Here is a 57671-nt window from a genome sequence, read left to right as displayed (position 1 = left end):
CATCATGAGCAATTGACTACTTGGACAGATCATGAAGATACTGAGGCCGGTGACTATTCAGGAAAAGGTACCTATACTGGCACTTTTGCTTTTGAAGTAGATTCATTGAAGGTATATAAACTCAACTTTTCTAAAATCCATGAAAGTGCCAAAGTCTGGCTCAATGGGCAATATGCAGGGCAAGTATGGAGTCTTCCGTATATTTTAGATATCACCGAATTCCTTAAGGAGGGTGATAATGAAATCAAAATTGAAGTTGCAAACCTCATGGCAAACCGAATAAGGTACTTGGATAAAAACAAGATTAGCTGGAGAAATTACCATGAAATCAATTTCGTAAATATTGATTACAAGCCTTTTGATGCTTCTGACTGGCAAACCATGCCATCTGGACTTTCGGGCAAGTTAATGATTAGCGAGTATTTGAAATAAATTCAATTTTACTCCTTCAAACTCACACAGGAAAGCACAGGACAGTCAAACAGGTCAAAATCTCTGTCAAACCTCAATGTATTTACTAAATTGCTAGGCAAGCGATTTAAAAACAGTATTAATCAAAACATAATTTTGCTTGTTGAATTCCATTAGAATTTAATAAGCTAATACAGCACTACAACATCTCTTTCGATTGGTCAAATTCTTTCTATTGAGGATTTTTTAACATAAATTACAATCGATTGCACAACACCAAGTAATAAACCCAACATGATCACATTTGATAATATCATCCGAATCGAGAACGATTCCAGAATTCCAAAGTACCAGCAACTTGTACAATGCCTCATCGAAAATATCGAAAGAGGCTACCTCACTGTGGGAGAAAAAATACCTTCGATCAATGAAGTCAGTGAAAAATTTTACCTATCCAGAGATACGGTAGAGAAAGCCTATAATCAACTTAAGAAACAGAAAATCATTCTCTCTGTCAAAGGCAAAGGCTACTATGTTGCACGAAACGTATCCCAATCAAAATTGAAAGTATTATTTCTACTCAATAAGCTGAGCAATTACAAACTGCGCATCTACAATTCTTTTTTGGAAAGCCTCGGTACGACTGCCAAAGTAGACCTTCATCTCTATCACTGTGATGCCAAGATTATGCTAAGCATCTTGGAAGAAAACATGGGAGCGTACGATTTCTATGTAGTCATGCCTCACTTCAAAGATGACAAGCTCCGACACCTCAATATCAATGATCAAGTCACAGAAGCATTGCAAAGAATTCCTTCTGAAAAACTCGTCATCATGGATAATGTGATTCCAGAACTTGGTGAGGATGTAGCTTCTATCTATCAAGATTTCAAAGGCGATATTTATAAAGCTCTCAAAGAGGGAATCGCTAGGTTGAAAAAATATGACAAACTTGTACTAGTCTATCCTGACAAAGTGCTCTACCCCTACCCTTCAGAGATCAAGTGTGGATTTCAAAAATTCTGTGCAAACCACAATTTTGATTTTGAAATCATACCAACTATCTATCCTGAAATGGAGCTAGAAGTCAATGATGCATATATTACCATAGAAGAAAATGATCTCGTAAGCCTAATCAAACAAATCAGAGATCAAAAGTTCCAAATGGGAGAAGACATTGGGGTGATCTCTTACAATGACACCCCACTCAAGGAACTTCTCGGCATCACTGTGATGTCTACCAACTTCAAAGTGATGGGTGAAACTGCCGCCTACATGATCAAAAAACACAAACATGAAGTGGTCAAAAATGTGTTCAACTTCATCGACCGGGGATCGATTTGATCATTCACAGTAAAGTACAGGACAGTTATCCGAGTTATTCATGATAGTTTGTGCTTTCTTTTTAACCCAAAATACATCATGAATAAAAGCACAAGTCTGGTAGCAAAACTGAATGCTATCAATGAATATGAGCGTCAACCCATTCCAGAAAGCAAACTTAAAAGTTGGAAAAAATTCATAGGTACTTATGCCGGAGAACACACCGCTGGTACCGAGTTTGTTCTTGGACCACTTTTCGTAGCACATGGTGCGTCTGCCATAGACTTAGTCACAGGATTACTTATCGGTAATGTATTGGCCGTGTTGAGTTGGGCATTTTTTACTGGTAAAATTGCTGCCAAAACACGACTCACGCTTTATTATCAACTTGAGAAAATTGCCGGATCAAAGTTTACTTTGATTTACAACTTGGTGAATGCAGGGTTATTTTGTTTCCTCGCAGGTGCGATGATTGCCGTATCAGCCACTGCTGTAGGCATCCCTTTCAACCTAGAAATGCCAACGCTTACTGATATCCTACCCAACTCACTTGGATGGATATTGACAGTATTTGCTATCGGTGCGATCACTACAGTGGTCGCCATGTTTGGCTTTGAGCAAGTTTCTAAGTTTGCCAATATAGCTGCACCATGGATGATTATGGTCTTTATCGCCGCGGCTGTAGGTGTACTACCTAGGCTAGGCATCAATTCTCTAGCAGACTTTTGGCCTGTAGCCAAAAACACAATCTGGACAGGTGTGCCGTTAGAGGGACAAAGTCAATTCACTTTCTGGCACATCACTTTCTTCGCATGGTTCTGCAATATGGCCATGCATATTGGCATGGCTGACATGTCTATCCTTAGGTATGCAAAAAAATGGACTGCAGGATTTTCAACAGCCTCAGGGGTCTTTCTGGGTCATTATATAGCATGGATAGCATCTGGTATTCTTTACTCACTATTTCTCTTGGAGTCAAACAATAGCTTGACATTTGCTCCCGGCCCTATTGCCTATGAAGCAGCGGGTATAGCTGGTGCAGTGTGTGTCGTGATCGCAGGCTGGACTACTGCCAACCCTACACTATATCGAGCAGGGCTTGCTATCCAATCCATCAATCCAAATTGGAAAACTTGGAAAGTCACACTCTTCGTTGGCCTCTTCACAACTATTGCGGCCTGTTTCCCGGCATTGGTCATGAGGCTCTTGGAATTTGTAGCATTGTATGGCTTGATCTTGATGCCTGTAGGAGCTGTTATCTTTATAGATGTGTATTTTATGGAACGTTGGGGACTTGTAAAAAATTATGCGCTTGAATCTGGTAAAAAACTGAATCCAGCTGTTGCATTCACTTGGATCCTCACCTTAGGATTTTGCCTGGTCCTCAATTTGTTTGCTGATGTTGAAATCTTCTTCTTGGGCTTGCCTGGATGGTTTGTGGCTGTTATTGCTTATTTGATTTTTAGCAAGTTGTTTCAAAAACCCATTGTATTCAAAACTCAAAAAGTAAACTTAACATCAGAACCCATCTTAAACCACTGATTCAAATTATGAAACGACTCATCATTATTACTTCCATCCTTGGATTGATTACCACAATCGTTCCTCCATTCTTGGTATTCACAAATCAAATCGATCCTTCTACATCTAAAACACTGATGCTAATCGGAACAGTTGTCTGGTTTATTTCAGCTCCTTTGTGGCTCAATAAAAAAGAACAAGAATCTGTATGAGTGATGCTGAATGGGAGTTTTTTCATAGTAATGAATTACAGGTAGATCAGCATACACCCCCAGCTTTTCTGGTTCACAGTTGGGATGATAAAGTAGTACCAGTAGAAAACTCCATTCGTTATGCCAAAGCTTTAAATGCTTATGATATACCAGTCACCCCCACCTTTTTGAAAAAGGTGGACACGGATACGGCAGAGGAAACATTGAGCAACACGGCACTACTTCCCAATGGATTGATTTAAGTCTAGTATGACTTGTTCAAATACTAAAATAGTAGCTTCTTAGAATACGAATAGGAAAAACCAAAGATGCTTGTTCAGCTTCAAGTAATTTTTATGAAAGTATTGTTTTTAGTCGAGACAATGCAAGTAATTTAAAGACAACATGTTAAACATAACATTATCATAGATACACGTCTTTTACAGTACAGAACAGGATAGTAAAACGCATTTATAAGGATAAATTTCCACTTGTAACTTAAACCTAGTTTACCATGGCTATTTTGGAAAAACAATTTAAACATGTCTCATTTCTCTGGGACGAACAAAAAGCAAATTCTTTGGGTGATGATGAAGTAGCCCTTTTGATATACCGATCAAATATACTTGGTGCTGATCTTAGGATCACCAACTATGGAGGTGGGAACACCAGCTGTAAAACATATGAAAAAGACCCTCTTTCAGGAAATGAGGTAGAAGTCATGTGGGTAAAAGGCTCTGGTGGAGATATTGGAACCTTGACTAAATCAGGACTTGCTGGTCTTTATGTTGACAAATTACGTGCATTAGAAGGTATCTATAAAGGAATTGAGTTTGAAGATGAAATGGTGGGACTTTTCAATCATTGTATCTATGACTTGGACTCCAAAGCTCCATCCATTGACACACCGCTACATGCTTTTTTACCATTCAAGCATATCGATCACCTTCATCCAGATGCAGCCATTGCAATAGCTGCTTCCAAAGATGGGGAAAAAATCACTCAAGAGCTTTTTGATGGCCAGATTGCCTGGATTCCTTGGCAAAGGCCTGGATTTGACCTTGGGCTACAACTGAAAAAAGCTCTGGACGAAAATCCTGGTATCAGAGGTATTATGCTAGGTGGACATGGTCTATTCACCTGGGGAGACACTGCATACGAATGCTACATTAATAGCCTCGAAGTCATAGAGAAAGCTTCTCAATATTTGGAAGATAACTATGGCAAAACCAGACCTGTGTTTGGAGGGCAAAAAATCGACTCCCTTTCTCCTGAACAAAGAAAAGATCAGGCAGCGATCATCTCACCGCTATTAAGAGGCTTAGCATCAAGCTATGACAGAATGGTCGGCACATTCAATGATTCTGAAGTAGTGCTTCAATTTATCAATTCCAATGACTTAGATAAATTGGCTCCATTAGGCACTTCCTGTCCAGACCATTTTCTTAGGACAAAAATTGCACCCCTGGTATTGGATATTCCAGCTGATCAAGATTTGAGTGATCTTCAAGCTATCAAAGATCACATCAGTAAGCTATTCGAAACCTACAGAAAGGGATACAAAGATTATTATGAAAAGCACAAAAGGTCAAACAGTCCTGCCATGCGTGATCCCAATCCTGTGATCATCCTATGGCCTGGTGTTGGACTTTTCTCCTATGCCAAAAATAAGCAAACATCTCGTGTAGCCAGTGAATTCTACATCAACGCTATCAATGTGATGCGTGGTGCGGAAGCAGTATCATCTTATGTTTCCTTACCATTGCAAGAAGCTTTTGACATAGAGTATTGGCTACTTGAAGAAGCTAAGCTTCAAAGAATGCCTAAAGAGCAACCCTTGTCTAGAAAGGTGGCATTGATCACTGGAAGTGCTGGAGGTATAGGTAAAGCTATTGCAGACAAACTAGCAAAAGAAGGTGCTTGTGTGATATTGACTGACATCGATCAAGGGAGACTGGAAGAAGCTGTCAAAGACTTCGGAAAAGACACTGCGATCCAAAGTACACTTAATGTCCTAGACAATGAGACTATTGTATCTGCATTCAAGGCTGCAAACTTGGCATTCGGTGGAGTAGATATCGTGGTAAATTGCGCAGGTCTTGCCATCAGCAAGCCGCTGAACGAAACCTCCGAGGCAGATTGGGATTTGCTTCATGATGTACTTGTCAAAGGTCAATTCAAAGTAAGTCAAGAAGGCGTGAAAATATTGAGAGCACAAGGACTTGGTGGTGATATCATCAACATTGCCTCTAAAAATGCACTGGTCTCTGGACCAAACAATGTAGGCTATGGTACTGCCAAAGCAGCACAAGTTCACATGTCAAGACTTCTTGCAGCTGAACTTGGTCCAGATAAGATTCGAGTAAATGTGGTCAATCCTGATGCTGTGATCGAAGGATCTAAGATTTGGGAAGGAAAATGGGCAGAAGGAAGAGCCAAAGCTTATGGTATCAAGGTAGAAGAACTACCAGCACACTATGCTAAAAGAACTTTGATGAACGAAATCATCAGCACTGAGGATATCGCTAATGGAGTATTTGCCTTTGTAGGTGGAGTACTTTCCAAAAGTACAGGCAACATCCTCAATGTAGATGGAGGAGTAGCGGCAGCTTTTGTAAGATAATTTGCACAAACCTATTAACACCTTAATTCCTTTCAGGTTTTTCCTAAATTAGATACTACTTTAGCCTAAAACCTGAAAGGTTTTTACTTATCAAAGCATTTCAAAAAATGAAAATAACCGCTAGCCATATAGAAGAAGCCAATGAAACTTTAGAAAAAGATCACTTGGAATCTCTTGACTTTTTGTCCCAAAGACTTGCCAAAAAAGGAGTAGATACTAACCTTATCATCGAAAAACTACAAGAACTACAGATTGCAATACCCTCATGGGCATTGGGTGCTGGAGGTACACGATTTGGTAGATTTTCTGGAGCTGGTGAGCCTTCTAATATCATCCAAAAGATCGAAGACATCGGGTTGATACACGCACTGAATCAGTCAAGCAATGCTGTCTCACTTCATATTCCATGGGATATACCTCAAGACTATGAAGCGATCAGACAACTTGCAAAGAGCTTGAGTATTCAGTTTGATGCTGTCAATTCAAATACCTTCCAAGACCAAGTCGGCCAAATAGAATCTTATAAATATGGTTCACTAGCAAACACTGATCAAGCTGTTCGAGAACTTGCTATAGCACACAATAAAGAAGTAATCAGTATAGGAGAAAAACTTGGTTCCAAAGCTTTGACTGTATGGCTAGCTGATGGATCCAGCTTCCCTGGACAACACAGTATCCGAAAAGCACTACAAAATACCCATGAATCTCTATCCGAGATTTATGAAGCACTTCCAGAAGATTGGAAAATTCTCGTAGAATATAAGCCATACGAGCCGAACTTCTACAGTACAGTGATACAAGATTGGGGAACTTCATTTCTCCTGGCAAATAAACTTGGGCCAAAGGCATATACGCTCGTGGACCTTGGACATCATCTTCCAAATACCAATATTGAACAGATAGTGGCTACTTTGATGACAGAAGAGAAGCTGGGTGGATTTCATTTCAACGACTCCAAATATGGTGATGACGATCTTACAGTCGGTAGTGTCAAACCCTATCAACTTTTCTTGATTTTCCATGAATTGGTACAAGGCTTCTCTGAAACCAATAATCCTCCACTATCATGGATGATAGATGCAAGTCACAATATCAAAGACCCCTTAGAAGACTTGTTACAATCCGTAGAAGCCATCAAGCTTGCTTATGCCCAAGCTTTGATCATCGATCAGAAGGCTCTAGAGGAAGCTCAAGGCAATCATGATACAGCAAAAGCTCAAGAAATACTCCAAGATGCTTATCGATCAGACTTGAGACCATTGGTAGCAGAAGCTGCGAGACGCTCTGGCGGAGCTATTGCTCCACTGAATACCTACAGGCAAATTGGTGTTAGAAATCAATTGATCAAAGAAAGAGGCACATCAAGTAAAGCAAGCGGACTGTAATGATACCTGTAACAGCCATATTTGATATTGGAAAAACCAATAAGAAATTCTTCCTTTTTGATAGTGAGTTCAGAGAGGTATACAAAGTCTATCATCGACTTGAATACACGACCGATGAGGACGGTGATCCCTGTGAATCGATCAAGGAGCTCACGGCTTGGATCAAAGAGACCTTGGCTACAGCCATGGAACTGCCTGAATTTAATATCAGAAAACTGAACTTCACCACTTATGGTGCATCTTTGGTGCACTTGGATCGAGAGGGGTTCCCTGTGACACCACTTTATAATTATACTAAATCCTATCCAATTGAACTTTTAGAAAAATTTTATTCAAAATACGGCGGGAAAAATCAGTTTTGCATAGAAACCTCCTCACCTGCTCTCGGAATGGTCAACTCTGGACTACAACTTTATTGGTTAAAGTATTCCAAACCTGAGATCTTCAAGAAAATCCACAATACTTTACATCTGCCCCAATACTTGAGTTACCTATTTACAGGAAAAATGGTCTCAGACTATACCAGCATAGGTTGCCATACTGGAATGTGGGATTTTGCGAACGATAGCTATCATGATTGGTTAGAAAAAGAAGATTTGATCAAGCTTTTGCCCCGTGCAGTAAGCACTTCCGAGACTTACCCCATTTCTTTCAGAAAACAATCCATGTCCGTTGGTGTGGGTGTACATGACTCATCATCTGCCCTAGTTCCATATTTGATCAAAAATGATGAGCCATTTGCTTTGCTTTCCACTGGCACATGGGCGATCAGTATCAATCCTTTCAATACACTTCCATTGAACCTGGAAGAGCTAGAAAGAGATTGTCTTCACTTTATAGGTATCCATGGACAACCCATCAAGATCAGTAGGCTTTTTATAGGGGAAGAGCATAAGTACCAAATTGAAAAACTTTATGAGCATTTCAAGCTGGAAAAAGGTTATTACAAAGCATTGAAATTTGATTCGAAGTATCTTAAGGATTCGAATGAAAACAAGACCAAAAAATACGATTTTCAATACTTGAATCCCGAAGTCTTTGGATTGAGTCAGGCAAAATCAAACGATTTCTCTCAATTTGAAAATTTTGAATCGGCGTATTATTGCTTTCTAGATGAGCTTACTGATTTGCAAGTAGCATCTCTGAAACTAGTCCTCGATCAGTTTCCAGTAAAAAAGCTCTATATTGATGGTGGATTCAATGCCAATGAAATATTTGTAGAAATGCTTCGAATTAAGTTGCCCAACATCATTATCGAAACCTCAAATTTTGCTTTGGGGACCGCATTGGGTGCAGCATTGTTAGTCAACAATGTGGAAGTCAAGCTACTCAAAGTTGCTCCATCAAATCAGAGTTACTAAAAATTTATCAATTAGATTGTAAAATGTCTTCCAGAAAAAAAATAGCGCTCTTTATACCATGTTATGTGGATCAGTTTTATCCTAAAGTAGGCATTGCTACTTTAGAATTATTGGAAAAACTGGGTTGTGAAGTAAGCTATCCAATCGAGCAGACATGTTGTGGGCAGCCCATGGCTAATGCTGGTTATGAGCATGACACCATGGATACCACCAAGCATTTTCTAAAAACCTTTGAAAGCTATGATTATATCGTCGCTCCTTCTGGAAGCTGCGTACTCCATATAAAAGAACACACTCCAGAGATTCCAGAAAAAGGGAAAGAACAACAAGGCATCAAGAAAAAAATCTTTGAACTAACTGAGTTTATCACCGACATTTTGCAAATCAAAATGCTAAAAGGTCACTTTCCTCATAAAGTCGGATTTCATGCATCTTGCCATGGTCACAGAGGTCTAAGGTTAGGGAGCTGTTCGGAACGAAACGAACCCTATTTTAGCAAAGCAAAATCCCTTCTAGACCATATCGAAGGGTTGGAATGGATACCGCTTCGAAGGCAAGATGAATGCTGCGGCTTTGGTGGCACCTTCGCTGTCACAGAGGAAGCCCTATCCGTTCAAATGGGCAAAGATAGACTGGATGATCACCTCACAAGTGGAGTAGAAATTCTCACCGGAGGAGACATGTCTTGCATCATGCACCTTGAAGGGATAGCAAGAAGAAACAAAAACCCTCTGAAATTCATGCATATTGCAGAAATTTTAAACAAAGCCATCCAATGAGTCACCCAGTCAAAGCATCTGAGTTTTTGAAAGATCCTGACAAAGCCAAATGGCATGATGAGACCTTATGGTTTGTTAGAGACAAAAGAGACAACAGCAGTAAGGGTATTCCTGAGTGGGAAAAACTGCGGGATACAGCTTCGCAAATCAAAGACAATGTACTTGCTAACTTAGACAAATACTTGTTGGCTTTTGAAGAAAAAGCCAAAGCCAATCACATCCATGTACATTGGGCAAAAGATGCAGAAGAACACAATCAAATCGTCTTGAGAATTCTCCAAAAGCATAAATGTAAAGCAATAGTCAAAAGCAAGTCAATATTAACAGAAGAATGTCACCTCAATCCATTTTTGGAAAAACATGGTGTAGATGTGGTAGACACTGATCTGGGAGAGCGTATTGTCCAGCTTCTGCATCAGCCACCAAGCCACATTGTTCTGCCAGCAATTCACCTAAAGAAAGGAGAAATTTCTGATCTTTTCCACGAAAAACTACAAACTGAAAAAGGAAATGAAGACCCCGAGTACTTAACTCACGCGGCAAGAACACATTTGAGAGAGAAGTTTTTGGCAGCTAAAGTTGCTATCACAGGTGTAAATTTCGCAGTGGCCGAAACTGGTGAGTTTGTTGTTTGCACCAACGAAGGCAATGCTGACATGGGTGTACATTTGGCTGATGTACATATCGCCTGTATGGGAATTGAGAAAATTATTCCACGAAGAAAGGACTTAGGTGTTTTTCTCAGACTTTTAGCTCGGTCAGCTACAGGTCAGCCGATCACCAATTACAATTCGCATTTTCGCTCACCAAGTCCTGGCAAAGAGCTTCATGTCGTATTGGTAGACAATGGTCGTACAAAGCAATTGGCAAGAGAAAAATTCAAGAACTCCCTGAAATGTATACGCTGTGGTGCTTGTATGAATACATGCCCCATCTACAGAAGGAGTGGAGGATATAGCTATGGCTCAGTTGTACCTGGTCCTATAGGATCGATTCTTTCCCCTGGTCTTGACATCAAAAAACACAGCACTTTGCCCTTTGCTTCTACCCTTTGTGGGTCATGCTCAGACGTCTGCCCTGTGAAGATCAATATTCATGAGCAGCTATATGAGTGGCGACAAGAGATCGCCAAAAGCCAAGGTCTCAATATTAAAAAATTGTCCATGCAAATTGCAAATGGTGTTTTCTCTGTGCCATTTGCATATCAAATGAGTGGGGCATTACTTAGAGGTGCCTTAAAAATACTCCCAAATAGCATCGCCTATTCTGGCATCAATGCTTGGGGAAAACAAAGAGAACTTCCTGAAGTACCTCAAGAAACATTCAAAAACTGGTATAAGAAAAACAAGGCATGAGTAGTAAAGCATCTATTATAGCAAGCATCAAAGAAATCCCTTTAGAATCAAAGGAGTTACCAGAGATTCCTCGGTTTGAATTTTCGGGAAACTTGGCAGATAATTTTTCGATTGCCATCTCAAATAATAAAGGCGCAGTGATCAGTCAAACTCAATTAGGTAATTTTATTGCATCTAATGGAATCACTGAGATCATTGCTCTCTCTGCTGGATTTGATGCTTATAATACACGATCGCTTCCTAGCAGCGCACATGAGTTGGACAACTTGCAGCTGGCTATCATTCAAGGGCAGCTTGGTGTAGCTGAAAATGGAGCCATTTGGTTAACTGACGAAAACATGGGGCTTAGAGCACTTCCTTTTATCACGGAGCATTTGGTTATTGTCTTGTCCAAAAATGCCCTTGTACCTTTCATGCACGAGGCCTATGATGTTATAGGAGATCAGCAGTCTGGTTTTGGACTTTTTGTCGCAGGTCCTTCCAAAACAGCCGACATTGAACAATCTCTCGTCATAGGCGCTCATGGCGCAAAAAGCCTTCAAGTTATATTGATTTAAAACATTTCTATATTAAATTTTGATGCTATTATTTTGAAAAGGGATCTGGTGAAAAAGATTTAATTAAATTAAATACATACCAAAAACCAGACATAAATTAACAAATATGAATTTTTCCGATAAAAAATTTAAAAAAATTTACTTTTGATATAATCCATCACTATTTACTACCTCGTAATTGTTTTCATGCTAGCATAAAAAAGGGCTATCCGAAAACCTTTAATAGAGTAGGAAACTAACTAACAAAATTTAATTATTATGAAATTCCAAGAAATGAATTCCGAAGAACTAAGAGAAGTAAATGGTGGATTGTTAGGTGGACTTTTAGGTTCGCGAAACAGAGGTGAGTCAGCTTCTCAAACAACTCTAATAGGTGGTATCGGCCTTAACATCATGAGCGAATCTGAGTCTAGAGATGGAGATAGAGATTCATTTGGTTTAGGTCTTAACCTATCAAATATTGGCTTGTTTGATTCTGCTAGCAGAAGATAATTATAGGTTTTTAACCTAGTTCAAAAGACAGTTGATCACTAGGATCAGCTGTCTTTTTTTTTGAATTTAAATCCTAGAGTCTGGTACAATCAGGATAAGATGCATTTACATACATTTACCTATTTTTTTTCACCTGATTATGTAACATTTTTTTGGTTTCCTCATCTAAAGTGAAATCAAATCAAAAAACTCATGAAAAAGATTATTGTATTATTTGTTTCAATTGCTGTAAGCTTTTCAATTCAAGCCAAAATCAATAGCCAAGCCATACATGTAGAAGTAAAAGGAGAAGGAGATCCTATCCTGTTGATTCCTGGTTTTACAGTGCCGGGAAACATATGGTATCCGCTAGTAGAAAAACTTGAAAGTAAGTACGAATGCCATATTGTAACCCTGGCAGGTTTTGGAGGTAAAGAGCCCGTAGAATTTCCATGGCTACCAAAAGTAAATGAGTCACTTAAAGCTTATATCTTAAATAATAATTTAGAAAAAGTTACTTTAATTGGACATAGTTTGGGTGGTACAGTAGCCACATGGCTAGCGACCCAAGAAGAATTGGATATATCTCAAATCATTCTGATAGATGCACTTCCTGCCTCAGGAGCTCTAATGTTTCCTAATTTTGATCCAGAGACACTTATGTATGAAAGTTCCTACAATAATCAATTATTGACTTTGGATGATTCAATGTTTGAGCAAACTGCTACAGCAATGTCAAAAAACTTGAGCCTAAAAGTGTCGGAGCAAGAAAAAATTAAAAACTGGATACTCGAAACTGACAGAAAAACTTATGTTTACGGATATACCGATTATTTGAAATTAGATCTCAGAGAGGATTTAAAAAAAGTCTCAGTTCCTGTGAATATTATTGCAGCATCAGAGCCATATGGTAAGGAAATAGTCCATCAAACCTACAAAAATCAATATGCTAATATGAAAGATTACAATTTGATTATTGCGGAAGAGAGTGGACATTTTATAATGTTAGATAAGCCTGATTGGTTTATAGAACAAACCCTTTTGATACTATCAAATCAATGATCACAGAAGAAGAATTTACAAGAATTTATTATCACGCAGCTCCTAAAGTACAGAGATTATGTCTAGGATATGCGTCTGGAAACAAGGATTTAGCGAATGAGTGGCTTCAAGAAACTTTTATAAAAGTTTGGACTCATAGAAAATCATTTGAAGGTAAGTCATCTGTTGATACTTGGATTTATAGAATTGCTGTCAACGTATGTCTGGGAAATCTACGTAAGTCTAAGCAAATCATTACAAGTGAGAATGTACACATGATTGACATACCCATTGAAGATACTGATGAAAATGATGAAAAAAAAATCAATACGATGTTTGAATGTATCAATCAACTAAATGAGCAAAACAAAGCTTTGATCTTATTAGAACTTGAAGAAGTTTCACAATCAACTATTGCAGAGACAGTAGGTTTAGCTCAAGGAACATTACGAACCAGATTAAGTCGCATTCGACAATCACTTTTAAAATGTATAAAAAATGGAAAAAGATAAATTAAAAGATATTTGGTTAATGCAGACGAACGAAGATTTAATCTTGCAGCCAAATGATATAATTAAGAAAGCAAATAAGATCAGAAATAGGCAATATACTAGTATTAGCATCATGTCTTTTACAATAATCATCCTTATCATCTATACTTTCTACCACGCCTTCCTTGAATGGAATAGTTTTAATTCAGGACTTGTTCTTATGATTTCTAGTCTTTCTTTGAGAATCTTACTAGAGATATACACTGTGTATTATAAAGAGCAGAAGTTGATTTCCATGACTCAAAAATCATATCAGGCCTATTTGAAAAAATTCTATAAAAATAAATTAATTATCAACTATGTGGCCACCCCAATCTGTGTCTTAACTTACATTTATGGATTTTATTTGCTTTTGCCATATTTTCAAGCTATTTTTTCGTACGGATTCTATATTTACATAGTGTTCTCGGGATCTTTATCAATTACTTTTATCATTGGAATCATCATTTACAGTATTTACAGAGAGCAAAAGTTGCTTTTACAATTAGAAAAAAAATAATAAACGAATAATAACAAATGAATTGAGGATAGTTTAGATCACTTCCCTTCTACCCTTTCTTTATTTTTAATCAATAAGAGGTTTAAAATCAACATTAGAAAATCTATTGAAAAATGACAATATGGATATACGGAACTTTGCCAATGACATTACAAAATTCAGATTTATCTAACTTCCGATATAAATTGATATTGGATACTTATGGATATTGACCATTAACAACCTGTTGAGCCAATGAATTGAAGTTACTGGTAAAAAAACGTATAATCAGTATAAATAAAGCCAACAATTAAAACTACAACCTTATTGTATGAAATGAAAATGTATATCCGCAAAATTCCAGTAACCAAGTCATATTAGGGATTTTCAAGATCCAGATAATAATTGATATGGAATCCGCCTAGATTGATAAGTTTTCAGTTGATAATGATACCGAAGTAATCTAACATTTGAATGAAATACGCCTACTTGTATAAAAACGGATTTTTATCAAAATTAATTAAGAATATATCCATAAACACCCTTCCTATGATCAAACTTATTTGGTTTTTAATAATTGGTTTTTTCTTATCTTCTTTTTCAATTAAAAACAGTATCCCCGAAGAGATCAACCAATTCTCTCAAGAAGTAATTGAAGCATCCATAAACACTTATCCAATGGTGGATTTTTATCAAACTTACTTCGATCAAAGCGTTCCTCAAGAATATATCGACAACCTCATGGCTAAAGCTGTGATTTGGAGAGGACTGGAACATAAAATAGAGCTAAGAAGCGCTCAATTGACCTATAAAAATGAGGGAAAATCAGAATATCTCTTAAAATATTGGGTTACTTTTAAGGATAATCGCAAATTCTCATATTCTATTAGTGTATTTGAACAAAATGGAAAAATGACTCTACATCGTTTTGAGCCAAATGATGTTGACGTCATCAATACTTTTTATTCAGCGAGGTCAAGCTTCGATATTCCTGACGTTAGGAATAACGTTTCTCAAATTATCTTTGCCCTTGCCGCTATAGTTTTATCTCTCATTGCTATTATTGTTTTGGCAATAAGACGAAAGAACTATTTATTGTTGATAACCATCCCTTTGCTTTTTATTTACAAAAAAAGTATGACTATCTTTAATTTTGAAGGAATTGAAATCATTACTCCCAAAACATATTTTGGACTACCTTTACTTCAAAATATTGATCTTTATTTCACCTCTATCTCACTTTTATCAACTGGGGTTTTATATGCATGGGCGATTATCGTAGTTATTTTATGGACAAAATTGAATGATATAGCTAGTATTTCCAGATTCACTATATTAGATTCAACAAGATAAGAACCCAATAAAAATGCTCCACCGCTCAAATTGGTATCCAATACAGTCACCCCCTCAAAATGATTAACCTCGTTCACAAAACCTGCTATATTTAACCCATGTGAACCAAGGTTACCTATTAGAGTTTGAGGTAGTTCCCAAGTTAACTTAGAAACTATTTGTCTTAAATCTCCTGTCAATAGGCCCTTATCAATGTTCCATGCATTATTGGTAGGAGACTCTTTTCTTGTTGGATCAATATCCCTCCATGCAGATTTTCTTGCTGAACTACTTGTAGGATCTAAACCTCCATCATAAAAAGCTGTTTTGAAGAAATCTCCCACTTATTTTCAATTTTACAACTATTTATTGATAAGTCACCACCCAGTTCAACTCATTTAAATCTTCAACAGTGTAAGTCCTCTTTTCTATGGCACTCTGATTAAATTTAACTGGATCACAATCAGGAAAATTATCTTTGAAGCTTTCATCAAAGAAATAAAAAACCACCGCCCCTTGATACCCATTATTTATCTGGTCTTCCCAACAGCTTCTTATTTCAAGATCATAACTTTCTCCCGCCGAAATAAGTCCAGGGATTTGTTGACAATTAAGTCCATTATACTGACTACCAGATTCTGCTATCCAGATATCTCCTATGGAATTATTCACCAGCTTGATTACACGATGGCAATCATCCTTTTCAAGACAGGATTGAGCTGTCAAAATCATAAATACCATTAAAAATCTCAACAAATTTCTCTTCATATTTATGTGAAATGGCTTTTAAATGTGTTTTAAATATACAACAAAACCTTACAACATAGTTGATGCCTAGAGATTTTACTCCATGTTTACTCAATAATTATTAGTATCTGGATGCTTTTTTATTTTCGCTAGTTTAAGTATTTGATTTATTTGGTTTATTTCGAAGGGTGTCATCTCTATCAGCTCCATCTCTTTCTGTTCAAAATTTCTAAACTGAGAGGTAATACCGGCGGTAGTATTCCCTTTCTTCTCAAAGTATTTATAAAAAGAGAGAGAGTCTATTTCTATTTGGCTTTTGCTTGTGAAAGGAAGCAACATAATAAATAAAATTATTAAAGTTCTCATTTGAAAATCAATAAAGATGATGTGAAAATAGATATGGGCTTACTCCAAAACCACGCAAATACATCTGTGCATGTAAAAGGTAAGGGGTAGATACAATCTACTACTAGCTCCTCTTCTAATCTTCACCCAGATATGAAGCTTTTATCATAGTCTCATATAGACAAATCCAATGAAATGAATTTTCCTTTCAACTATTTTTATTATTTCAACATATAAACCAAATTAAATTGATTCAATAACAATACCTTTCAAATTTTCCTAAAACATTTTGTTGCAAAGTTTCAATAGTACAAAACTCACTAATAAATAAATCTGGTTCATAAATTTTCATATTCTCAAGATTTAGTAACCAAACTTTTTCATTCTCTATAAACCAAATACAATTTCTAATGTATTTTACAGAAAATAGAAATGAAAAATTATGTTTTTTTAAAACTTCAAGTGCCTTATACATCCCCGTATGATAATCAAACTCATTTGTAAAATCTTTTGAATCTGTGTAATTACAATAATATTTTATATCAGGATTGTAAATTTTATCAATCAAACTCATCACTCCCTCATATTCTCCTTTTTGAAAGACATAAATATCTGATAAAGTTGGCTTTTTCATTGGTTTCAAATAATCTTCTAAAGGAATCCCCTCCTTATAGCTTAAAATTCTATCGGAAAATTCAAACGATGCTACAGTTAAAAAATCGAGTTTTTTAGAATCTATTCTTGCAAAAATCCACTCGTTAAAATCTTCACCTACACATTTGATATATTCCTTTCTTGCAATTCGTTTACTCTTGGCATCTATTTTACTCAAATCAAAATTCCTCACCTGAGAAAAGGAAGTATGATGAATAATTATTAGAAGAAATACAAGGGATTTGATGATATAAGCTTTCATTAATTTCTTTTAATTAAAAATGTTGGACTTTTATATGATCTAAATTTTCTTGTTGTTGGCATCCTTTCAGTTTTCGGATCCATATATTTTAAACTAAATGCAGTCTTTGGACTACTGAACCGATAAGTCTTTCAGAATATTTCAATTTTAATTGGGACTATGGCATGATTTCTATTTTGTGCAACTATAGATAGATTTCCTAATTCCATCTGCCTCCCTATCGAAACAGGATTTAATTCACTATAGGCACTAACTTTGTTTTTACCATACAACTTCTCAAGTGCTTCCATAGTATTTGTACCAGTTTCTGGATTATAAGAATTTCCAATCTCTCTCAAAATTTCATCATATGAACGGCTATCAAAATAGTCAACTGCACAGATTAGACAATCAAATCCTCCACGTTGTTTAAGACCTTCTGATGAAGCATCTTTTAAATTATATTCTGTAATTTTATTTATATCAGGCTTCTCTATCATCTTAGTATATCCTACACTTGAATTAAAATCAAATCCGCCATTTTGACTCCAGCCTAATCCCAAAGAACTATTGAAATTGTTATGTGTTAAACCATAACCTATTCCAATGTTGAGTCCATCTTCACTTCCATAACCAACTCCTGCATTAAATCCTGAATATCTATATCCCCAGCCTGCGAATCCACCCTCTGAACCATATCCAACATAGAAGCCAGCGGCAAAAGCTTAAGCAGACCAATATCCAGTACCTGACTTAAAGTTATATCCTCCAGTTACTTATACACTTTTTAAACCTGGTATTCCAATTCCAACTTCTATTCCCAAACTTAAACCTCCCTGCTTACTCCATCCAATTTGTGGAATTAGAAAAACAAACTCCCCATCAGGATCAATTCCCATCACTGGATTATTCCCCATTGCGAGATACGGAGATGCAAATTGATCCTGAGGATCTAATCCAAACCACCTTCCTAAAGCAGCGTCATACTGTCTAGCATGGAAATCATACCATCCTGTGAGTTCTTCATGTCCTTCTCGCAAGCTGGCTCTTCGCTAAAACAGTTCTCAGAACTGTTTCTTAACGCTCAGCCCTCTTGAAATAACTCCTTGGTCATTTTATCACCAGTCCTAATATTGTTTCTGGCAATCAAGCCATAAGGAGGGCAAAGACGAGAGTCTTTGAGCCAGGTTGTGCGGCTGCCTTTTGCTGCACTATATATGACTCCGAAGTCATAATGGTGAAATCATCAAAGAACGCTTCCGATCCAGTATTGGAATCGTTGGATAGAGCTTGTCCGCCGCGGTGGATAAATATAGTAATACCCAGGCTCATCTGCCACTACTTCTTGAGATAATCTTTCATGACTTTTCATTGTACCATCTTCCCGAGCTTCTTGAGACATCTGGGCACTTGTCAGTCGTGGCGGAAAACCACCATACATGTTACTCATCTCCCCATCGAAGAAAAGATAGTTCAGATAAGCGGGCGGGGGAAAGTGAGGAAAAAGGGCATTTTTTGATCTCTTATCTGAAAGGATTCTCCAATATTTGAAAATAGTTCCTGCAAACTGGAATTGCAAATTCCAAAAAATTAAGTAGGAGTAGATACAAACTAACCCTAGCCTCTCTTCTAATCTTCACCCAGATGTAGATAGTCTCCCTAAATCAGCGGCACTTACTTGGAAAAACCACTAAAAATCTGGCCATTTTCAACCAAATGAATTTCTAAACTTCATTGCCAAACTTAGATTGGAATTTGACTTAAAACCTTATCTAATCCCCCGTATTTTCTCGATCAAGGCTTCCAACCACAACCGATCTTCCTCATTCTTTATTAAATAGTTTTGATAATTTGTCAAATCTACAATTATATTTTTTCCTATTATAAAGTCTATTTTTTTCTCACCTATCACAGCCTTGCAGAAAAGAGGAGCAATCCCAAACTTTGTCTGCCGATGCTTTTTTATTTTCGCTAATTTAAGTATTTGATTTATTTGGTTTATTTCGATAGGTGTCATCTCTATCGGCTCCATCTCTTTCTGTTCAAAATCTCTAAACTGAGAGGCAACACCTGCTGTAGTATACCCTTTCTTCTCAAAGTATTTATAAACAGAGAGAGAGTCTATTTCTATTTGGCCTTTGCTTGTGAAAGGAAGCAACATAATAAATAAAATTATTAAAATTCTCATTTGAAAATCAATAAAGATGATGTGAAAATAGATATGGGCTTACTCCAAAACCACGCAAATACATCTGTTCATGTAAAAGGTACGGGAGAATACCAACATTAAAAACACCTGACACATTTAAAGCTCTGGAAGTCATAGATACACAGCTATTTACTGCTAAATTATATTTCCCATTGCCTTGATTTAACATATTAGAAAATTTATCTGTTCTAGATGTATTTACGCCTTTTATTGTAATAGAATTCCATTTCATCTTACTAGCTGGGATTGAAACTCCACGTTCATAAGAGTTGGTTCCTTGAACCCAATCTCCAAAGCCACCCACTCTTTCTGTTGGCTCCCAATCAATTATGGGTTTCCCTTGCAAGTCTGTTATTTGCGAATGCCCCATTAAATCTTTATGCGGAATAGGGTTTCCATGTGCATCTAACGATTTAGAATAGTTAGGATCATTTCAGTCCTTAAAGAGACTTCTCCAGGCTTAAAACCAGCTAAAATATCTGATATATTTACCAATGCTCCTAGACCATAACCCAAATTCTCAAGTTTACTATTCCTTTTTTTCCCAAATAACCAATGTCTCCACTTGACCAATTTACCGAAAATGCGCCAAAGCTTGTTGTTGCACGAGGATTCATTGCTATTTCAAAAAGTTAGAATCAAGAGGTAAAATCGTTATAACGGCATTTTTATCTTTTCTGTTTAACATATACACCTTGCCTTCCAGCAACTTCCTGTGTTCTTGCGGAAAACCTTCCAATCCATAAATATCTTCACCAACTTCATCAGAACTTACTATTAATTTTCCCATCCAGTTTAAACTTATATCGAAGATAGAAAATATATGCTTATTTATTGTATAATCAAAATCCCAAAAAACTAAGTTATCATCCCAAACCCCCAAATACTGTTTTTCTTCAGGAAGAAATAATTTATCAAGTCCATATAAGTTATCAACTTTCCCAATTAAGTTCCCCTTCAAATCAAAATGAAGAAATGCATGTTCTGTATCAATGGAAATTCTTTCTTCCAAATTAAATGTACTTGCAATTAAAGCAGTATCTGTCAAAATATAGTTGCTAATAGAGTTTTCAATTATATTTGGATATTTTTCAATAATTTCACCTGTTTTGATATCAAGAACAAACAAATTATTTCTTTTATAATTTGGATCAAACACATATAGTCTATCACCAACTATATTAATAGAATTTCCACCAAATTGAGTGATGTTTTTTTTATATACAAGTTTGTTTTTTTCAAAACAGGCTAATATTGACGAATTTCCTGATTGCACTTCTGAATTTACCAAAAAATAAAACAAGCCTGATTCATCTACATCGAAACCTTCAATAATATATCCATAAATATTTACATCATTCAAAAAGGGGACGCCTGAATTAAGATTTAAAGGTATAATAATTTGTTCATATTTTAATTGCTGTTTTTGTTGGTTTATACTATTGCTAAATACTAATGTATCCTCTTTTGAAATATTTTTAAATTCCCTTTTTTCCTCTAATTGGTTAAAATAAATATCTTTTATATTTATCTCATTAGACGATTTCACACTTTGTTCACAAGAAACTAACCAAGCAAAAACATTAGCATTGATTAATATATTCCAATAATATTTTGATTTGTTTTTCATTTTTGAATGTACTATTTAAATATCTGTCTGTATATAAGAGGTATACCATGATTCCTTAGCCACCACCCTAAATCGTTGGTTGCTCCAACTAATGTCCCTGCTCTTCTTGCGTGAAATAGATTTTGGCCGCCACCCGAAAATGCAGTATGTTTTCCTTTCCAAACGAACAAATCTCCTTTTTGAGCACTTTGGATAAACGATTCATGAGAACCAGTATTATATTGGATTTTTTGCCAATTCCCTGGAGGATCTCCCATTCCTGTTGACCATACTCTATTAGAATTACCTGTTGATCTATTTACCAATCCAGAACAATCTAACCCCGCACATGTCATTCCCCCAAATAAATAAGGAATCCCTTCAAATGCTAGAGCCCTGTCGTAATAACTAGCTGTAACAACAATTTCATTTAATGTTAGTCTTGGCTGTACATTAATAATTTTTTGCTGTAAAGACCCTGTTTTGTTTGGTAAGGTTGGCTTTGGAATTTTAATATCTGGCAATAAACTATATTTCATGGTTTGATTTCCTGCTGTCATTTTTCCTGACCAAAAACTCCTATCCGCATTTGTTGCAGAAATACCACCTAGTACTCCACCCAATAAGCCCCCACTGGCACCTCCAACTAATCCTGAACTTATACCTTGGCCAAAAGCACGTCCAATACTTTGACCTCCCAACAAACTATTTCCAAATCCAGTTGTAAAACCTGCTCCTGCACCTGCACCCGCTCCAATTGCAGCACCTGTGAAAAAGCTAGATGATGCTGCGGTCAATCCAGATCCAGTTAAACCTGCACTTCCTGAAAACGCAGCAGAAAAACCTGCACTAAATCCAGATCCGCCTATTGCTGAACTTATCACCGCCGACAAGCCACCCCCTAATGCCCCAGCAGCTGCGCCAACTGCTGCGTAACCTAACCCCTGCCAAAAATTATTTACATTACCCTGTGCCGCATTAACACTAAGGTTCATTACAGCACCAATAATAATCGGCACGAACCAAGCCAACTCCCCATCCGGATCCACCATCATCACCGGCTTATTCCCCATCGCCAGGTAAGGTGAACTAAACTGATCCTGAGGATCCACTCCAAACCATCTGCCTAACGCAGCGTCATACTGCCGTGCATGAAAATCATACCAACCTGTAAGATCTTCATAAGTCTTGCCCTGGAAAAGTTCCTTGGTAACTTTATCACCAGTCCTAATATTGTTTCTGGCAATCAAGCCATAAGGATAGTAATCTATTTGCTGCACTATATATGACTCCGAAGTCATAATCGTGAAATCATCAAAGAACGCTTCCGATCCAGTATTGGAATCGTTGGATAGAGCTTGTCCGCTGTGGTGTATAAATATAGTAAAACCCTAACTAATCTGCTACAAACACCTTGGGTAATCTTTCATGGGATTGGGAGGTCCCATCCTCTCTAGTTGCTTCAATGAATTGTATTTTCAGTGGTTAATGGAAAATCTTAATGTTGAAAATTTCCTCTTTCTACATCAACTCCATATGAACTTAAAACACTCAAAACTTCGTTAACTTTCTTTTTATTACGATAAACTCTTAGTTTATAACTACTTTTATTTGTTAATATCTGAATTATTGGCACTGTCTTTAATGAACTATAAATCGAAACTATACCAGCCACTCCCAATATCATTACAGCAATCAGACCATGTCCAAAAACATTGTAAAACCTTACTGTCTTATCACTAACTAATAGACTATTTAGTAAATGATATAAAAGAAAAACTGAGAGAGTTAGAAATATCCCTCCAAATACGATTATGACAATCCAATTTTTAACCGATTTCCCTTTACTCAAATATGCACTTTCAACATCTTTATATGCAATCATGTGATAGGTATACTTATTCCTTAATAAATGTATTCCTTTAGGTGTTAATTTAAACGTAGTATCAATTATATCTTTCATAAGTTTATATTTGAATTATTTGGATTTTCAAGTGGTAGTCCTGGTCCAAAATAAGGTTGGCCTGGCATGGTTCCATATGGCATCTTTGGCCCAAAAAACCATAAAACGTTATCCAAATGATTTACAAAGTGTTCCCTTATATAAATTCCTAATTTAGATTGTCCCACATGTGTATTTTTGAAATTTTTACCCCCTGGGAAATATGAAAACATTCCATATTCCTGATCAACATTTTGACCATCAGGACCAATTGTAAAAAATGAACCTTTTTTATCAGCATATGCCGTATAGCCATTTTTCTGCTTTATTACCCTATGTTGACCTATGTATTTACCACTTTTTTCATATTTCCCTTTCGTCTCCCATTGATCGTTTTGAACTCTATGTGCCAAATGATTCAAGCTTGAAACTGTAGCCCCAACTGCGGCACCCCTCCAAAAATCACCTCCACTGAGTTCCGCACCAATCCCTCCCATCAATGAAGAGCCAGCTATTTGGCCAACTGCTCCAAGATTATGAGTAGCTGATCCTACAAGGGATCCGAGACTACCAGATGCAAATGAAGATAAGCTCGGTGTTTGTCCAAATGCAGCTCCAATCATCATGTTAGAATAGCCATGTGTAACAGCTCTGCCGACTTCATGTAATGCTTTGCCCCCAAAAATTACCTGCAGTTCCACCTACTCCTCCAAAAGCTGAACCAATACCAGCAGACAGAACACCCGAAACTGCACCAATAGCCGCAGATTTCCCTAATTGTCCCCAATTCCAATTTTCAAAACCACCTTTGCTAAATGCAACATTTGCTGTATATGAAACACTACTAATTAAAGCTCCGACGGCAGCAGCAATTAAAATAGCCACTTCCCCATCAGGATCCTCCATCATCACCGGATTATTGCCCATAGCCAGATATGGAGAACTAAACTGATCCTGCGGATCTACTCCAAACCACCTTCCTAGTGCCGAATTCCCGATTTGCCATGCTATCGGGACAGGCTATACTGCCGTGCATGAAAATCATACCAACCTGTGAGTTCTTCATAAGTCTTGCCTTGGAAAAGTTCCTTGGTTACTTTATCACCAGTCCTAATATTGTTTCTGGCAATCAAGCCATAAGGAGGGCAAAGACGAGAGTCTTTGAGCCAGGTTGTGCGGCTGCCTTTTGCTGCACTATATATGACTCCGAAGTCATAATGGTGAAATCATCAAAGAACGCTTCCGATCCAGTATTGGAATCGTTGGATAGAGCTTGTCCGCCGCGGTGGATAAATATAGTAATACCCAGGCTCATCTGCCACTACTTCTTGAGATAATCTTTCATGACTTTTCATTGTACCATCTTCCCGAGCTTCTTGAGACATCTGGACAAACCCACCATACTTGTAGTTCATTTCAGTATCAAAGAAAAGGTAACTCAAGTAAGCAGGAGGAGCATCATTATTGCTATCCCTTTTACTTAGTATACCTGCAAGGCTTCCTGTTTCAGAACCTGTATTTGCTATCCTTGCTGCCATCCCTCCATCTACTCCAAAACCAGTGGGATTACCTCCTGTAAGTCCCATCAATACAGCCATTACAGCAGGGTTGGTTTTTTCATCGCTTAAGTTTATGTATTTACCTTAATCGCTAAATACTCTATTAACTAAACTGCTTTTTTTGGGAAAGAGGATTTTAAGGATAGGTTATTGTCCAGTTCACGTCTTCTAAATCTTCCAACGTGAGATCATACCTTCTCAAGATCAAATATTCGTCAACTATCCTTTCCCAAGATACTTGTTCTATCGTGTCACTAGAAAATAAATAGAGCATCAAAATATCATCTTGATAATCATTTAAAATTCCTTTATAGGAACCTGGGAATGTTGCTGAACTGTTAGGCTCTATTATTCTGGAATTTGTATTTTCAAGAGTTAAACTAAAAGGGAAATTGGATAATAATGTATCTTTTGGTGAATTAAACTGATCAAAAAAAATGATTTTTTTATCAGAATTATTCATGATAATTAGCTTAGAGTCAGGTTCAATAAAACTTTCAGGACAACCAGCACATAAGAAAATTATTGAGATAAGAGAAAGTGGAAACACATATTTTTTCATAGCTATTAAATTTATTTGTTAAACAAAAATCCAAAAAGACCTAATCCTCCATTAAATAACATATTAATTGGTACATCTGACCAGTGAAAACGACTTTTTATTGGATTACCTCTAGTATTAAAACCTTCATTTCTCGGATTTCGATAAGGGCTACTTGTTCTATCATTGACAAACGAGTTTCTATCAAAATGATTTTCACTTCCTGAGAAATACCCACTTGCCCCTGTTCCAAATTTTCCATCAAAATAATTTGCTGCTAATTTACTTGCATTTGCCTCGTTCCATCTTGTGCTATGCAAATTGACTTTGAACAACTTGTCTACCAAATAGAAATCAGTAACACTTGGCAATGCAACAAATGGCAGGTAAAGAGGTCCCATTCTTTGACTTTGCAAATAGTGCCCAAATTCATGAACAAATAAATGATCTCTAAAATCAGGTTTGAATCCATTCGGCCCAATAAGATACGAGCCCAATGAAAATGCTCCACCGCTCAAATTGGTATCCAATACAGTAGCCCCCTTGAAATGATTAACCTCGTTCACAAAACCTGCAATATTTAACCCATGTGAACCAAGGTTACCTATTAGAGTTTGAGGTAGTTCCCAAGTTAACTTAGAAACTATTTGTCTTAAATCTCCTGTCAATAGGCCCTTATCAATGTTCCATGCATTATTGGTAGGAGACTCTTTTCTTGTTGGATCAATATCCCTCCATGCAGATTTTCTTGCTGAACTACTTGTAGGATCTAAACCTCCATCATAAAAAGCTATTTTGAAGAAATCTCCCACTTATTTTCAATTTTACAACTATTTATTGATAAGTCACCACCCAATTCAAAGCATTTAAATCTTCAACAGTGTAAGTCCTTCTTTCTATGACACTTTGATTAAATCTAATTGAGTCACAGTCAGGAAAATTATCCTTAAAGCTTTCATCAAAAAAATAAAAAACCACGGCTCCTTGATATGTTCTATTGATTCTATCTTCCCAGCATACTCTCATTTCTAGATCATAGCTTTCTCCCGCCGAAATAAGTCCAGGGATTTGTTGACAATTAAGTCCATTATACTGACTACCAGATTCTGCTATCCAGATATCTCCTATGGAATTATTCACCAGCTTGATTACACGATGGCAGTCATCCTTTTCAAGACAGGATTGAGCTGTCAAAATCATAAATACCATTAAAAATCTCAACAAATTTCTCTTCATATTTATGTGAAATGGCTTTAAAATGTGTTTTAAATATACAACAAAACCTTACAACATAGTTGATGCCTAGAGATTTTACTCTATGTTTACTCAATAATTATTAGTGTTTATAAATTTGATATTCCTAACATTTGACACCTGCTATTATATCATTTGCTTTTAGGGCATTGCTATAAAAACTCCATTCCTTACCTTCACATAGGTTGTATGTATAAAATTTTCCAAAATTAAAGGGTAACTTGTATTATTTCCCAATCATCTGCAGTCTAGGTAAAATTGTGTTTTGAATAAAGCTTTTCTAGATGATTAATTAGTCTCTCATCAGGATCTAAAGTTGCAATTCTTGAATAGTATCTATCCAATCTTTTACTGCGAAGTATGTTGTCATCATCCAAAAAATCAGAATGAAAAAAAGGCTGGAATTTATCCAGCCTTTGTGGGCCCACCTGGGCTCTTCCGATAGCTATCGGAACAGGGACCTCCTGCCCCGATGTCCCGAAAGCTTTCGGGAGGGGAGTCAGAAGCTCTTAAATCTTTCCAATAGTTTATCAATCATCTCTGGATATCTTTTCATGTTTTCGATGTACTTTGAAGACTTCATTCGCTTGACATGAAGCTCTAGCTTTCTTGCTTGACTATAATCTTGGCAAGCGATTGAAAGAAAAATAATCCAATCATCTGACTTCTGTGTAAAATTATCCTTCGAGTACAATTTCACTAGGTGATTCTTCAGTCTTTCATTTGGATCAAGGGTCGTAATACCTGAATAGTATCTATTCAATTTTTCACTACGAAGTATATAGAAATGTGTAGTCATATTCAAAAAAATTAAAATGAAAAAAAGGCTGGAATTTATCCAGCCTTTGTGGGCCCACCTGGGCTCGAACCAGGGACCTCCTGATTATGAGTCAGAAGCTCTAACCAACTGAGCTATAGGCCCTACTAATTTATCCTTTTATGGGACCTCCTGTCCCGATATTTATCGGGAGAGTCAGAAGCTCTAACCAACTGAATCCCGATAGCTATCGGGAGCCCTATTTATCTATTTTTTTATAACCTCCTGTCCCGATATTTATCGGGAGAGTCAGAAGCTCTAACCAACTGAATCCCGATAGCTATCGGGAGCCCTATTTATTTAATTCTTTGCGCACCTCCTGTCCCGATATTTATCGGGAGAGTCAGAAGCTCTCACCAATAGAATACCGATTACTGTCAGAAGACATACTTCTTTCAGTGCGAAAGTTAAATACTGATTGATTAAAATTTCAATTCTCATTAACCTTGCAAATCGGAGTGCAATGTTACATATTTGAATTTAAATTTACAACTTGATCGACCATGAAAAAACTTAAAAATGTAGATTTTTTACTCTTTGATTTGGGAAATGTAATCATCAATATAGATTACAGCTTTACTATCAATGAATTAACAAAAAGACTCCCAAAAGAAAAACATAGCTTGACTTCAGAATTTTTTCCAGCAAAATTTCACAAAGATTACGAAAAAGGCTTGATCTCAACTGTGGAATTTAGAGAAGCTATCAAAAATCATTTTCAAGAGCCTTGGGAAGATAATGAAATTGATTATCTATGGAACAGTTTGCTCAAAGATATCCCGAACGATAGAATTGATTTAATCAAGAAGTTGAGTGAGCATTATGGATTGGCGGTATTGAGCAATACTAACGAATTACACATTGAAGCCATCAATATACTGTTAAAAAAACAATTTGGTGTATCCTCGTTGCATGATATCTTTGATGAAGTTTATTTCAGTCACGAATTACAATTGGCAAAACCTGATCCAAATATTTATCAAAAGGTTTCTGAATTATTAGCAACACCACCTACAAATATTCTTTTCTTTGATGATTTGAAAGACAATATAGAAAGTGCAAAAAACTTAGGCTATCAAACTCACCATGTCACTCATCCCCAAGCATTAATCAGCTACTTTGAAAATGTACAGCACTAAAGAATACATTCGCCATTTTATTTTGTTTTTTACGACCTTGATATGTACCACCTTTGCAGGGGGGGAATGGCTATATGGTAGAAGTATTTTAGGTGAAGGAGAAAGTTTTTTGAATTGGGAATATTTTCTAAAATCCTTACATTTTTCGGTTCCATTCATCGGCATATTATTGATCCATGAACTGGGACATTGGTATACATCTATGAGATATGGAATCAAGTCCTCACTACCCTATTTCATTCCAGCTTGGTTTGGGTTTCTAGGCACTCCTTCTTTAGGTACATTTGGTGCGGTGATTCGAATTAAGAGTTTTATAAATAGCCGAAAAAAGTTTTTCGATATAGGTGTAGCAGGGCCTTTAGCTGGATTTGTGCTGACAATGGGAGTTTTAATTTATGGTTTTACACATCTTCCAGATGCAGATTACATATATGAAATTCACCCAGAGTATTTAGATCCAGATTTCGAAGGACATAGTGCAGAAGATGGGTATCTAAAAATAGACATAGGTTATAATTTATTATTTTATGCCTTGGAAAAAACCTTGGCAGATCCCGAAAAAATGCCTGTCATGTCCGAAATCATTCATTTCCCTTACCTTTTTGCGGGGTATTTGGCTTTATTTTTCACAGCGCTCAACTTACTACCGATAGGACAGTTGGATGGTGGACATGTTGTTTTTGGATTATTCCCTAAGCATCATTTCCATGTCTCTTTGGCAGCTTATATAATGTTTATCTCCTATGCGGGTCTAGGCATTATTAGTCCTTTCGAAGATATCAATACCTTGATGTGGTCTGTACCCTTATATATTGGATTTCTTTATATATGTTTTAGAAAAGCACCCATATCCACTCAGGCAAAATGGGCCATTGTTTTGAGTATTTCAGCATTCCAGTATCTCCTAGTTTCTATCTACCCTACCATTGAAGGATATTCAGGTTGGTTGTTTTTTGCTTTCTTATTGGGACGAGTTATGGGAATTCAACATCCTGAAGTTTCAGGTCTCAAGTCTTTGAATAAAGGTAGAAAAATAATTGCTTGGATCACGATCTTGATTTTCATCCTTTGTTTTACACCACAACCATTTCAAATTAGTGTATAATTTAATAACTCTACCGTTGACTTAAAAACATTAAACCCTACACCCTAATACTCGATGGACATTGACCAAATTCTCGATTCAGTTTCCCCTATTCATAAAGATCCAAAAGCAATTTTGAAGTCTTACATTAAGGAAGTGAATTTCCCTAAAGGTCATTTACTCCTACATGCTCAGAAATGTGAGAAGAGTATTTACTTTATCAAAAAAGGAATCGTTCGAGCATATTCGAACACAGCAGAAAATGAAGTGACTTTTTGGTTTGGGAAAGAAGGTGATGCGGTGATTTCTATGAAAAGTTACATAGCAAATCAGCCTAGCTATGAAAACATAGAGGTATTAGAGCATTCATGTTTTTATGAAATGAATCATACCGAACTTCAAAAACTCTACAACGAACATATTGAAATAGCCAATTGGGGAAGAAAATTTGCTGAAAATGAGCTTTTAAAAACAGAAGAGCGACTCATATCAAGGCAATTCCGGACAGCCTCTGAAAGATATAATGAATTATTAAAAAATCATCCGCATCTTATTAAGAGAGTACAATTAAGTCATATTGCCTCATATTTAGGGATTACTCAAGTAAGTTTAAGTAGAATAAGAGCTGCGAAAAACTAATCTCATTATTTAACATTTGTAAAATTTTCTTTGTCCATAGATATCGAACTTTGCGGTGCAATCAATCATCAATTCCAAAATGAAAAATTAGCAGGTTTAAACTGTTTTTTTTCTCTAGGATTAGAAAATTAAAAAAATCACATGAATTGGATCATATTAATCATCGCAGGTTTATTTGAAGTACTATTTGCATTTTGTTTGGGAAAAGGAAGGCAGGCCATTGGGAGTGAAATGTATCTCTGGTATGCAGGTTTTGTAGTCGCTCTGACGATAAGCATGATTTTACTAATCAAAGTTACTCAAACATTGCCATTGGGGACCGCCTATGCTGTTTGGACAGGAATTGGAGCTGTTGGAACAGTCTTAGTAGGAATCTTTGTATTTAAAGAACCAGTAACCTTTCTTCGGCTTTTCTTCATCATAACACTGATAGGATCAATAGTTGGGTTAAAAGCTGTTTCGGTACATTGAGAGCTTTTTTTTCAGAAAGTTGTCTATGTGAAATACTTTTGCAATACCAAATCGACACCCTAATTTCTGTCTTCGCATTCAAAACTGTACTCCTTTCTCCTCAGTTTGTGTCCCCACAAATCGATACTACCTCCCCTACCCTAGGTTTGTATCCTCCCAAACCTATTCTGTCTCCAAAAACCAAAACTCACTTAACTCAAGCCTAAACTTCACAAAATCCCAAATTAATCATAACTTTAGTAATTATCCAAACCCCGCAAGAGAATGTTGTAATCGATTGATTTATAGTAACAATAGACATTTCAGGCTTCACTCGAATATTTTTAAAAACAGATTGATAATCAAAAAAACTAAATGGTCTGCAGGTCTTATAAATTAGCTATATTGACAAATAACATATAAAAACTCAATAGTCAGTTAAAAACATGCCTACTTATATATCTATATTGAGGGGAATCAATGTCAGCGGTAAGAACCTAATCAAAATGGATTCTCTGAAAAAATTGTTTCTTAGAATTAACTTTGAAAATATTCAAACATACCTTCAAAGTGGAAATGTTATTTTCAACACAAATCAAGAAGATATTAGACTTTTAGAATCTGCCATTTCTCATGAGATCAAAACCGAATTTGGATATGAGGTTCCTGTAATTGTTTTATCAATTGATGAGTTATCAGACATCCTATCCAAGAACCCTTATGCAAAGACAATGGATAACTCATTCCTACATGTCACATTTTTAGCTCATGAACCCGAGAACTTAGAGATAGCTATACTAACTAAAAAACTTGAAGCAAATGAAGCCTTTTTTTACTATAGAAGAACCATTTTTCTCTACTTGCCCAATGGTTATGGAAAAACTAAGCTGAATAACAACTTTATAGAAAACAAACTTAAAATCACAGCCACCACTAGAAATTGGAAAACAACAAACGAAATCTTAAAAATCGCTAAAGAAAAATCTATGTAATCACCCCCTCGATTTTTGTCCTCACAAATCGAAACTTACATGCTCATCCTTCCTCTCTTTGTCCCCTTACAAACCGAAAAGAAATATTCTGCGTGGAAAAAGAATATGGGGATGGATAACAAACTCAAGAGTATTCTTGTATGGCATCCTTGATCCTAATCATATTTTTCTATATTTGATTCTTCGAAAACTTGGAATCGATACATGAAGCATTCATTACTGATTTGCCTGACCATCCTAATGGCAAGTTCTTGCATCAGCAATAAAAGAATAACTTATTTACAAAACCTACCTGGAAACCCAGAGATAAATTTGGATGAATTCATACCTTATGCTGAAGTTCAATACAAATATATTCTACAGCCATTTGACATAGTAGATATTGACTTCGCTAGTGCGAGTCCAGAATTGACTGAAGTTTTTGAATTCCAAGGATCCAGAAATATCCGAGGTGGAATGATGGGTGGAGCGGGCAATGGTGACCTTTTCTTTTTCACTGGATATTCCTTAGATGAATCAGGAAATGTAGAACTTCCCAAACTTGGAAAAATCAAAATCAGTGGAATGACTGAAGAAGAAGCAAAAAATTCGATCCAACATGCTATCAATGCATACTTTAAAGAAGAAGTCTATGTAAAGCTTAGAATGGCGGGGATTAGGTACACTACTTTGGGAGAGTTTGGCTCATCAAGTACAAAGGTAATTTTACGCAATAGGGCAACAATATTTGACGCCTTAGCAGCATCTGGAGAATCAAATATACTAGCGAAAAGAAATAGATTGTTTATCATTCGACAATATGATGGAGGGACAAAAATCCATCAAATCAACCTAAATGATCGTTCACTTTTGGCTTCTCCCTTTTTCTTTATTCAAAACAACGACATACTATATTTAGAACCAATGAAAATTAGGCAATTTGGAAATGCTGATAATTTGGCTTCTAGCTTGCAGTTGTTTGGTACTTTTCTAGCATCGGGATTATTACTTTTTGGATTGTTAAGAGGAAATTTCTGATACTATGGAAAAAATTGACTTTAGCCAACTAGATGGTGAAGAAAAATCACTTGAATTAAAGTACCTTATAGCAAGATATCTTAGGTATTGGCCCTGGTACGTACTTTTTATTATCCTACTTGTCATTGGTACTTACTTTTTTCATCGATACACGGTGAATCAATATATGGTTTCAGGCACTTTAGTGATAAGGCACAATAGTAAGCCCGAAACAAGAATTCTAGATAGGTCTGCAATCTTCTCTAGTCAATACAACTTAGACAATGATATCTTAATGCTTTCTTCAAAGAACCTTGCAAGAGAAGCATTGGCCAAATTGCATTTTGACGTCACCTATTTTGCAAAGACCAATATCAAAACTATAGAACTCTACAATAGTAGCCCTATACGACTAGCGGTAGATTGGAGCCACATGCAAGTCCAACAGGTCCCTATGCAAGTTGAGATTTTAAGTGAAAAGACTTTCAGAATCCTGCATGAATCTACCAACATTTTAGATATCAATTCAGGTCAAAATCAACCTGATCAACAGCTAATTGATAGAATATTTGAATTTGGACAAGAAATAGAAACAAGCAAGTCCAAGTTCACCATACATCTTGTGAACCCATCAAGAGTTGGTGAGACAATAATTTTTGAACTAAAAAGCCCAACCTACCTCGAAGAAAAATTGTCTAAAGAAATCAGCATTCACTTGGTGAACAGTGCCGCATCCGTGCTAGAGATCCGAATGACCACTACGATTATAGAAAAGGGCAAAGATTACATCAATGCATTGATGGAATCCTATCTAGAGTATGAGTTGAAAGAAAAAAATAGAATTTCTGAAAACACACTCATCTTCATTGAGGATCAATTAAATCTATTGGAGGATTCGTTGAAGCAGAAAGAAAGAGAACTCCAAGACTTTAAAGTAAGCAACAGAATGGTCAATGTGACCGCGGAGTTTTCAGAAATACTTGGTCGAATCAATCAGCTTGACGATGACGCCAAAGCTTTAGATTTGGAATTGGCCTATTTCAACGCTATCAAACAATACATGGTTGACAAGACGAAGGATTATAGTCAAGTAATTGCTCCATCAGTGATCGGTATTCCAGATCCATTATTGAATGGGTTAATCCAAACTTTGGTCACTTTGTCTCAAGAAAGGAGAAAACTTCTAGCATCAGTAAACGAAAATCACCCGGAAGTTTCCAAAATTGATGTACAAATGGAAAAAGTGAGAGAAACGCTTTTTGAAAATGTAATCAATCTCATAGAAAATACTGAAAAGAAAAAAGCACTTCTTTCTCAAAACATAAGAAATTACGACAAGAGATTTGAAACCTTGCCAGAGTCAGAATCCAAATATACCAGTATATTTAGGGAATATAGGTTAAGGGAAAACCTATATACTTACCTACTAGAGAAACAAGCAGAAGCAGGAATCGCCAAAGCTTCGAATGTATCTGAGAATGCAATATTGGATTATGCAAAGCAAGGAAAATTGGTCTTTCCAAAAAAAGAAAGCAATTACCTGATGGCTATTGGACTTGGATTTCTATTGCCTTTTGGGTTCTTTTTGATCAGAGATATGCTTGACAATAGAATTCGCGATCAAAGAGATCTAAAGAAAAATTTCATGATACCTCAATTAGCAATCATTGGTCTAAGTGAGAAGAAAACGAACATGGTCGTCTTAGAACACCCAAAATCATCTGTCTCTGAATCATTTAGATCCCTTAGATCTGCCATCAATTACCTAGCAACAGAGAAATCCTCAAAAAAAATCTTGGTAACTTCCAGCGTGTCAGGTGAAGGAAAGACATTCACTTCCTTAAACCTAGCCTCTATCATGGCACTTGGCGGCAAAAAAACTGTCGTAGTAGGTGCTGACTTGAGAAGACCAAAATTGGCCTCTTACTTCAATCATAAAGTCAAAACAGGGCTATCAAATTTTCTCATCGGTGAACATGCTGCTGAGGAAATAATCATTCCCACAGGCCATGACAATCTATTTTTTGTTCCTTCGGGAATAATCCCTCCTAATCCCGCTGAACTTTTACAAACACAGAAACTCAAAGATTTCCTATTCTACCTGGAGGAACACTTTGAAATAGTGATATTTGATACGCCCCCTTTGGGCTTGGTCTCAGAGACAGTGGACTTAATGAGACTATTTGATATCAATCTGTACGTAGTCAGACAAAATTACACCCTAAAGAATCACCTTGTCATGATCAATGACCTCTTTAATAACAAGCAGGTCAATAATGTATATGGTATCTTCAATGGAATAGTAGATGCTGGCTACTATTATGAAGGTTACAATTACGGATATGGGAATACCTATCTCTATTCTCAAAACAATAAGTACATTTACAATTATTTTGAAGACGAAGAAAAACAGATGAATATCAAGAAAAAGAAATCTTCGTTTACCTTATTTTGGAATAGATTCATCGAATCTTTCCGCAAATAGCTGGTCATTCATACTTTCAATATGAAAAAATTAAAAACAACAGCCCTAATCCCTGCTAGGTATGCTTCTACCAGACTTCCTGCGAAATTGGTCCAAGACTTGGCCGGAAAATCAGTCATTCAACAAACCTTTTTGAGTGCAAAAAACACAGGGCTTTTTGATCAAATTATCGTGGCTACAGATCACGAAGAAATTGCCGAACAAATCAAAGCTGTAGGCGGTGAAGTCTTTAGGAGTCAACATAGTCATGAAAGTGGCTCTGATAGAATCGCTGAGGCTGCTCAAAGTATCGAAACGGATTTGATTATCAATATTCAAGGTGATGAACCACTTTTGGACAAAGATACTTTGTCAAGGCTGATCGAAGCATTCAGAGATGATAGTGTTCAAATGGCCTCTGTAATGTTCAAAATTCCTGCATGGGAGGCTGAAAATCCAAACGCTGTAAAGGTCGTCGTGGATGAAAACTTAAATGCCCTATATTTCAGCAGGCATGCTATTCCTTTCAATCGAGAAAAAGAAGTTGAGCTGAGCTACTGGAAGCACGTAGGTATCTATGCCTATCGAAAAGAACTTCTGATGCAATTCACCAAATGGCCAAAGTCCGCATTGGAGCAAGCCGAAATGCTAGAACAATTACGTGTCTTAGAACATGGCGTAAAAATCAGAATGGTCGCTACCACTCACCAAGCCATTGCCATTGATACCGCTGAAGACTTGATAAATGCCAGAGAGAGATTCGAGAAGACAAACAAATAAAATTAAATAGAGATCTATTCGCTTAGGAGATTGATCCAAATTCAAACTCCTAGGTGTTGACTCTAAGCTACATCTGCAAAGATCCTCTCCATCCTGCGGAAATATAGCGTTCCATAAAAGAAAAACAACACCGATACTATACTCCCAGGCCATATCCATTCCCATGGCATTGCTCTGTCTAAGAAGGCAGCCCGAAACCCTTCAATCACCCCTACCATAGGGTTTAAAACATAAATTAATTGATATTTCTCTGGCACAGCAGTAGTGCTATAGACAACAGGTGCCGCATAAAGTAGAATTTGTACCAAGAAGGTCAATGCATGCTTAACATCTCTATATTTGACAGCCAATGCGGATAAGAACATCCCTATTCCCAAAGAAGACATCAATAGTTGAAGAATCAAAACTGGGAGAAAGAGTAAGCCCCACCCTGGACTTACTTTAAAATAGATAAGCAAACCAATCACAACAACAAATGCAATGATAAAGTCTAAAAGTTTGGACAGGATGGAAGAAAGTGGTAATACCATCCTCGGGAAATAAACTTTGGTAATCATGTTGGCATTTTGAATCAAACTATTGGCTGACTCTGTCAACGTCCCTGAAAAATAATTCCATGGCCAAAGCGCCAAGTAGGAGAAAAGCAAGTATGGTATACCGTCAGAATCTACTTTTGCAAGATTTCCAAATACTACTGTGAACACTATTGTGGTGAACAATGGCTGAATTATCGCCCAAGACACTCCTAGAATAGATTGTGCATATCGAGCTTTGATACCTCTCAAAGTCAGAAAGTAAAGCAAATCTTTATACCTCCACAACTCTTTCAAGTCTACCAATTGCCAGCCTGAACTTGGTGCTATGATTTTTACTTTTTCCGATTCCAATTTTATGCTTTTCTTATACCTTATCAGTTCTGGGTGAGTGCTTTGATTAAGTAAGGATTTTTTCCTATTTCAATTTGTCTGCAAAATAGCTATTCCCGGTGAATATCAGCTAGGCTTTGCATCGAAAAACTTTCCATACCAAAGTTTTCTTTCAGCATAGTAAAGTGATCCAAAATCTCTTCTAGCTCTTTCATAGATTGCAATGGATCATTTCCAAAGTTGTGTGGATGCCACCAAAGGTGATAGACTTCTTGGTGTTTTGCAGCATAAGTCATTTCATTTTTGATGCGAATTAGCTTGAGTCTATTTGGCCACTTCCACTGATCATGATATGGCCTCAACAGTCTAGAAGCTGGGATTTGAATCATTGCAGAAGGGCTACTTGCTAGCTTGGAATCGTCAAAAGTCTTCCTAGATCCCACTTGCACAAAACAGTCTGCTGTCCTGAACACTTTTTTCGCAAATGTCTCTCGATAAGTCTCTTGCCAATACCAATCTGTAGGATTGGATCTGTATTGCTCAAAACCCTCTTCTTGACAAATCTTCAAGTAATCTAGGTTTATTTGATTTCGGGGAAAAACGAGTGATTTCATCCTTAGCTGGAATTTGTCAAATGCAATCCTTTTCGCAGCCTGAAGATCACTTCTCCATTGATCAGCATGCTGTCCAGGTTCACCAACATAGTAATGCCCAAAAGTATGGCTACCAACCTCTTGATGTGGTGTTTTCAAAATGATTTGTATCAATTCAGGCGCAAAATTCCACAGAGGATTTAAACCAAATCGATCTACCCATTGATATGGAGAAAGGTTAGGATTATGGTAATTAGGTAGATTTTTTGGGATATAAGCTCTCCACTCCTCCTCACTTTCAGCAAACAGCATACCTACAGTAGCCCAAGTAGCTGCAACTTGATGTGACTCAAAAGTTCTTAGAATTTGCGGAATCACCTTTCTTGTATTTGAAAAATAGGTCGGATTGACCTTACCTCCTACTTTATCAAAAGTTCCCCATAGGAGTTCAAAGTCTAAAGAGATAATAAATTTCCCACAATTTCTAAAATCAGTCATATCACAAATATATCAAGTATAGTTGATACTCCTTTTTTTTCTTAACTTTAGAAATTGTCTTTATCCGCTACTAATTCTTTACCCGAATACATAAACCCTAAAACAGCGGAGAATCTTTTTCAAATCAAGGAAAAAGTATAATTATCACTTTCTGAATTACTTGTTTATCATTTAGTGTGGTGCGATAAGCTGTTTGATACAACTTGGTTCAGCTCATTAGATAATCTTGATCAATTTCAATTAACCTATAAACCAAAATAACAATGAAACCAAAGCACACTAAAGAACAAATTTCTTTTCAAACTTATCAGTACAAGCATTTTATCTTTACAATTATCCTAATAATGAGCTCGTTTGTAGGATATGCTCAAGAAAGAGCCTCAAGAATTGTCGAAAATGGAGGGAATGGTCCGCACAGCGCCATCATGGAGCAAGATCCTTCCCTACTCACACACACGATTTTCAGACCTCAAGACCTTAATGAATTTGGCTCTACCAAAAAGCTTCCAATCATTGCTTGGGGTAATGGTGCCTGTGCAAACTCTCCTTGGGAACATGTAAACTTCTTGAATGAAGTGGCATCTCATGGATTTTTGGTGATAGCCATTGGGCCCATGCCTGAAGAGGGTGAAAAAGGCTCTGGCAGATCTTCTTCATCTCAAATGATTGATGCTATCGATTGGGCTATCGCCATCAACGAGGATCAAAACAGTCCCTTATTCGGAAAAATTGATACTTCCAAAATCGCTGTCAGTGGTATGTCTTGTGGTGGTTTACAAACTTTGGAATCTGCTCCAGACCCAAGAGTAACTACAGCAGTAGTGTGCAACAGTGGTATACTTCCAAGCCCAGGAAATGGTATGCCGGGTATGCCAAGTCTAAGCAAAGATCAACTCGAAAAGCTGCACACACCTACCCTATACCTACTAGGAGGTGAATCTGACATAGCCTATAACAATGGCATGGATGATTTCAAAAGAATCAATCATGTCCCAGTTTTCGTTGGCAATATGGATGTAGGACATGGAGGTACTTATGGTCAGCCAAATGGAGGTGAATATGCTCGTGTCGCCACTGCCTGGTACAAGTGGCAGCTGATGGGTGATCAAGAAGCAGGCAAAATGTTCACTGGAAACCCAAGTGGCTTATCTCAATCCAAAGAATGGACCGTGGATAAAAAGAACATGGATTAATTTGTGAAATAAGAAGATAAAGCTACCCTTTTGAGTTGTGGAAAAAAAAGTTATAAACCCTAACATTTTTCTATATTCAAAAGGGTTTTACTTTGCTGGGACATTTAGACAAATGGAGTATCTTGCACCATGCAAAAAAAGCTCAAGATTTTACATATCATAAAATCTCTTGGACGAGGAGGCGCAGAAAAGTTAATCGCTGAAACTTCCAGAATCCACAATAGAGAGATATTTGAGATTCATTGCATTTACTTTCATCAAAGACCTAATCATGTCATTGAAGAATTGAATTCATGTGGTGTACATGTCACCTACTTTCAAGCTGGTAATTTTGGTTTGGTGAATCAAGTCAAAAGGGTCAAGAAGTTCATCAAATCCCAAGAAATTGACCTAATACATGCTCATCTTCCCTGGGCTGGTATCCTTGCGAGATTGGCTGGAAATCGAAATGGCATCCCCATCATATACACAGAGCACAATGTCTGGCACAGGTACAATAAGCTCACCTACCTTCTAAACCGATTGACCTATGGCATGCAAGACCTTGTTATTGCTGTATCTGATGAAGTAGCACATGCGATTAAGCCATTTGAGTCATTATTTTTTAAAAATAAAAATCCAAAAATAATCACCCTTCAAAATGCCGTAGATACGACGTTTTTTACCAAAAACATCGAACTCGGTAATCAAATAAAAAATTCTCTATCTATTCCGAATACAGCTTTTGTGGTTGGAAATGTGGCTGTGTTCAGAAAACAAAAGCGACTTGATATCTGGATCAAAGAAGCTACAAAGATCTGGAAAAAACTCCCCAACACCCATTTTATTTTAGTCGGAGATGGTCCATTACTTCCCGTGATCCAATCAATGGTCAATGAATCACCAGCTGCCAAGAATTTTCACCTAGTTGGAATTCAGCATGATGTACTTCCATATCTAAGTGCTATGGACTTGTTTATGATCAGTTCAGCCTTTGAGGGACTTCCTATTGCCATGCTGGAGGCGATGTCCTGCAATATCCCAATAGTATCTTGCCAAGCTGGAGGGATTGGCGAAGTAGTAGAGCCTGGCAAAGAAGGGTTCCTATGCACTGTAGAAAATCATGATAAGCTATCTACACTTTGTCTTCAAGCGCTCCAAGATCCAAGTACGCTGGTGTTGATGGGAAAAAATGCACGGAAAAAAGTACAGGAAAACTTCTCACTTGACAAGTTTGTCTCTCAGCTGGAGACCATATACCAGAGTACAGTCCAATCCACAAAAAAAACTGCTGAAGAATAACAAAAACAATTCTTCATAAAATCAAAATGAAAGCATCTTCAAATTCATTTCAAAATCCCATTTTCAATGCTTTACCTATTTGGACAGGAGTGATATTCTTGGTGTCTGTGTGGTACTTGGGCTATGATGGCATTACATTCAGTGATGATGTGTATTACTTGCTCAAAGGGAAAGAATTTTGGAATGGTGAAAATGTCCTAAGCGATCATCACTTTTCTAGCCGATTGGGTTCATACATTATCTCTGGCTTCTTCACCTACCTTTTTTATTTTGATGATCATATTGGGAGCATTGCCTCTCTTTTATCCTACATCTTAGGACTACTACTAATTACACGCCTGATCAAAACTCCTGAGGATCAATTATGGACAGTTGCTTTCTTTTCCACACAGGTATTTTTTATGCATTTCATTCATAAAAATTATCCTGACAGCATCTTGATTGGATGGATTTCTATGATCCTTTTCGCTTCATGTATACGCCATCAAAAGCCTGTGATCGCAGCCTTTTTGATGAGTTTAGCATTTTTTGGAGCTATGTTGACCAAAGAGACCATCGTTTACTTGTTTCCATTTCCATTGGCTTTGTATTTCTTAGAGAGAAAGACCAAAGACAGGCATAAGTTTTATTTATGGCTTTTGATTTTCGCAACGGTTACTATGGTCATTTATTTAGGCTTTTACTGGTTCAAATTTGGAAATGCGCTCTATAGAATTCAGAACATACAAGATGGACACTATATTTCTGAATATTCCTTTGCCGATAAAAACTGGAAAGTGATGCTTTGGAGAGTTACCTTTTGGCCTTTCGTTTCCTTTGTTGAAAGAGGATATTGGCTGTGGATTGTCTTGGCTGTTCCTGCAATCATCTCTGGTGTCAGGCACAAAACTAAAATCAGTTTTGAATTTGGATTAGCTGCCATTTGCTTGTTTGCTGGATTTTGGTGGATGAGCACCAGTCTCCAATTTTACAATCCAATACATCTCAATCCCAGACACCTGATCATTCTAATCCCTGTTCTTGCTCCATTGATTGGAATTGGCTCTGGTAGTTGGCTGCATGATAGCAAAACCCGAATTTGGGTATCATTAGCCATCCTAGTTGGAGCGATAGTAGCTTTGGCTGTAGGCGATTGGAAACAGATGACTTATCTTGGATTGCTTTCTGGTCTATTGTTGCTCAAGCCAATCATCAGACGAGAACTATTCAAAATAACATTGATTCTGATGCTTGTGATCCCGGTAGTTTTAAGTATTGGATATCAGAAAAAATTAAAAAACTATGCACATCTCGTATCAGCACTCCATGATCACGTAGAAGCCAATGAATTGGTCGTGGTCAATAATTTCGTGGATTTCAGTAAGGAGGTTTTGCTCCCCAATCAAGGTCAGTATCAAGCCAAACTTTTCCCAATAGAAGACCTAGAGGGATTTGAATCACTGAGCCCAGACACTTTTACTTTGTTCATATACAACTACTACATCCATGCCTACCCCAAAGAAATTCCAGATGTCGAACTTTTCTTTGAACTTTGTGAATCCCTAGACTATGAAATCACTTCCGAAGTTCAAGACGATTGGTTGAGGATTATACGTTTTGAGAAAAGGAGGATGGATGAAGGGTGAAGGGGGAATTTGATATATGCTAAAGCGATATAAAGTTGATATATACCTTCGGCGAATATAGGCTTGCTTTATGAAGTTTCTCGTCTCTCGTCTCTCGTTTCTCGCTTTGTCTCGTCTCTCGTCTCTCGTTTCTCGCTTCGTTCCTCGTTCTTGATTCTTGGTTCTTGGTTCTTAGAAATTAGAAGGAGGAAGGATGACATTTTTGATATATGCTAATGCGATATAAAGTTGATATATGCCTCTACCTATGGGTAGACAGGTGCGGCGATATAGGCATGCTTTATGAGGTTTTCTAGTTTCTCGTCTCTCGTTTCTCGCTTCGTTCCTCGTTCTTGATTCTTGGTTCTTGGTTCTTAGAAATTAGAAGGAGGAAGGATGACATTTTGATATATGCTAAAGCGATATACAGTTGATATATGCCTCTACCTATGGGTAGACAGGTGCGGCGATATAGGCATGCTTTATGAGGTTTTCTAGTTTCTCGTCTCTCGTTTCTCGTTTCTCGCTTCGTTTCTGGTTCTTATTTCTTGATTCTTGTTTCTTGATTCTTGATTCTGTCTCGATTCTCGCTTCTCATCTCTCGCTTCCCTGTCTAATTATTAAATCACCGAACAGAAAACTAAAACACTTTCTATTCTTCCAACCTATGATAAAAATAGAGGATAGGAACTATGGCATTGCTAAACTCACTCAAGGTATAATATGATTTTTCGGCATCAAAGCATATTGCTTCTCCTTGAGGTTCAGTAGGATTATAAGGGGCTATCTGAGGGGTTTTTGTAAACATATCAACCATGTTTTCATCCCCAGTTCTCGTCCAATGGAGAATAAAATCATACGTTTTGATCAACATCTCATTTCCATCTAAAGAGATATTACCTCCTACCGCTCTAGTAAATGGAAATTCACCAACTTTCACTGCTTCAATCTGCTCATTTGTATTTTGCGGATAAGGCAGAACATAGATGATAGAATGAAAATCTCTCTTCGTAACTAAAAACAAATCCTTTGTCCATGGATCAAGAAGTAATGTTTCTACATCATGTTTTGTATTGCCGGGGTATTGGAATGTAATAGTTTCAATCTCATCCCGCGAAATGGTATACTCACTTGTTCCATTAACAAAAGTAGGCTCTTTAAAACGATAGATTTTATAATCTCTATAAACTCTGTCGTTGTCACCTACTTCACCCAAGTAAATATAATTAGCACCTTCCTCTGGCCCAGGGCCTATTTCTATGTCTTCCCAATCTCTATTAAAAACTCCATCTAACTTGAATTTGGCAGCAGTTTCTCCAGTTTGGATATTTAGCAAGTATATCTCATTCTGATTTCCTTTATCCTCATGAGTCCATAGAAAACCTTCATTTTCAATACTAATCACAATTCCAGAAGCTTCTATCAAGTCTGACTCTCCTCTAGCCTCAGCAGTTTCAGGGAACCTATTTGACCTTACTAGACCTAATGAAGTACTGTAATCAAGTTCAAAAGGAATGTGTGACTCCCAGAAGTCTTGAATAGTATCTGGTGAATCTGATGCTTGATCACAAGAAAATAAAGATAAAAGGCTCAGTAAGGTTATAAATGAACAGGTCTTCATGCTTAAGATGTTATGCTAAGTTTTAAGTTGTTTAAAAAAATGAAAGGAGCCGAACCATTATGATCGACTCCTTTAAGGTTTTGTATTTAATCGGCATTTACCGCACCAAAAAAAGTAGATGGTAGTGGTGTTGTATATGTTTTTCCATTGGCTACATACTCGGAATAGATTGGACTGAAATCAGTCGTTCCGCCTGTTATGGCTGGACTTTCAGGGGACAGTTTGAACATTTCAAACAAGTCATTAACAAACTTTGCATCGCTCATTGCTCTGTAGTTTGCTGGAGTATAACTTCCCACACTATATCCCACAAACATAGGATCATTATCTCCTACTGCGCCAAATATGTCAGAAGTTGGGATGGTAATTCCTTCATATCCTGGAACATTCTGACCAATGATACCATTGATTGGATGAAATCCTTCAACCATTTCTTCATCACTTCCATAGTAAAAATGATTTCCCCACTTCATATTGGCCATATCTGGCTCATCATCTGGTGGAAAAAGACGTAAACCGTATCTACAGTCAGCCACCAAATTATTGAAAGATTCACCACGTGCACCATTTTCATAATTCAGTGATCCACCTCTACCTGCTTGAGATCTTCTCCAGCCTGACCCTACGATGGTATTATTGTAATAATTGTTATTACACTGTGGCTGACGACCTTTTGAGTTAGCTGCCTTCAGGCCATTGGTTGCAATTCCATAAAACACATTGTAACAAAAATCTCCTACCACACCACTTTTAGTGTTGACAGATTCACCACCTGTTTCACCGTTGAAAGCAAACTCACTATATGCAATTAGCGTTTTTGCACCGTTGAGGCGGATAGCATCATCTTTGGTGTAAGCTATTCTAGAATGCCACATGATGAAGTTCCCTTCAGGATTGACCATATATACGGCATATCTTGGTTCTCCTTCATCGATCTCACCTTCTGCAACGATTGATGATCCTGCTTCCGCAGGTGCACCTGCAAACTCTATGGTAGTGTACTCAAACACCATATCTTCTGCAGTATCTGTACCTATTATACCTCCCCAAAATCCTCTAAAGATATTGGAAACAGTACGCTTTTCTTCTTCTACACCTATATATACTGGTTTTTCGGCTGTTCCATAACTGTAGAAACTTCCAGCAACATTGATCTCAGGACTACTTCCTGCTCTTCCAGTACCATCGATAATGAGGTTTGTACCTTCCATAATTGTCAAGGACTCCCCTGCTCTTATGAACACATCACCAGTAACCCAATAATTTTCATCTGGTCCTAAAGTACCACTTACTTCTCCTTCCAATTTGGTAAACCCAGCTGGTACATCATCATCTCCTCCAATGATGTCTCCATCATCATCATTGACAAATGAATTGTCACATGCAGTAAATGCCAAAAGTAGCATTATCAAGCATGGTAAACTAAATCTCAATTTTCTCATATAATTAATCATTTTATTGGTTTTCTATATTTATATTCCATTGATTTTGTATCTCACTCCGAGTCGGAAAGATTGCCAGAAAAAATCCCTCTGGACGATAGTTTGACCAGCTCTATCTTGCAAAGGGAAATCTAGTTGCTCAGTTTTTCTTGGACTTTTGACAAATAGTTCGTAGGGAGTATTGAGCAAGTTGTTTGCCTTTCCAAAAACTACCCAGTTACCTAATTTTTGCTCTATAGAAAAATCAAGCTGCGTAAAAGGTCTTGACCAAATATCAAGGTCTAGCCACGGAGAGACAATCTCTATTCGCTCACCTGTATATACAGCTGACAACTGCAAATCAGTCCCCGTCTGTTGGTTTTTATACAACAAACTTAGGTTACCTATATGATCAGCTTGTCCTTGAAGAGGTCTTGTTTGATTTACCTCTCTTAGAATGAGTTCTGAGCTAGTATCATCAGGATTTTCTCTCACACGCTCACTTTTGGTCGTAGTAAGTGAAGATCTTGTAAAGGTATAGTTTGCCCTAATCCCAATATTGTTAAAGAACTTACTGTAATCCATTTCCAAACCCCAATTGGTAGCCGTACCAGAATTCGTTGGGGTGAGGTTTCTTGGGCCTGTGGTCAGACTGGTCTGTCTGACAAGTAATAATTCAATCGGGTCTTCTATTCTTTTATAAAAAGCGCCAAAAAGAAACTGTTCATTTGCATTTGGAAAATATTCATACCTTATATCAAAGTTATCAGCAATAGCCCTCTGCACATCAGGATTTCCTTTGAATGGGAACTCATCATCCTCATCAGAGATACCATCTACAATTTCAAAATAACCAGGTCTATTGATCGCTTTGTAATATGAACTTCGCAAATTCACATCACTTTTGGGCTTGTATTTTAAGCTAAGATTAGGAAGTACATCTGTATAAATTTGACTCAATTCAGGTAACTCAAACTGATTGGTAGTCCTCGATACATAGCCTTGATTGGTATGCTCTACCCTAGCCCCGGCATTGACATCAAGCTTTCCGAATTCGAGATGCAAAATCCCGTAATATGCACCAATTTGCTCATAAGCATTGTAATTCAATGCATGCCCAAGTGTTCCTGTAGGATTCAAAATTTCCCACTGCACATCTCTGAAATCGTTCCAATCCGGACCTTGTTCTTGAAATGGCGGATTAGGATCAAACCTATACCTGTTGAAGAGCGCTCCTCGCTCCTTGTCTCTTGCCATTCCACCTACTTTAATGTACCCTTTGTAATCATCCAAGAGAGTAGGTTTATATAGCATATTGAGGTGCAAAGTGAAATCCTGATCATAATGCTTTTCCCATCTTCTAGGATTTCTTCTTTCGATGTTTTGAGGCATTTCAACCCCATTTTCTACACCTCCATTTCTTGAAAAAATAGCATTATCAGGTCTATCAAACTCTGCCCTAGAATATACAGCAGACCAGTCTACAAGAAGTCTTTCATCAGCAAGGTTATGTTTACCTTGCAATGTGGCATTCCTAATACCACTGTAAGTCGACCTGATTCTTGTTTGGAAAAGATAAGTTGCATTTACATTGTCTGGAGAGATATCTCTGTCACTAGTGATCATTTCTCTAGACTCAAAATCATTGAGGGTAAAATCCCCATAGTATAAGCTAATGTTGTTACGCTTATTGAACTGGTAATCTATTTTGGAGTGAAGGCCCAACCTAAACTGCTGGATTGAGGTTTTTCTCATTTGGAAACTTGAAAGCGCTGGACGTCCTGTGCCAAGAGGGTCAACATCCACTTTGTACCAATCCCTATCTGCACCTCGAAAGGAATTCTGCACGGACGCACCAACCATCACACCCAGTTTACCTTGCATAAATCTATCCCCGATTGTGATACCTCCAAACAAATCAGGAAGTGGATTGATCGGATTGATGATTAGGTTTCGAGTAGAAAAATCCGACATATTAGCCTCATACCTGGAGCCAAAGCGCTCAGCAGGTGAGAACCTATTCTCGGTAGCACGGTCATAGCTATAAAAAGGTCTATTCATATGAATAGTGTTGTATCCAAGTTGAAAATCTGCATTGACCTCAAACTCTTCTGGAGCACTTTTCATTACGAGATTCACACTACCTCCTATGGCATCCCCCTCCATATCAGGCGACAAACTTTTGGCAACTTCTAGCCGCTCAAGCATTTGTGCAGGAAAAATATCTAGAGGAACATATCGGTTTTTATTGTCTGGAGAGGGTATTTTCACACCATTCACTAAAGTGTAATTGTACCTTTTATCCATTCCTCTGACTATAGCATACTGTGGATCACCGCTAGCATTTCTCTCAATAGAAAGTCCTGATACACGCTGTACTACATTAGCTACTGTAATATCTGGTGATAATTCAATAGACTTGGCTGATACCACATTAATGGTATTGTTTGCCATTTGTTCAAGCTTTCTGGCTTGAGCTTCGGTTCCACGATTGACTGAACCCATGATCACCACCTCGCTTAAAACCTGACTATCTGGATTCATTTTCACTGATTCATAGATAGAGGAATTGGAGACTTCTAATGACTTTTTGTAATTTTTGAATCCAATGAAACTCACTTCCATTTCATAACTACCTTGGCGCACAGTCGACCAAGCATACCTACCATCTACATCTGTGACAGCACTATGGTCTGAGCTCCCATTTTTTAAGGTAACTACAGCTCCTATCAATGGTTGATTGTATTCATCGTACACAGTACCAGCCACTTCTACTTGAGCATGTGCCATATGCACAAGGGTAATCGAAATCAAAAAGAGTGATATAAACTTTTTCACAATCTCTTATTTTGGGCGATTCTATGAATTGCCATATTTACAGCATATTTTTTTGAAATAATAGGCTGATTGATCTTTTGCACGAAACCAATCAGCCTAGTCAGCGTGAACTCGATTAGTTACAATCACTGAAATCTCCAGCAGCTGAAGACCACTCCAACTCGCCCTCTGGAAAATTACCTACCCATGGATAGATTGCGCAAAGATCTGTGATTGCATTATTTTGAATATCCAAAGAAATCTTATTGTCAAACTCTTCAGAAAGTGCTTCGGTGAAAGCACCTGCTTCGAATAATGGAACTAAGGCCATAACAGAAGTGATGCCTGTATTTCTGATATTTGACTCAACCAATTTGGTCTTGTTAGCAAAAATCTCAGCAAAAAGCTCATCTCCAAGTACAGTGTTTCTTAAACTTAGATAATAAAGATTTTCCATTGAAGTGATTAGCTCTGGGTTGGTAATACCATTTCCTCCACCAGCTCTATTCAGGTTCAAAAACTGTAACTGAGTCATGCCCGCTAAAGCAGAAATATCAGACACATCAGTTTCTCTTAAATTGATGTGCGTGAGTGAAATCTTTCCAGCAAGTGCTGAAATGTCAGCAACAGCAGTGTTTTGAAAATCTATGTTTTCGATATTTTCCAAAGGAGCTAGAAAAGACAATGATGTAGGAGTTACAGCATCTCTCATATCCAATACGATCAAGTTTGTCAAACTGGATATAGGAGACAAATCTTCCACTTCTATACTTCTAGCAAGAAGAACCTCCAAATTTTTAGCTTCTTCAATACCACTAAAAGATGTCAATACAGCATTACTGACATTCAATTCAGTCAATTCCATCATTCTAGCTTTTGTCAAAGCTCCAGTGCTTTGGATGTTCAGTTCATCCAGAATGATCTCTAATAGCTCCGAATCCTCAATCACTACTACCTCATCTAGTGGATCTACGGCAGGATCATTTTCATCATCACTACAGCTTGTAAATGTGAATCCTAAGACTGCCAAAGTCATTAGAAAACTGATTGATCTCTTCATTCTTTCAAAATACTTCATAAAGGTTGGTTTTTTTAAACGATGCCTCAAACCTATAAGCTTGATCTAGAAATGCCCAATTGACAAGTCGATTGTAATAGAATCATAACAGGTAGGTGAAGTTCAATTAACATTAACCATGATTATGGTAACATTCTCTTAACTTAGAGAAGGGTGAAGGAGACGATGAAGGAGGAAGGAGGAAGAGAGGAAGGGTGAAGGAGGAAGGATGACATTTTGATATATGCTAATGCGATATAAACTTGATATATGCCTCTACCTATGGGTAGACAGGTGCGGCGATATAGGCTTTATATGAAGTTTCTCGTCTCTCGTTTCTCGCTTCGTTTTTCTAGTTTCTCGTCTCTCGTCTCTCGTTTCTCGCTTCGTTCTTGGTTCTTGATTCTTGGTTCTTGACACTCTCTCTCGCTTCTCGTCTCTTTGTGTCTCTGTGCCTTAGTGGCAAAAAAATGCAATGCATAGCATAAAATACATCGAAACAGAAAACTAAAAAATACAAAAATCTAAATCAACTGACATCAGGATGAAGCCCTAATCCTCCTCTCTTCCTCTTGGACGATCCTATTATATATCATGGCTCTCTTTTTAAGTCTGTTGGTCTTCTGCCAATCTATGAATGCTACAATCACAAATAGCATAAAGTACATGATTTGACTTTTTTGCCTTATAATAATCCCCAAATTTGACATGATGTAGGTCATCGATATAGATATGGAAATAAAAACTACACCAGACATTTTCACCATAGCTGGCGCATCTTTGATATAGGTAATGAAATCTCTACTGAATATTTTGCTAAACATGTAGATATATAGTGCATTTTCAAAACTCACCACAATACCAAGGAAGTTTGGAGAATCTATAAACAACGGTCTAAACCAAAAAGTAAACAACTTCATCGGTAAACTATAGCTACTCATGTTTACTGCTGATCCAGCCGAGTAGCTTAACCTGTGCGCATTGAGCGCAGATTCCTCCTCAAATGATTCCAAAATATTATTGGGATCATAACCTAAATAAAGAATGATCTTTTCATACAAAATCACAGAGACCACAAGACCCGCTATAGCTACCAAGTACTTTTGATATACTGGCACTTTCCCCTTTCCCAATACAAAACCTACCGACATACCAATCAGTACTGCAAAAAGTATATGAGGTCTTACCAAATAGGAAACAAAACTTCCTATCATGATATGTGGAATGCGCTGAGCCGGCTTGGACAAGCCATAAACCAAAAAACCTAAACCACTAAATATAATGGCACCTTTGCCCAATGAAGCTGTCCAGAAGTGCATATTAGGCAAAAACATAAAAATCGTTATTGCATCCCAGCCCTTTAGTTTCGGATTGAAATTCAAATTTTCTTTGATAAAAAGATAGAAGTACAAAAATCCCAAAAACCCAAACCAAGTGAATAACATCATGGTCATTTCATAATTGAAATTTAAAAATCTAACAAAGGGAAATGCCAGCCACTCTATGAAACCAGTCCCAGTGGAAAAAGCATCAGACCACTCTTCCCAATACTGTAAAGTTCGCTGATAATAAAGCTTCGAATCAGATCTATTGAAAACGGCATATAAATAATATACCAAGCCAAAAAACATATGATACCAAAACAATTGATTCAAAAGTTGGAGATTGACCCATTTATGCTTCGCCTTTACATCCTTGAGGATGGGTTGGGTCAACAAAAACAAGAAAATAATCAAGATAAGGGCTCCAAGCATGATCAGAAAGAAAGTGAACTACAAATAAAGCGGATAATACATGATAAATCAACACTATAAACTTCTTGATGATCTCAAACACTGTTCACTCCTAAATAAATTGTGGAGCATTTTTTCGGGATGATTAAACATCCAAAAATTATCAACTATCTCAAAATAATATCCGCATAAAAATCTAGTTAAATTGAAACTATTTCTTATTTTTCAAGCAAAATTCACCTTTAATTTATCAATCTAAGTTTCAGGTAAAATTCAGATGTAATAAAACCAACATTTCTCCAATCATAGCGATAATAACCACAGAAATGCCTTGAATCAATTTGATATAGGCAAAAATCTGTATAAAAAGCATTGCTGTAGAAATCAATCATTCAAATCAACTGAATAGAATCAAATTAGGATTGGGAATTTTCAATATCTATTACAACTTAGCTTGAAACTGAAAATGCAAGTGAAATTCTTTACACCAATCATGAGATCTATCACCTGGAAACTGATATTGTTCTATTTCTTGGTACTTGTATTTTCCCAAAAATCATTTGCTCAAAATGAAAACCCTATTCCTTTCAAACATAGAGTCGGTCAGTCCGCACCAGAAGGTAATATCTATAGAATTAAAGGAGATTTCACTATCATTGGGAATACCAATTTGAGACTCTTTTACCATAATGATTCCGCTTACAATTCTTTTTCTGAGACCCTCTATGTAGATATAGATAATGATCAAAAAACATTCAATTCTTCCTCTGCCACACTGGTTTTTTCAGAAGAAAACAATGCCGATCCTGACTGTTCTGAAATACGTTATGCTGGTCTCTATTGGTCTGGCAGGACTGTCCCAGGTACAGATGTAACTTTTGATGTCACCAAAAATAATCTTTCAGGCGAAACAGTTTACTTCAACAACGATGAGTATGGTGTAAAAATGAATGATCCCATCCCATATACAAGTTTAACTTTATCAATCTTTGAGTTCTCTGATGAAAATGACAAGCATGAAGTAATTTACTCTATCCAAGATCCTGAAACGGGTTTCTATTTGGTGCTAAATTTTGATGATGAAGCTGATAAGGATTATTCCGTGAGATACTCTATGGATGGCGTAAGCTATTTATATACCGAAAATACTCAAATTACCACACAAAATGATTTATCAACTGTCCGATTCAAACCCATCCAATTTGAATATAAAGGTTTTTTTATTTCTATTAATAAATTAATTAAAAAGAATTCTGTAGGATCTTTGAATGACGCTATGATTTTCATGAATTACGATGGAAGCCATACCCCTATCCTGCCCCATACAGTTTCATTTGATAAGAGAAAAGTGAAATTAAAAGGACCAAATGCCAATGCTTATACAGAAATAACAGCTGATGGAAATGCAATCTTGTACCCAAAAAATGAACTTGCTGACATCTATGTAGGCTATTCAGATATCACTGACTACATCAAAACTCATGGGATAGGTGAATACACCGTAGCTGATATTGCTTTACAAGAAGGCTTTTCAGACAATGTAGGCTTCTTTGGAAACTGGGGAATCATTGTGATATATCAAAACTCCAAAATGAATTGGAGAGACATCACTATTTTCGATGGATATTCTTTTGTCCAATCCTTAGATCGAAACGAGCATCTTGGTGAAATTGAAATCAGTGGTTTTGGAACCGTCAATGCTGGTCCAGTGGAACTCAAACTAGGACTAATGGCTGGTGAAGGGGATCAACCTACAGGCGGAGATTTCTTAGAGATCATGGATCAAAAAGGTGAATGGGTACGATTGAAACACCCTATGAATACAATTGACAATTTCTTCAATTCAACTATCTATACTCCAGTAAAAAATGCTGCAAATCAACCTATTCCTACGCCCAGATTCCCAAACCTGAAAAATAATATAGGTGTAGACATCGTGCAATGGGACATAGCAAATCCAAATAATAGTATAATAGGCAACAATCAAACCAGTACCAGATTCCGTTTTGGTACCAATCAAGACTTGTATGCAATCTATGCTTTAGCCTTTTCAGTATTGAGCTATATTCCAGATGTACAGGTGCTCAACCAGCCAATAAGCATCGATGGGTTGCCTGTCGATGGTGCTACGCTCACAGTAGAACCAGGTCAAGAGATCACCTACAAAGCTGAAATCAGGAATCTAGGCTCTGAAGAGGTCAAAGACTCCAAAATAAGCATTCCTTTACCTTATACTACTAATTATATTTCTGCTATTACTGTGCCTGATAATTATGGAAAAATCACCTTTGACCCAGATTTAGGCTTGAATGGAACATTAATCTGGGATATTGGAGATATTCCATTGAAGCAGAACAAAGAGGAAATCATTGCAACACTATTTTATACAGTAAAGGTGACGGAGGATTGCACGATTTTGGCAAATACCAACTGCGAGGCCAGTGTGAATATAGAAGGATTTGTCTCAGGAACTGGAAAAGTATCCGAGAATAGCTTTACCAACTTGCCGTTTGTCTACGAATTGAAAGAAGGAACATGTGAAGGAGAAGAAATAAATACGCCATTAGAAATACCAATTGTAAAAAGAGCTGAATTTGCAGCCGCAAATTGTTCAAACTTTGAAGGCCTAATTGGACTCATCAATGCTTCAATCCCAGCTTTTTGCATGAGAGATACTCCAGTAGATTTAATTGACTTGATATCCCCTACAATCCCTGATTTCAAGGTGTACTTTTATACTCAAGAAATAGGTGGCAACCCACTTTCAAACTATTTTGTAAACACCTACAACCAAGGAAAAGAAGTAATATGGGTAGCTCAAGGAATTGATGGAGCCTGTACAAGCCCAAGAGTCCCAATTACAATTGAAGTCAATGGTAAAGCTCCAAATCCAGAAGTTAGCAACAGTATATTTTGTTTAAACTCCTCAGATGTATATTTTCAAATAATCAACAATGAAGGATATACACTGAATTATTATTTAGACGATTCCCCTGATTCAAATCCTTTGGATAGTGCTCCTGAGATAGACCCCAACACTTCTAATCTATATACAGTATGGGTAAGTCAGTCCAAAGCTGGTGAATGTGAAAGTGATCGAATAAAAGTGGTAACAAGAATATATGATTGCTCTCATATCGCAGACATATCTCTTGAAATAACTGCTGATGTGAATCCGTATTCGTATGAAGGCGAGCTTGTCAATTTTACTATTACCGTCACTAATATTGGAGATATTCCAGTTACCAATGTTGTTATTCCTGAATTTTTAATGGGAAACACTTGGAACATCGAAGAACTACAACCTACTGAATCAAAATCTTTTACCTTTCAATACCTTATTACTGATTGGGACTTACACAATGGATCAGTAACTGCAAGTGTATCAGTGAATGCCACTAGCTTCTTAAGAAATCTATACAATTATACCTACGCTAGGATTTTCGGTTTTCCTGAATATTTGAAAGATTACGAAATCACCACCATCAATGAGACATGTAACCAAAATAGCAATGACATTGGAGCATTAATTATCAAATTCAAAAGCGAATATGCCTATGGTACTATAGATATTCGAGAGGATGGCAAATCAGTTGAAAATTTCTATTTTGATCCTACAAATCAGCTAAAAGTAAACTTAAAAGCTGGAAATTATCAAATATTTTTTAGTGTTGGTGACGATTTAGAGATCACTGATAATAAGACTTATATTATTGAAAAACCTTCTACGATCCAATTCGAGCTGCAAGAAGTGGATGTATTCACCTGTGATGCTTATGAACTTTCGCCTATATCTCAAGGGAATATCTCCTTTGAAGTTTTTGATCCATTTGGCAGAAGAGTTCAAGCTCATGAGCTGAAAAAGTATATGCTTACCCATTCTGGAACGTACAGAATCCTTGGTATAGACCCTGATGGTATAAAATGTCCATTAGAAAAATCAATTAAAGTAGAAATTCAAGCAATAAGTGAATTGTCTGTAGAAGTGGGATCTTTTTGCCAAAATGATTATTTGACCACAGTCCAATTGCTAAGCGCTGATCCTTCCCAACAAATCAATTGGTCAGCACTGACAAATAACGACTACATTGCTTTAAGTGAATTTGATGATTTTTCGCTGATTCAACTAACAGAACCTGGATCTTATCAAGTGACAACCACTAATCAAGAAGGATGTATAGTAGGAAGAAAAACCTTTGAAGTAAATCGAACGCAAAATCCTGAACCAGCTTTAGCCGATTTCTACACCATTTGCCCTACAAAACAAGGGAATCAATCCATAACGGTCTCAAATCAATTTGGACAGCACTCTTGGTTCATTGGAGATATCGTAATCAGTCAGGAAGCCACATTATACCCTAAAGAAAGTGGAAAATACACACTAGTGACCACTGATTTGACAGGCTGTACTTTTGCTAAAGAATTTGAAGTAGAAATCAAATGCGAACCAACCATCATATACTCTAATGCAATCCTTGCTGGAAAAGACAATCACGGACTAATGATAGTCACTGACAACCTCATAGAAAGTGTAACTGTGCAAGTGTTCAATAGATGGGGAGAATTGATTTACACATGTCAAGATGCACAACCTCAAAACGGGAAACAATCCTCATGCTTTTGGGATGGAACCGTCAATGGAAAAAGAGCAATCGCCGGTAACTATTCTCTAATGATAGAATATACCCTAAAAGGAGAAGAAAAAAAGAAGCACAAAATCTTTGACATGATCATGGTCATAGAGTAATGACATTAATTTGAAGCATAGAAGTAGATAATTTTTCGATTTTTTTTATTCATGACTCTAAAAGTGTATATTCAACACTTGATTAAAATCTATTGAATTTGCTTGATTAATTCTCTATTAAACTCAATTTGATCATTTGTCCCTTTTCCAGTGATATCAATACATGGGTTAAATCCAGTTGCTATTGATCAATTTCAATGAGTAACTTGATCATGGGAGATTTATCTTCACCTTCATCGGACAAGTATTGATCGATAACTTGTCTGAAATGGCGGATCAAAGCTATGTTAAATAGATATTTACTATAGTTACTGGATAAATTCTGTATATAAATAAATCTCAATTAACCTTAACAATAAACCAATGAACGCAAGAAGAAAGTTTTTACAAAAAAGCCTTTTGGCTACAGCAGGACTCAGTATGCCATCCATACTTACCGCTGAGGAATTTTTCAGAAATACATCACGTATCAGTCCTAATGATCAAATTAACATAGGCTTGATAGGCTGCAAAGGTATGGGCTGGTCAAACATGAGTGCACTTCTCAAAATTCCTGAAGTAAATTGTATTGCGCTGGCAGATATAGACTCAAGTGTACTAGATCAGAGAGCTGACGATGTAGTCAAAGCTAGAGGTAAAAAGCCAGCCATTTACAAAGACTACCGTAAAATGCTCGAAAACAAGGACATTGATGTAGTAGTAATCGGAACACCTGATCACTGGCACTGCTTGAACCTTGTCGATAGCCTGGATGCAGGCAAGCATGCTTATGTAGAAAAACCACTCGCCAACTCCATAGAAGAATGTCGTATCATGGTGGATGCTACAAAAAAATATGGAAAAATGGTTCAAGTCGGTCAATGGCAAAGAAGTGGTTCTCAATACAGTGACGCAATAGATTTTGTCAAATCAGGACAGCTTGGCAACATTCGCTTGGTGAAATGCTGGGCATATCAAGGCTGGATGAATCCAGTCCCAGTCAAAAACAATAGCCCTGTACCCAATGGTGTAGACTATGACATGTGGCTAGGTCCAGCACCTAAAAAACCCTTCAATGAAAATCGATTCCATTTTAATTTCAGATGGTTTTGGGATTATGCTGGAGGATTGATGACTGACTGGGGAGTTCATGAAATTGACATAGCTCTCTACGCCATGGGTGTCAAGGCACCAAAATCAGTAATGGCTTCAGGTGGAAAGCTTGCATATCCTGATGACGCTTCTGAAACACCTGACACCTTACAGACTGTCTATGAGTATGATGGCTTCAACATGCTCTGGGAACACGCCACAGGCATAGATGGAGGCAATTATGGATATTCAGAGGGAATCGCTTTCATAGGCAACAATGCTACACTCGTAGTCAACAGAGGTGGATGGGAGGTGATTTCTGAAAAACAAGGCGACAAACCAAAAATCGAAGCTGTTTCCAGAGTCAGACCCCAAGGAAATGCCATGGACAATCATATGAGTAATTTCATACAGGCAATCAAAAACAATGATGCTAATTCATTGAATTGTGGTGTAGAAACTGGTAGTGTGGCTGCAATAAACGCTCACATGGGAAATATTGCTTATAAAACAGGGGAGAAAATCTACTGGGATGAGCAGAAAGGCTTATTTACCAACAAAGAAGCCAACAAACTGATCAAGGCCCAATATCATAATGGCTGGAAGCTACCGAAGATATAACTTCAATTTGCATTTATAAAATTGTAATAGTAGCAATGGACTATGGAGGATTGACTCGACGTTCATGTGGATTGATACCTGAACGATGCTTGTCGGCTAGGTACGACACTTCGAAGTTCCTTATTGTTATAAACCAATAGCTATTGATTTAACAAATGGATTGGTATCATTGGCTAAAAGCCTTTAATAAAAAATTCATATACTTGATCAATTATGAAAAAAAGTAACAGGTAATTGTGTGCTTTAAAAAGAGCATTTCTACCCGAATGATCATACAAATAGCTTCTGCAAAGTGAATGCAGAAGCTATTAACTATTTTTTCTTTAGCAGCTTGGCAATATCCTTTTCAATAGCCTCTGGTTTTGTTAATGAAGAATATCGTTTTACCGGACGACCATTAGAATCTAAAAGAAACTTCGTGAAATTCCACTTGATTTTCGACCCAAATAAGCCTCCTTTCAATTTACCTTTCAGATATTTGAACAACGGATGGGCTGCATCTCCATTTACATCCACCTTTGAAAACATCGGAAAGCTTACTCCATAGTTAATTTGGCAAAACTCCTCTATCTCACCGTCACTTCCAGGATCTTGACCCCCAAACTGATTACAAGGAAAGCCAAGAATTACCAATCCTTGATCTTTATATTTTCGATGTAACTTTTCTAGGCCTTCAAACTGTGGAGTAAAACCACATTTACTTGCTG

At 37.1% G+C, this 57671-nt stretch carries 55 protein-coding genes and 1 tRNA gene (2 of these 56 running past the window's edge); 29 read left to right on the top strand and 27 right to left on the bottom strand.

The annotated features are described in order from the left end of the window. From MM214_RS08285 to MM214_RS08210, 16 genes are all read left to right on the top strand, one after another. Positions 1 to 432: the final stretch of a glycosyl hydrolase gene (locus tag MM214_RS08285; RefSeq protein ID WP_241294257.1), read on the top strand. The gene continues 2283 nt to the left of window position 1, outside the view; the window shows 432 of its 2715 coding nt (coding positions 2284-2715); the start codon falls outside the window, past its left edge; the stop codon is at positions 430 to 432. A gap of 273 nt (positions 433 to 705) precedes the next feature. Next, positions 706 to 1755 carry a GntR family transcriptional regulator gene (locus MM214_RS08280; protein WP_241294255.1) on the top strand — a complete coding sequence of 350 codons (1050 nt, stop codon included), beginning with the start codon at positions 706 to 708 and terminating at the stop codon, positions 1753 to 1755. A 78-nt stretch (positions 1756 to 1833) separates the two neighbouring features. Beyond that, the gene (locus MM214_RS08275; protein WP_241294253.1) at positions 1834 to 3276 is read left to right on the top strand and encodes a purine-cytosine permease family protein; all 1443 of its coding nucleotides are present in this window, start codon (positions 1834 to 1836) and stop codon (positions 3274 to 3276) included. Between the two features lie 8 nt (positions 3277 to 3284). After that, complete coding sequence (locus MM214_RS08270) at positions 3285 to 3467, top strand: hypothetical protein (RefSeq protein WP_241294251.1); 183 nt, start codon at positions 3285 to 3287, stop codon at positions 3465 to 3467. After that, positions 3464 to 3709: a S9 family peptidase gene (locus tag MM214_RS08265; protein ID WP_241294249.1), complete on the top strand. Its 246-nt coding sequence runs from the start codon at positions 3464 to 3466 to the stop codon at positions 3707 to 3709. Before MM214_RS08270 ends, MM214_RS08265 begins: the two co-directional genes overlap by 4 nt. Before the next feature lie 251 nt (positions 3710 to 3960). Then, entirely contained in the window at positions 3961 to 6069 is a 2109-nt protein-coding gene (locus MM214_RS08260) for a bifunctional aldolase/short-chain dehydrogenase (protein WP_241294247.1), read from the top strand. 107 nt (positions 6070 to 6176) lie between these two features. After that, positions 6177 to 7454, top strand: coding sequence for a TIM barrel protein (locus MM214_RS08255; RefSeq protein WP_241294245.1), 1278 nt, complete (start codon positions 6177 to 6179; stop codon positions 7452 to 7454). Further along, positions 7454 to 8815 (top strand): FGGY-family carbohydrate kinase, encoded by a 1362-nt coding sequence (locus MM214_RS08250; protein WP_241294243.1) that lies wholly within the window; start codon positions 7454 to 7456, stop codon positions 8813 to 8815. The genes MM214_RS08255 and MM214_RS08250 overlap by 1 nt, the downstream gene beginning before the upstream one ends. Before the next feature lie 23 nt (positions 8816 to 8838). Beyond that, positions 8839 to 9594, top strand: coding sequence for a (Fe-S)-binding protein (locus tag MM214_RS08245; RefSeq protein WP_241294241.1), 756 nt, complete (start codon positions 8839 to 8841; stop codon positions 9592 to 9594). Then, complete coding sequence (locus tag MM214_RS08240) at positions 9591 to 10949, top strand: lactate utilization protein B (protein WP_241294240.1); 1359 nt, start codon at positions 9591 to 9593, stop codon at positions 10947 to 10949. Before MM214_RS08245 ends, MM214_RS08240 begins: the two co-directional genes overlap by 4 nt. Beyond that, entirely contained in the window at positions 10946 to 11506 is a 561-nt protein-coding gene (locus tag MM214_RS08235; protein ID WP_241294238.1) for a LutC/YkgG family protein, read from the top strand. The genes MM214_RS08240 and MM214_RS08235 overlap by 4 nt, the downstream gene beginning before the upstream one ends. Positions 11507 to 11764: 258 nt before the next feature. Continuing rightward, a complete protein-coding gene (locus MM214_RS08230) occupies positions 11765 to 11998 on the top strand; it encodes a hypothetical protein (RefSeq protein WP_241294237.1) in 234 nt (77 codons plus the stop codon). Positions 11999 to 12190: 192 nt separating this feature from the next. Then, complete coding sequence (locus MM214_RS08225) at positions 12191 to 13039, top strand: alpha/beta fold hydrolase (protein WP_241294236.1); 849 nt, start codon at positions 12191 to 12193, stop codon at positions 13037 to 13039. Further along, positions 13036 to 13530 (top strand): RNA polymerase sigma factor, encoded by a 495-nt coding sequence (locus tag MM214_RS08220; protein ID WP_241294234.1) that lies wholly within the window; start codon positions 13036 to 13038, stop codon positions 13528 to 13530. The genes MM214_RS08225 and MM214_RS08220 overlap by 4 nt, the downstream gene beginning before the upstream one ends. Next, a complete protein-coding gene (locus MM214_RS08215; protein ID WP_241294232.1) occupies positions 13517 to 14068 on the top strand; it encodes a hypothetical protein in 552 nt (183 codons plus the stop codon). The genes MM214_RS08220 and MM214_RS08215 overlap by 14 nt, the downstream gene beginning before the upstream one ends. A gap of 528 nt (positions 14069 to 14596) precedes the next feature. Further along, positions 14597 to 15400, top strand: coding sequence for a hypothetical protein (locus MM214_RS08210; protein WP_241294230.1), 804 nt, complete (start codon positions 14597 to 14599; stop codon positions 15398 to 15400). 345 nt (positions 15401 to 15745) lie between these two features. On the opposite strand, the gene MM214_RS08205 is transcribed toward MM214_RS08210, so the two are convergent. The 18 genes from MM214_RS08205 to MM214_RS08120 all read right to left on the bottom strand — a co-directional run bounded on the left by MM214_RS08205 (position 15746) and on the right by MM214_RS08120 (position 27402). After that, positions 15746 to 16147, bottom strand: a complete 402-nt coding sequence (locus MM214_RS08205; RefSeq protein ID WP_241294228.1) for a hypothetical protein — start codon at positions 16145 to 16147, stop codon at positions 15746 to 15748. Positions 16148 to 16724: 577 nt separating this feature from the next. Then, on the bottom strand, positions 16725 to 17387 hold the full coding sequence (locus MM214_RS08200) for a hypothetical protein (protein ID WP_241294226.1): 663 nt from the start codon (positions 17385 to 17387) through the stop codon (positions 16725 to 16727). A gap of 131 nt (positions 17388 to 17518) precedes the next feature. Further along, positions 17519 to 17929, bottom strand: coding sequence for a hypothetical protein (locus MM214_RS08195; RefSeq protein WP_241294224.1), 411 nt, complete (start codon positions 17927 to 17929; stop codon positions 17519 to 17521). A 213-nt stretch (positions 17930 to 18142) separates the two neighbouring features. After that, on the bottom strand, positions 18143 to 18406 hold the full coding sequence (locus MM214_RS08190; RefSeq protein ID WP_241294222.1) for an RHS repeat domain-containing protein: 264 nt from the start codon (positions 18404 to 18406) through the stop codon (positions 18143 to 18145). A gap of 206 nt (positions 18407 to 18612) precedes the next feature. Further along, positions 18613 to 18945, bottom strand: coding sequence for a hypothetical protein (locus tag MM214_RS08185; RefSeq protein WP_241294220.1), 333 nt, complete (start codon positions 18943 to 18945; stop codon positions 18613 to 18615). Between the two features lie 189 nt (positions 18946 to 19134). After that, complete coding sequence (locus MM214_RS08180; protein WP_241294218.1) at positions 19135 to 19554, bottom strand: hypothetical protein; 420 nt, start codon at positions 19552 to 19554, stop codon at positions 19135 to 19137. Between the two features lie 7 nt (positions 19555 to 19561). Further along, positions 19562 to 19945: a hypothetical protein gene (locus MM214_RS08175; RefSeq protein WP_241294216.1), complete on the bottom strand. Its 384-nt coding sequence runs from the start codon at positions 19943 to 19945 to the stop codon at positions 19562 to 19564. Between the two features lie 249 nt (positions 19946 to 20194). Beyond that, positions 20195 to 21205, bottom strand: a complete 1011-nt coding sequence (locus tag MM214_RS08170; RefSeq protein ID WP_241294214.1) for a hypothetical protein — start codon at positions 21203 to 21205, stop codon at positions 20195 to 20197. Positions 21206 to 21216: 11 nt separating this feature from the next. Beyond that, positions 21217 to 22485, bottom strand: coding sequence for an RHS repeat-associated core domain-containing protein (locus MM214_RS08165; protein ID WP_241294212.1), 1269 nt, complete (start codon positions 22483 to 22485; stop codon positions 21217 to 21219). A 197-nt stretch (positions 22486 to 22682) separates the two neighbouring features. Further along, positions 22683 to 23147 (bottom strand): hypothetical protein, encoded by a 465-nt coding sequence (locus MM214_RS08160; protein ID WP_241294210.1) that lies wholly within the window; start codon positions 23145 to 23147, stop codon positions 22683 to 22685. Next, positions 23144 to 23752 (bottom strand): hypothetical protein, encoded by a 609-nt coding sequence (locus tag MM214_RS08155; protein ID WP_241294208.1) that lies wholly within the window; start codon positions 23750 to 23752, stop codon positions 23144 to 23146. Before MM214_RS08155 ends, MM214_RS08160 begins: the two co-directional genes overlap by 4 nt. 34 nt (positions 23753 to 23786) lie before the next feature. After that, a complete protein-coding gene (locus tag MM214_RS08150) occupies positions 23787 to 24053 on the bottom strand; it encodes a hypothetical protein (RefSeq protein ID WP_241294206.1) in 267 nt (88 codons plus the stop codon). Positions 24054 to 24355: 302 nt separating this feature from the next. Further along, positions 24356 to 24724 carry a hypothetical protein gene (locus tag MM214_RS08145; RefSeq protein WP_241294204.1) on the bottom strand — a complete coding sequence of 123 codons (369 nt, stop codon included), beginning with the start codon at positions 24722 to 24724 and terminating at the stop codon, positions 24356 to 24358. 97 nt (positions 24725 to 24821) lie between these two features. After that, the gene (locus MM214_RS08140; protein ID WP_241294202.1) at positions 24822 to 25247 is read right to left on the bottom strand and encodes a hypothetical protein; all 426 of its coding nucleotides are present in this window, start codon (positions 25245 to 25247) and stop codon (positions 24822 to 24824) included. Between the two features lie 11 nt (positions 25248 to 25258). Beyond that, entirely contained in the window at positions 25259 to 26038 is a 780-nt protein-coding gene (locus MM214_RS08135) for a hypothetical protein (protein ID WP_241294200.1), read from the bottom strand. A gap of 22 nt (positions 26039 to 26060) precedes the next feature. Beyond that, positions 26061 to 26462, bottom strand: a complete 402-nt coding sequence (locus MM214_RS08130) for a hypothetical protein (RefSeq protein WP_241294198.1) — start codon at positions 26460 to 26462, stop codon at positions 26061 to 26063. 517 nt (positions 26463 to 26979) lie between these two features. Further along, on the bottom strand, positions 26980 to 27279 hold the full coding sequence (locus MM214_RS08125) for a GIY-YIG nuclease family protein (protein WP_241294196.1): 300 nt from the start codon (positions 27277 to 27279) through the stop codon (positions 26980 to 26982). A gap of 49 nt (positions 27280 to 27328) precedes the next feature. Further along, a tRNA-Ile gene (locus MM214_RS08120) sits at positions 27329 to 27402 on the bottom strand. 398 nt (positions 27403 to 27800) lie between these two features. Between MM214_RS08120 and MM214_RS08115 the strand changes: the two genes are divergently transcribed. The 8 genes from MM214_RS08115 to kdsB all read left to right on the top strand — a co-directional run bounded on the left by MM214_RS08115 (position 27801) and on the right by kdsB (position 35841). Beyond that, positions 27801 to 28436: an HAD family hydrolase gene (locus tag MM214_RS08115; protein ID WP_241294194.1), complete on the top strand. Its 636-nt coding sequence runs from the start codon at positions 27801 to 27803 to the stop codon at positions 28434 to 28436. Beyond that, positions 28423 to 29541, top strand: a complete 1119-nt coding sequence (locus MM214_RS08110) for a site-2 protease family protein (protein WP_241294192.1) — start codon at positions 28423 to 28425, stop codon at positions 29539 to 29541. Before MM214_RS08115 ends, MM214_RS08110 begins: the two co-directional genes overlap by 14 nt. Positions 29542 to 29595: 54 nt before the next feature. Then, on the top strand, positions 29596 to 30159 hold the full coding sequence (locus MM214_RS08105) for a Crp/Fnr family transcriptional regulator (RefSeq protein ID WP_241294190.1): 564 nt from the start codon (positions 29596 to 29598) through the stop codon (positions 30157 to 30159). A gap of 141 nt (positions 30160 to 30300) precedes the next feature. Then, positions 30301 to 30630: a DMT family transporter gene (locus tag MM214_RS08100; RefSeq protein ID WP_241294189.1), complete on the top strand. Its 330-nt coding sequence runs from the start codon at positions 30301 to 30303 to the stop codon at positions 30628 to 30630. A 425-nt stretch (positions 30631 to 31055) separates the two neighbouring features. Beyond that, positions 31056 to 31601, top strand: coding sequence for a DUF1697 domain-containing protein (locus tag MM214_RS08095; protein ID WP_241294187.1), 546 nt, complete (start codon positions 31056 to 31058; stop codon positions 31599 to 31601). Between the two features lie 204 nt (positions 31602 to 31805). Further along, the gene (locus tag MM214_RS08090; protein WP_241294185.1) at positions 31806 to 32618 is read left to right on the top strand and encodes a polysaccharide biosynthesis/export family protein; all 813 of its coding nucleotides are present in this window, start codon (positions 31806 to 31808) and stop codon (positions 32616 to 32618) included. A gap of 4 nt (positions 32619 to 32622) precedes the next feature. Next, complete coding sequence (locus MM214_RS08085) at positions 32623 to 35082, top strand: GumC family protein (protein ID WP_241294183.1); 2460 nt, start codon at positions 32623 to 32625, stop codon at positions 35080 to 35082. Between the two features lie 21 nt (positions 35083 to 35103). Continuing rightward, positions 35104 to 35841, top strand: a complete 738-nt coding sequence (kdsB, locus tag MM214_RS08080; RefSeq protein WP_241294181.1) for a 3-deoxy-manno-octulosonate cytidylyltransferase — start codon at positions 35104 to 35106, stop codon at positions 35839 to 35841. Between the two features lie 62 nt (positions 35842 to 35903). Here kdsB and MM214_RS08075 read toward each other — a convergent pair whose 3' ends face one another. Both MM214_RS08075 and MM214_RS08070 read right to left on the bottom strand, forming a co-directional pair. Then, positions 35904 to 36728 (bottom strand): ABC transporter permease, encoded by an 825-nt coding sequence (locus MM214_RS08075; RefSeq protein WP_241294179.1) that lies wholly within the window; start codon positions 36726 to 36728, stop codon positions 35904 to 35906. An 89-nt stretch (positions 36729 to 36817) separates the two neighbouring features. Continuing rightward, positions 36818 to 37798 (bottom strand): polysaccharide deacetylase family protein, encoded by a 981-nt coding sequence (locus MM214_RS08070; protein ID WP_241294176.1) that lies wholly within the window; start codon positions 37796 to 37798, stop codon positions 36818 to 36820. 263 nt (positions 37799 to 38061) lie between these two features. On the opposite strand from MM214_RS08070, the gene MM214_RS08065 reads away from it, so the two are divergent. From MM214_RS08065 to MM214_RS08055, 3 genes are all read left to right on the top strand, one after another. Beyond that, positions 38062 to 38991 carry a poly(ethylene terephthalate) hydrolase family protein gene (locus MM214_RS08065; protein WP_241294174.1) on the top strand — a complete coding sequence of 310 codons (930 nt, stop codon included), beginning with the start codon at positions 38062 to 38064 and terminating at the stop codon, positions 38989 to 38991. A gap of 129 nt (positions 38992 to 39120) precedes the next feature. Continuing rightward, the gene (locus tag MM214_RS08060; protein WP_241294172.1) at positions 39121 to 40272 is read left to right on the top strand and encodes a glycosyltransferase; all 1152 of its coding nucleotides are present in this window, start codon (positions 39121 to 39123) and stop codon (positions 40270 to 40272) included. 26 nt (positions 40273 to 40298) lie between these two features. Beyond that, positions 40299 to 41897 carry an ArnT family glycosyltransferase gene (locus tag MM214_RS08055; protein ID WP_241294169.1) on the top strand — a complete coding sequence of 533 codons (1599 nt, stop codon included), beginning with the start codon at positions 40299 to 40301 and terminating at the stop codon, positions 41895 to 41897. Positions 41898 to 41965: 68 nt separating this feature from the next. Here the strand turns inward: MM214_RS08055 and MM214_RS19020 are convergent, their stop codons facing one another. From MM214_RS19020 to MM214_RS08030, 6 genes are all read right to left on the bottom strand, one after another. Continuing rightward, positions 41966 to 42097 carry a hypothetical protein gene (locus MM214_RS19020; RefSeq protein WP_262916600.1) on the bottom strand — a complete coding sequence of 44 codons (132 nt, stop codon included), beginning with the start codon at positions 42095 to 42097 and terminating at the stop codon, positions 41966 to 41968. Between the two features lie 431 nt (positions 42098 to 42528). Beyond that, positions 42529 to 43497 carry a hypothetical protein gene (locus tag MM214_RS08050; protein ID WP_241294167.1) on the bottom strand — a complete coding sequence of 323 codons (969 nt, stop codon included), beginning with the start codon at positions 43495 to 43497 and terminating at the stop codon, positions 42529 to 42531. An 86-nt stretch (positions 43498 to 43583) separates the two neighbouring features. Further along, entirely contained in the window at positions 43584 to 44939 is a 1356-nt protein-coding gene (locus tag MM214_RS08045) for a hypothetical protein (protein ID WP_241294165.1), read from the bottom strand. A 30-nt stretch (positions 44940 to 44969) separates the two neighbouring features. Then, complete coding sequence (locus MM214_RS08040) at positions 44970 to 47756, bottom strand: TonB-dependent receptor (protein ID WP_241294163.1); 2787 nt, start codon at positions 47754 to 47756, stop codon at positions 44970 to 44972. Positions 47757 to 47871: 115 nt separating this feature from the next. Then, positions 47872 to 48813, bottom strand: a complete 942-nt coding sequence (locus MM214_RS08035) for a leucine-rich repeat domain-containing protein (RefSeq protein ID WP_241294161.1) — start codon at positions 48811 to 48813, stop codon at positions 47872 to 47874. Between the two features lie 518 nt (positions 48814 to 49331). Then, entirely contained in the window at positions 49332 to 50546 is a 1215-nt protein-coding gene (locus tag MM214_RS08030) for a hypothetical protein (protein WP_241294159.1), read from the bottom strand. Between the two features lie 472 nt (positions 50547 to 51018). Between MM214_RS08030 and MM214_RS08025 the strand changes: the two genes are divergently transcribed. Both MM214_RS08025 and MM214_RS08020 read left to right on the top strand, forming a co-directional pair. Beyond that, positions 51019 to 55272: a DUF7507 domain-containing protein gene (locus tag MM214_RS08025; protein ID WP_241294157.1), complete on the top strand. Its 4254-nt coding sequence runs from the start codon at positions 51019 to 51021 to the stop codon at positions 55270 to 55272. Between the two features lie 363 nt (positions 55273 to 55635). Next, positions 55636 to 56964: a Gfo/Idh/MocA family protein gene (locus tag MM214_RS08020; RefSeq protein WP_241294155.1), complete on the top strand. Its 1329-nt coding sequence runs from the start codon at positions 55636 to 55638 to the stop codon at positions 56962 to 56964. Positions 56965 to 57276: 312 nt separating this feature from the next. Here MM214_RS08020 and MM214_RS08015 read toward each other — a convergent pair whose 3' ends face one another. Further along, positions 57277 to 57671, bottom strand: partial view of a glutathione peroxidase gene (locus tag MM214_RS08015; RefSeq protein ID WP_241294153.1) — the 3' portion only. Its footprint extends 97 nt past the window's final position; the window shows 395 of its 492 coding nt (coding positions 98-492); its start codon lies off the right edge, out of view; the stop codon is at positions 57277 to 57279.

The organism is Belliella kenyensis, assembly GCF_022549675.1.
In the GTDB taxonomy this organism is placed as follows: Bacteria; Bacteroidota; Bacteroidia; order Cytophagales; family Cyclobacteriaceae; genus Belliella; species Belliella kenyensis.
The sequence above is the reverse complement of the archived record's forward strand: the minus strand, read 5'-3'. Positions and strand labels throughout refer to the sequence as shown.

Coding starts and splice junctions, on each gene's coding strand:
- MM214_RS08050 (WP_241294167.1), bottom strand. CDS start 43,497: ATGAAGACCTGTTCATTTATAACCTTACTGAGCCTTTTATCTTTATTT.
- MM214_RS08060 (WP_241294172.1), top strand. CDS start 39,121: ATGCAAAAAAAGCTCAAGATTTTACATATCATAAAATCTCTTGGACGA.
- MM214_RS08275 (WP_241294253.1), top strand. CDS start 1,834: ATGAATAAAAGCACAAGTCTGGTAGCAAAACTGAATGCTATCAATGAA.
- MM214_RS08265 (WP_241294249.1), top strand. CDS start 3,464: ATGAGTGATGCTGAATGGGAGTTTTTTCATAGTAATGAATTACAGGTA.
- MM214_RS08065 (WP_241294174.1), top strand. CDS start 38,062: ATGAAACCAAAGCACACTAAAGAACAAATTTCTTTTCAAACTTATCAG.
- kdsB (WP_241294181.1), top strand. CDS start 35,104: ATGAAAAAATTAAAAACAACAGCCCTAATCCCTGCTAGGTATGCTTCT.
- MM214_RS08180 (WP_241294218.1), bottom strand. CDS start 19,554: ATGAGAATTTTAATAATTTTATTTATTATGTTGCTTCCTTTCACAAGC.
- MM214_RS08250 (WP_241294243.1), top strand. CDS start 7,454: ATGATACCTGTAACAGCCATATTTGATATTGGAAAAACCAATAAGAAA.
- MM214_RS08160 (WP_241294210.1), bottom strand. CDS start 23,147: ATGAAAGATATAATTGATACTACGTTTAAATTAACACCTAAAGGAATA.
- MM214_RS08230 (WP_241294237.1), top strand. CDS start 11,765: ATGAAATTCCAAGAAATGAATTCCGAAGAACTAAGAGAAGTAAATGGT.
- MM214_RS08045 (WP_241294165.1), bottom strand. CDS start 44,939: ATGAGAAAATTGAGATTTAGTTTACCATGCTTGATAATGCTACTTTTG.
- MM214_RS08165 (WP_241294212.1), bottom strand. CDS start 22,485: ATGACTTCGGAGTCATATATAGTGCAGCAAATAGATTACTATCCTTAT.
- MM214_RS08140 (WP_241294202.1), bottom strand. CDS start 25,247: ATGAAAAAATATGTGTTTCCACTTTCTCTTATCTCAATAATTTTCTTA.
- MM214_RS08270 (WP_241294251.1), top strand. CDS start 3,285: ATGAAACGACTCATCATTATTACTTCCATCCTTGGATTGATTACCACA.
- MM214_RS08070 (WP_241294176.1), bottom strand. CDS start 37,798: ATGACTGATTTTAGAAATTGTGGGAAATTTATTATCTCTTTAGACTTT.
- MM214_RS08220 (WP_241294234.1), top strand. CDS start 13,036: ATGATCACAGAAGAAGAATTTACAAGAATTTATTATCACGCAGCTCCT.
- MM214_RS08125 (WP_241294196.1), bottom strand. CDS start 27,279: ATGACTACACATTTCTATATACTTCGTAGTGAAAAATTGAATAGATAC.
- MM214_RS08225 (WP_241294236.1), top strand. CDS start 12,191: ATGAAAAAGATTATTGTATTATTTGTTTCAATTGCTGTAAGCTTTTCA.
- MM214_RS08025 (WP_241294157.1), top strand. CDS start 51,019: ATGAGATCTATCACCTGGAAACTGATATTGTTCTATTTCTTGGTACTT.
- MM214_RS08110 (WP_241294192.1), top strand. CDS start 28,423: ATGTACAGCACTAAAGAATACATTCGCCATTTTATTTTGTTTTTTACG.
- MM214_RS08170 (WP_241294214.1), bottom strand. CDS start 21,205: ATGAAAAACAAATCAAAATATTATTGGAATATATTAATCAATGCTAAT.
- MM214_RS08115 (WP_241294194.1), top strand. CDS start 27,801: ATGAAAAAACTTAAAAATGTAGATTTTTTACTCTTTGATTTGGGAAAT.
- MM214_RS08235 (WP_241294238.1), top strand. CDS start 10,946: ATGAGTAGTAAAGCATCTATTATAGCAAGCATCAAAGAAATCCCTTTA.
- MM214_RS08280 (WP_241294255.1), top strand. CDS start 706: ATGATCACATTTGATAATATCATCCGAATCGAGAACGATTCCAGAATT.
- MM214_RS08175 (WP_241294216.1), bottom strand. CDS start 19,945: ATGGGGCATTCGCAAATAACAGACTTGCAAGGGAAACCCATAATTGAT.
- MM214_RS08150 (WP_241294206.1), bottom strand. CDS start 24,053: ATGGGCAATAATCCGGTGATGATGGAGGATCCTGATGGGGAAGTGGCT.
- MM214_RS08105 (WP_241294190.1), top strand. CDS start 29,596: ATGGACATTGACCAAATTCTCGATTCAGTTTCCCCTATTCATAAAGAT.
- MM214_RS08260 (WP_241294247.1), top strand. CDS start 3,961: ATGGCTATTTTGGAAAAACAATTTAAACATGTCTCATTTCTCTGGGAC.
- MM214_RS08095 (WP_241294187.1), top strand. CDS start 31,056: ATGCCTACTTATATATCTATATTGAGGGGAATCAATGTCAGCGGTAAG.
- MM214_RS08130 (WP_241294198.1), bottom strand. CDS start 26,462: ATGAAGAGAAATTTGTTGAGATTTTTAATGGTATTTATGATTTTGACA.
- MM214_RS08090 (WP_241294185.1), top strand. CDS start 31,806: ATGAAGCATTCATTACTGATTTGCCTGACCATCCTAATGGCAAGTTCT.
- MM214_RS08255 (WP_241294245.1), top strand. CDS start 6,177: ATGAAAATAACCGCTAGCCATATAGAAGAAGCCAATGAAACTTTAGAA.
- MM214_RS08085 (WP_241294183.1), top strand. CDS start 32,623: ATGGAAAAAATTGACTTTAGCCAACTAGATGGTGAAGAAAAATCACTT.
- MM214_RS08240 (WP_241294240.1), top strand. CDS start 9,591: ATGAGTCACCCAGTCAAAGCATCTGAGTTTTTGAAAGATCCTGACAAA.
- MM214_RS08215 (WP_241294232.1), top strand. CDS start 13,517: ATGGAAAAAGATAAATTAAAAGATATTTGGTTAATGCAGACGAACGAA.
- MM214_RS08020 (WP_241294155.1), top strand. CDS start 55,636: ATGAACGCAAGAAGAAAGTTTTTACAAAAAAGCCTTTTGGCTACAGCA.
- MM214_RS08210 (WP_241294230.1), top strand. CDS start 14,597: ATGATCAAACTTATTTGGTTTTTAATAATTGGTTTTTTCTTATCTTCT.
- MM214_RS19020 (WP_262916600.1), bottom strand. CDS start 42,097: ATGTCATCCTTCCTCCTTCTAATTTCTAAGAACCAAGAACCAAGAATC.
- MM214_RS08145 (WP_241294204.1), bottom strand. CDS start 24,724: ATGGCTGTATTGATGGGACTTACAGGAGGTAATCCCACTGGTTTTGGA.
- MM214_RS08205 (WP_241294228.1), bottom strand. CDS start 16,147: ATGAAGAGAAATTTGTTGAGATTTTTAATGGTATTTATGATTTTGACA.
- MM214_RS08030 (WP_241294159.1), bottom strand. CDS start 50,546: ATGCTTGGAGCCCTTATCTTGATTATTTTCTTGTTTTTGTTGACCCAA.
- MM214_RS08055 (WP_241294169.1), top strand. CDS start 40,299: ATGAAAGCATCTTCAAATTCATTTCAAAATCCCATTTTCAATGCTTTA.
- MM214_RS08100 (WP_241294189.1), top strand. CDS start 30,301: ATGAATTGGATCATATTAATCATCGCAGGTTTATTTGAAGTACTATTT.
- MM214_RS08245 (WP_241294241.1), top strand. CDS start 8,839: ATGTCTTCCAGAAAAAAAATAGCGCTCTTTATACCATGTTATGTGGAT.
- MM214_RS08155 (WP_241294208.1), bottom strand. CDS start 23,752: ATGATGATTGGAGCTGCATTTGGACAAACACCGAGCTTATCTTCATTT.
- MM214_RS08035 (WP_241294161.1), bottom strand. CDS start 48,813: ATGAAGTATTTTGAAAGAATGAAGAGATCAATCAGTTTTCTAATGACT.
- MM214_RS08200 (WP_241294226.1), bottom strand. CDS start 17,387: ATGAAAGCTTATATCATCAAATCCCTTGTATTTCTTCTAATAATTATT.